The sequence below is a fragment of the Providencia sp. PROV267 genome, from assembly GCF_028477825.1.
Lineage (GTDB): Bacteria > Pseudomonadota > Gammaproteobacteria > Enterobacterales > Enterobacteriaceae > Providencia > Providencia stuartii.
On sequence record NZ_JAMPLX010000014.1, the window covers coordinates 1 to 57671 of the forward strand.

Here is a 57671-nt window from a genome sequence, read left to right on the forward strand (position 1 = left end):
CCACGACACGACGTTTAGCTAAGGCTAAAGCGGGTGCCAATAAAGAATCGGCATCATCATCAGCCCCTACCAATGATTGAAAAACACGCATCTCTTTTTTGACTAATGCACTTTTTTGGCGGTGTGGGTACATTGGGTCGAGATAAATAACATCAGGCGGTGTTGTGATATTGGCTAATGCAGTAATACTCGAGGCATGGATTAACGACATACGTTGTTTTAGCCACTCGCCAATTTCGCTATCTTGATAACCACGTTGTAGTCCATCATCTAACAGCGCGGCAACAACAGGATGACGTTCAAACATACGTACCTGACAACCTAGCGCCGCTAACACAAAAGCATCACGCCCAAGACCAGCAGTCGCATCAATTACATCGGGTAAATAATCTTTTTTGATCCCAACAGCTTTGGCAACAGCTTCACCACGGCCGCCACCAAATTTACGTCGGTGCGCCATTGCCCCTGAAACAAAATCGACAAAAATCCCCCCTAGTTTTGGTTCATCCATTTTGCGTAATTGCAAATTCTCAGGTGTCAGAACCAGCGCCATAATGGCATCAGGACAATGGATAAGATTCCATTTTTCAGCAAGTTGAGATAGGGCGCCTTGATCGGCACCCTCTTCACAGATCAATTGGATCTTGATGTGATCAGCCATTGATACCATAGCTCTTCAACATTGCATCCAGCTCAGGCTTACGGCCACGGAAACGTTCAAACAGTACCATTGGCTCTTCTGAACCACCACGACTGAGGATATTGTCGAGGAATGATTGCCCAGTTTCGCGGTTAAAAATACCTTCTTCCGCAAAGCGTGAATAGGCGTCTGCCGCAAGTACATCTGCCCATAAATAGCTGTAATACCCCGCAGCATAACCACCCGCAAAGATATGGCTGAAGGCGTGTGGGAAACGGCTCCATTCAGGTGATGGAACAACGGCTACTTTTTCTTTTACCGCATATAAGGTTGGCATGACTTGCGCGCCTTTCGCTGGGTCATATTCAGCATGTAAGCGGAAATCAAATAAACCAAACTCCAACTGACGCAGAACAAACATGGCAGATTGGTAGTTTTTCGCTGCCAACATGCTATCAAGCATTGCGCGTGGTAATGGCTCACCCGTTTCATAGTGTCCAGAGATAAACTCAAGAGCCTCAGGCTCCCAGCACCAGTTTTCCATAAATTGGCTTGGTAATTCAACGGCATCCCAAGGTACACCATTGATACCCGCAACATCGGCGACATCGATTTTTGTCAGCATATGGTGCAGGCCATGACCAAATTCGTGGAATAGGGTGATCACTTCATCATGAGTGAATAAAGCGGGTTTATCACCAAGTGGTTTGTTGAAGTTACAAGTCAGATAAGCGACAGGGTTTTGTAGCGAGCCATCTTTATGAACCATTCTACCTGCACAATCATCCATCCACGCACCGCCACGTTTGTGCTCACGCGCGTATAGGTCAAGGTAGAAGCTACCGCGCAATGTGTTGGTGTCATCATATAGCTCAAAGAAACGCACATCGGGGTGCCATGTTTCAACATCTTTGCGCTCTTTGGCTGTTAAACCATAAATACGATGAACGACTTCAAACAGACCTTCAATAACACGTTGCTCTGGGAAGTAAGGGCGCAGTTGCTCATCACTCAGTGAGAATTTGTGCTGCTTCTGTTTTTCGCTGTAATAAGCAATATCCCAAGATTCGAGCTTATCGACGCCATAATGTTCTTTCGCAAATGCGGTGAGTTCCGCTAATTCATCCTTACCTTGTTGATGAGCTCGTTCAGCTAAATTGGTTAAGAAGTCTAATACTTGCTCTGGCGATTCAGCCATTTTTGTTGCGAGTGACTTTTCAGCAAAGTTTTTAAAACCAAGCAATTGAGCGAGTTCATGACGCAGTGCCATCAATTCATCGATAAGTTCACTGTTATCCCATTTGCCTGCATTCGGACCCTGATCGGAAGCACGAGTGCTATAGGCATAACTCATCTCGCGGCGTAGCTCAGCGTTATCTGCATAAGTCATTACAGGTAAGTAACTTGGCATATCCAGAGTGAGTAAATAGCCTTCTTCACCTTTGGATTCAGCCATTGCTTTTGCTGCCGCGATAGCGCTTTCAGGCATACCAGCCAGTTCGCTTTCATCTTTAATTAATTTGGTCCAGCCCATTGTCGCATCAAGGACATTGTTGCTGAATTTAGAGGCGATTTCTGACAAACGGGCAACAATTTCACCGTAGCGCTGTTGTTTTTCAGGTGGTAGACCAATGCCTGACAATTCGAAGTCGCGCAGCGTATTTTCAATCGATTTTTTCTGGGATTGGCTGAGTGAAGCAAATTGTGCACTATCTTTTAGGGATTTATACGCCAGATAGAGAGGTTCATGTTGGCCCATCCAAGTGCTGAATTCAGAGAGTAATGGTAGGCATTTTTCATAAGCTTCACGCAGTTCTGGGCTATTTTTGACGGAATGAAGGTGCCCAACGGGTGACCATACACGGGATAGTTTATCGCTTGCTTCTTCAAGCGGTTGGCATAGGTTATCCCAAGTATATTGATGAGTGGCTGACAGGATATTTTCGACAGTTTGGCGATATTCAGTCAGGACTTGTTGAACCGCAGGAAAGACGTGATCAGGTTCAATTTTAGTAAAATGAGGTAGTACAGAATCGGTTAATAATGGGTTTGTCATATAAACATCCTGTGATAGCAGGCTTGCGCTCGTAGGCCAAGGCTTACTGTATTGACAATAAGTTAAACGGCTGACCCTCAACTTAACGAAAGCAGCACGCCACTGTGAATATGTAAAATTATATGGGGGCGGAAATGAAAACCTCAATACAAGATAACGTTTTTTGTGCTTAATCTTTATCAATAAATGTGACTATTTGATTTCATAGGCTTTGGAAAATAGAGTATTCGGGCTATAATCAAGCCTCTACAGATAAGGAAGATCGTCGTCTCCGGTGAGGCGGCTGGATTTCAAATCCAGTTGGGGCTGCCAGCAGTCCCGGGCAGGTTCGACTCCTGTGATCTTCCGCCACTCAAGTTCAATACACCGCCACAAAAATCAGTTAATCCCTCAAATATCAACTATTAATCCACTTTCAATTTAACGGATGCCAGCTCAGCTCACCCCAAATCAATAGGATTGTGGGGGCATATGAGGTGCCCCAATGACATAAACCGCCCGTCAGGTAGAGGCTGCAAAGCCTAAAGAGAAGCCATATAAACTCTTTGATGGTGGTGGCTTATGCCTTGAAGTTACAACGAAAGACTCATGCTACTGGAGAATGAAGTAGCCTTTAGTGGTAAAGAAAAAGATTCGCTTTTGGTGTATTGCCTATCGTGACGCTTGCTGAAGCGCGTGAAATATGAAACCCATTTGGCGACAGATATCTTCGACTTTCATACCTGAATCAGCGAGTTTTAAAATATTAACGATTTGAGTTTCAGTAAAACGAGCTTTTTTCATCATGACCTCTGCAATTTTAGGGCAGAAACTCTAATTATCGCTGTCTTATTTTAAGGGAAGTGGACATATATGGATGGGTGCAGGGAAATGTGTGGTGGTATGTGGATTACATGGACAAGCGTTTGAATAATATAGCCAGTGTGAATTTTAAGTGATGATTGGCCATCTTTATCTATAAATATAAAGATGGCCATATCTATTAGAAATTTAAATAATATTTAATATATTATTTATTATTAACATTATGGTTTATTTATAATGTTGTTGAATCTTTTGCGCAGTAGCAAATCCACGTTTTGCTTCTTTCTCGGCAATTTCAACAGACAAACCAATATAAGCTCGAGGGTCTAACATTTCTTTGATTTCATCATTGCTAAATGCCGCGGAAATGATCTCATTCTTAGTTAAGTTAGTATAAAAATCCTCACCATCAGCAGCGGTTTTAATCGCTTCCTCATAGAGTAGTGAGTGAGCTTTATCTTTACCCAATTTTTCAGCCATCTTCATCATAACGTATTCAGTATTATCTAATCCTTTATTTCTGAGGACGTTATGTAGCATTCTTTCTTCATGAGGCACAATCGTTCTAGACAGCTCTTCAGTTCTCAACAAGATCTCCGTGGTAAGCTCTAATGCTTCTTCAATCAAGCCATCAAACAACATGTATGAACTGCTATCCCCTTCATATGGTCTCACCGCAGAGTACATACCCACACTTGGCAAGGAATATAATTTCTGTGAGTTAGCAATGATCCCTTTGGCTAATTTAGGGTTAATTTTATGTGGCATGGTACTGCTACCCACGGTGCCTTTAGTAAACCCTTCCGAAACCTCAGCGATTTCTTCCAATGTTGTGCTATAGACTTCTTCACCAATTTTATGGCAGATGTTAGCCATCAACGCTAAGTTAGCCATATATTCTAATTTATGGGTACTCAGGTTTCTTGATGGTACTTCCATCGCTTCCATGCCCACTAATTCGGCAACTCTTTTTTGTACCTCTAAACCTACACCTGGCATGGAGTTAAATGCCCCAACAGCGCCGCCCATCATGATAGTAAATACACGCTTTTCACACTCTTGCATACGCTGATAACAGTCAATGAAGTCACTGATCCAGACAGAAACCTTATATCCATAGGTAATCGGGATCGCATGGCGACCATGGGTCCTTCCCGGCATGACCATCGATTTGGTTTTCAATGCTAAATTAGATAAGTTTTCAATGATCTCGCCGAGCAGCAGCATAAACTTATGATGTACCGTCTTCATCATATACAGCTGTGAACTTTGTTGTATATTCTGCGTGGTAATTCCATAATGAATATATTTACCGCTCTCTTCGGAACAAGCATTCACCAGTACTTTTAAAAAAGGTACAAAGCCATGACCGATTTTTTGATAAATACGGTTCATTTCTTCGAAATCAATATTCTCGATAACTGCTTTTTCTTTAATTTCATCCGCTGCCGATTGAGGAATAAAACCAAGTTCGGCTTGAGCCTGAGCTAGCATTGATTCAAACATTAACCAAGTTGAATATTTGGCTTCATTCGATAACAGGTCTTTTATTCCACGGTCATCAATAGTTTTACTTTTAGAATCGTATAACGCTCTCATTTTGTATCCCTTCTTTATTTCTTCATTGCTTCATCAACAGCATTACGAACAAACTCAACTTTTGGACCATAGACAACATGGACATGGTTTGCCGATGGGAAGAAGAATGCAGTACAACCAGACTCCAACATTAAATCTTTATCAATTTGATTCACTTCTGCGACGTCAATACGCATACGGGTAATACAGTTATCAACATTACGAATGTTTTGTTTTCCACCTAATGCATTGATCAATATTTCTGCAACCTCGCCATAACGCTTTTCTTTAATTAAGGTATTTTTCAAATTACTTGATTCTTCTCTGCCCGGTGTTTTGATATCAAATTTGATGATTGCCCAGTAGAAGATAAAGTAAGTGACAACAGCTAAACAGCTTCCGATAATCACTAAGAAGATCCAGTTCGTATGTTCATACAGCAAGCCAAAGATAGTGAAGTCAAATATTGTTCCCCGGATATAGCCGATTGCAACACCCGCTAAAGAAAGTAGAACTGCACCAATCCCAACAATGATTGCATAAACTAAATATAAAAGAGGTGCGATAAAGACGAAGGTAAATTCTAACGGTTCAGTCACGTTACCTAATATGGCGGTTAATACCATGGTAACTAACATTGATTTAACTTCAGCACGATTCTCTTTTTTGGATGTTTTATAGATGGCTAAGGCAATAGCAGGGAATAAGAACAAGGTCACTAACATCTGCTGTTGAGCCATAAAACGTGTCAGGCTTGGCATCATTGCCCAGTATTCACTGTTTGGTCCTTGTTTGAATAACACTTCCGTCATTGCAGGAACAACACCGACAAAAGTTTGCCCATCAATAACGTAAGAGCCGCCTGCTTCTGTAAATCTAAATAAAACGTTCCAAACATGGTGTAAGCCAAATGGAATAAAGAGTCGTTCACCACCTGCCGTAAAGAATGGTCCGACTGGGCTGAGGATCACGGCTGATAATTTCATCAAGCCAAGAACCAAAATTTCCCAAATAAAAGGTAAGACTGCACCCACTGCGATCATTAAACCAATCATAATAATCGATACTGATTTTTTACCTGAGAAGAAGGCAAATGCAGTCGGTAACTCAAGGTTATAGAATTTATCGGTGGCCCAAGCAGCAATTAACCCAGTGATTATCCCGCCCGCGGCGCTAATATTCATGGTTTGTATGCCTAACACCTTAATTTGCCCAACCTGAGTCATAACGGCAGGATCCGCAAGCTTACCTGTCAGTACTAGCCAGACATTAATGGTTATGATTAATGTTAGGTAGCCAACGACAGAGGCAAAAACAGCAATGCCTTTATCTTTTAAGCTCATGCCATAAGCCACCCCCATTGCGAAAAGGAGCGGGATATTGTCAAAAATAACACCTGCAATTGAACGGATACTGACTAATAACGCATTAACGGTTTCATTCCCCAGAAAAGGAAACCGAGCTATCATATAGGATTGAACTAAAGCACCGCTGATACCCAAAATCATACCAATGGGTGCCAAAACACCGATTGGAAGAAGTAAGGTTCTCCCAAAACGTTGAATTGATTCACCGAACTTTTTTTTGGCCATATTTTTTTCCTTATGACTTCGAATATAAAATATATTCTAAATAATTCGAGGTGCAGCTAAGCGACAAGCCAAAAAATCGTTATGCGCTTAGAAAACGCTGCAACTAGAAGTATGACGAGTATAAAAGGGATACTAGCACTGGAGATCGAGTAAAATAAATGATGTTTCGGTTTTAAATATTATCTTAGGTCATTAATTATGACCTAGGTCATTTTATTTTTTCCAATATGAGAGGAAATTATTCTAAATAATGTAGGAATAATATTGTTGCTCACATTAAATAATGGTTAAAATTATTTAAGTTAAGTGGATATAATAAACAATACATAGGCATTTCTTTAGATGAAAAAATTTTAATTTAACTTTATTTATACTTTAGTGATTCGAGATATAGATAAGTAACAAATCAACGTAGTCACCATACTTTAACGAGAAGCATTGCAGTTTGAAATATGACGAGTACAGATTATTTTAAAGCAAATACTCCAATTCATTGATCAATAAATCAACTAAAATAAAAAAGCCAGTTCTGGACTTGGTATCATCGATCTTAGTGTCATAACTATCTGAAAAACAAAATAGAGTATTGTCTGCATAGCTGGTAAGCTCATTGGTATGAAATGCTGTCATACTAATGATATTTGCCTCTTTTAACTGGACAATTTTCGCTGTTTCAATGATTTTTTTTGTTCCCCCAGACAGAGAAATAAAAATCACGGTATCGTCCTTGGTCACTAAGCGTGTGAATGAATCCGATAGGTTGTAATCATTAATAAAAAAGCAATGTAGCCCCAGTGCAAACAGCATATGTTCAAGATAAAAACCTACTGCTTTACTCGTTCCCCTAGCAACGATAAAAATATTCCTAGAATGACGTAATGTTTTGGCACAATTAGCAATTTGCTCCTCATTTATCAATGTAAAGCTTTTATTAATGTTTCTTTCTAGTTGTTTTTTGTAGGATGACGGGTTTATTTTTTCTGTTTTATTTTTGCTGAGAATATAATTATTAATTTGAAATTTAAGCTCTTTAAAACCACTAAACCCTAATTTTTGCGATAAGTTAATGATCACCGTTTTTGAGACAAAGGTTTTAGCCACTAATTCATTAATATTTAAATAAGGGATATCAGTAATATTATCGGTAAGATATTTTAATACTTTTTTTTCGCTAATTGTTAAGTTATCGTAATTTTTTAAAAATTCCAACATACCTTACCGCCCTATTCAGTATAAAAACAGCATCAAAAACCGGTCATTTGATCAATTTTACCGTTTCATCAATATCTATTTCATCTTCTGAGAAGATCAGCGTTGTGCCATGTAACGTGGTGATCGCCAATTTTTTTAATGAGCGCATATCACCCGCTTTAATGTCTGATTTTGGCCTAATATTATTCATTAAAGCGCCTACAGATAATACAGCATTTTCTTTATTAATTCCTGTATCAGCAGGTACTTCTTCACTGTAAACCACATAAGACTTGATGGATGTCAGCTTAATACGTTCACCAGCAATATAAATATACTTGCTTTCAGGTATTACTTTAACCGCGTAAGCCGATAACCCTTTATTATTTGTTGTTGGCTCAAAGGTGACTGCTGCATTTTTCTTAATCAGATCAGGGTTGGCGACCTTAATCACATGAAAATAGCGGTTATCGCCGTTTTCATCTTTGATAAACCCAAAACCTTTGTCTTCAAACCACGTTGTGATTGTTCCATTCATCGCCATTACCGCCCATTCAATTATTTCATTACAGACTGCAGTATAAAGCACAATGATAGTGCAAACTATGCCTTTAATTTAGCTTGTTACCTAAATTAGTTATTATATGCGAAATAATTTGAGGTGCAGCTAAGCAACTCATTGGCGCCTAACATACCAGTAAGTAACATAACGTATTTTAAATAATCAAAATAGATAAATTATCAACTTGCTATACTGGTTTGGCGGGTTTTTTGTGATTTGATTTTAAGTTATATCGATATTTTTTAGCGGCTGGTATTTTGTAATACCGCCGCCTGCTTTTGGCATTTAATGAATTTTTTGGGAATTATTTCAATGTTCCTAAGCCACCAATGATGAGGTTTAGCCCGTCTATAAAGCGTTGGTCATAGTTATCAGAAAACAATGTTGCTTTAGCTTCCCATGTATATGGGTACTTATCATTCGATAATTTATTGAATTCATTTAATTTTTCTTGTAGATCATTGCCGTTAGAAAAGAGAGCCGCTTGCTGCTCAATACAGCACCCTAAAATAAAATAGAACACGGTCATGGTGCAGCTTGCTGCTTTGTCGGCGGACATTCCTGACTGTACGAATGTTTTGATTAATGCGTTATTAATTCGTAATACATTATCTGAAATTGCATAGGTCCCAGCGAAAACACGGGCGCCATCTCTGTGTTGTAAGAGCGCTTTTCGTAACTGAGTTGTGATCTTCAGTAAATTAGATTTCCAATCATCACTATCGCACTCATTGAGTGCAACCTCCGCAACAATGTGATCTGCCATGCCTTCGACCAACGATAACTTATTGCTGAAATGCCAATAAAGTGAAGCGGCTTTGATATTCAGTGCGTCCGCAAGCTTGCGCATCGTTAATCCATCAATACCTTCTGTTTCTAAAAGTTGAAGCGCGGTCTCAAGTATTTGTAATCGTGTGATTTTTGGAGTTTTCATAAATAATTCTCATTTAGCTCTTTATTCCCTAACAATGTTAGTTTAACATATTTATCCAACCTAACAATGTTAGATTGCGGGTGTTATTTATTGCGTTGCCAATCGGTGTAAGTATAGAGGTCCATAGAATGACGACAAATGAGACTAAACAATTTTCAAGAAAAATCATTGGATTAACACCTTGGGTTAGTCTGTTGTGTGTCGGCGTATTAGTTGCTATGACGACCCTCAATTGGGATCGGTGGCAAAGTAATCGACGCTATCAAGAATCGAATAATGCCTACATTAAATCGGACTCTGCAATACTGAAATCAAGAATGACGGGGTATATCTCACGTATTTTGGTGGAGGATTATCAATATGTCCGTGAGGGAGACGTGATTGCAGAAATTAACAACCAAGAGGAGTTGTTAAATCAACAGATTGCTAAAGCTAACTATAAAAAAGCACAGCAGCAACTCAATAATCTTGCGGATGAAATTAAAGAGTATGACCTGACCATTGAAAAATTATGGAACCGTTATAAAGCAGCAGGTATTGAGGTTTCTCAAATGCAGCGTAGTCCTTTACTGCGTAAAGAATTAATTAAAAGTGGGGCGATCACTTCTCAAAATTACCTTGATGCGAACTCAGATTTACAGCGGTTAATAAAACTGGAACAAGCCGCAAAAGCCGAATGGGAGCAAGCAAAACAATCGAAATTACTCTTAGCTCAACAAGAGAATATTCGTCTTGCAGAGCGTGATATTGCCTTGGCCAATTATCAACAAGCAAATACGCAAATTTCGTATGCGACGATTACTGCACCTTTTGATGGGCAATTAAATAAAATTAAGCTGAATGTAGGAAGTTTGGTAACACCAGGCACCGAAATTGTCACCGTCACACCGCGTTCACAGCCTTATGTCATTGCTCATTTAAAAGAAACCCAATTAAAAAATGTCCAGTCGGGGCAGTCTGTGGCCATTTCAGTGGATGCTTTTCCTGATATGAAATTTAGTGGCGTAGTGCGTGATATTGGAGCACAAAGTAGCGGAGAGTCCGCTTTAATTCCCGCAGATAATAGCAGCGGAAATTTTACGAAGGTCGTCCAAAGGATCCCTGTTTATATCAGTTTATTATCAGAGCAATCGGCGATAGATAAGTTGCGTCCGGGTATGTCGGTCATTGTGAATATTGATACTCAGAGTACGCAGTCACAAGGAGACTGAGATGAGATTAGCAATATTGCAAAATAGCAAAGAAACTAATCCACTTTTTGTTGTGATATCCGTATTTATCGGCGCGATATTGTCGACGTTATTTGTACGCATGTTCTCTTTATCACTGGCGGATATTCGAGGCATTTTTGGGTTAGATGTACAAGAAGGCACATGGATTAATGTCTCTTTAAACGCTGCGCAATTAATCAGCATGACATTGACGCCTTGGTTTATGGTCGTGCTGGGTGCCGAAAAAATATTAATGAGTACCAGTGCCGTATTGTTGGTGAGCTTTCTCTCTTTTCCATTAATAGGGGAAGGTGGGGATCTATTTACTGCATTAGTCTTGATCCATTTTGTTATTGGTTTTTGTTTAGGTGTGTATTTACCGATGACAATTTCATTGGCTTTACGAAACCTACAACAGAATGTCTGGTTAATCGTTATGGCCGCGTATAGTTTGCGCGTCTCTTTGGGGATGGATGCGGGGGTCGGAATTTCAGGATCTTTTATTGAAATTTTTGGCTGGCAATGGATGTATTGGGTCTGTGCTTGTTTTGCCTGTTTAATATTTATCTTTGCATGGAAGGGAATGCCATTAGTCGGAATTAACCATGATTTTTTGGCCCAAACAGATTGGGGAGGCATGGCGCTGAAAAGTGTCAGTTTGGTTCTACTGTATATTGGTGTTGTGCAAGGTGAAATGTTGGGTTGGTATGATTCAGGCTTGATCACCGCTTGCTTAATCGCGAGTGTGGCTCTTTTTGCTATTTTTATTATTCGTGCATTCTCTTTTAAGCAGACTTTTGCTCACCCCAGCTGGTTAATGAATAGAAATTTATTTCTTTGTTTTGTCGTTTCCTGTTTATACGGCTTTTTGATGCTAGCAAATTCGCTGTTTATTCCCTCATTTTTAATCACAATTGGGGGATTAAAACCTCACCAGATAGGCGAAGTGACGAATATTGCTTTTATTTCATACCTATTGTTTAGCCCGATCGCAATTTGGTTAGCTAGACGAGTGGACTCGCGGTTATTAATGATCATCGGTGTGTCTATTATTGGTGGCGCGAGTCTATTGGGAATGCAGGTTGATTATCAGTGGCGAGTTGATGAATTTATTCCATTAATGATCATGCAGTCTTTTGGGGAGTGCTTGGTGCTCATTGGCTTAATTGCTTCTTTTGTGGTCAATATTAAGCCGCAAGATGCATTAAATTTAGGCGCCTACATTTCTATTGCGCGCGTATTGATGCCTGCAATAGCAGGCGCATTAATGAACACTTATTTACGAATCTCTTTTGATGAACACTTTGAGACAAAAAGAGCTTTTATTCAGACTGGGGAGCAGAAATTACCCACAATGGATAGCGTGAATATGAGTTTGTCTCTTATCAGTAGAGAAGCTCATGTTGGCTCATTCATTGATGGCTTCGCCATTACATTAATGGTTGTTATCATAGTATTAACCTTATTAATGTTTATAAAACCCGCACCAGAGAATAACATCGTCCCTGGGGGGAAATAAAAAATGACAGATGATTTATTGGTTCGCGACAACGGTCAGTGAAATTTTATCAGTATTATTTTTAGGGAATGGGCTAATTTGCTCGGTCATCATAATTAGCTCATTATTCTTTTCTACCCTTGCACTAATACCTAAGTTGTTTTTTCTAATAATTATGTCTGGAGGGAGTGCAACACTAAATGCAATAGTGCGTCCAGTCTCTTTAGTTTTAAACTGAAAGTTATCATTTTTAGTATTTTCATTATCATTTTGTTGTAATGGTGAAAATGACAGAGTAATAATCGATTCATTTGGTATATCAATATTTTTGGAATAAATATTACCTTGTAAACTCATTGCGTTTTCTTTATTACTAAGGTTATGCGGTTTTTTCACACAACCAGATAGAAAAAAAGCGAGAATAAATAAAAATATTGATGTTTTTAATCTTTGTTTATAATTCATAATCTTCATATTGATACTCTTTATCTTTATAAGATAGTGCGATTAAATACTTTTTGAAAGAAACATTGAATATATGAATAAACCCCTTTCTTTTGGTGGTTGAATAGCGCATGGCTAGCCTCCGATTTAGTGCCCGTATAGAGGATGCCGACTCTAGGCAGCGTCATAATTAGGTTTTCATCAAGCTCCATTTTTTTGAAAGAGAGGCGTAATTGTCTGACTAATTTGTAATAACTACTTTCAGTCACAATTGTTCCACGTTTTTCCCAGATCTCATACATAATTTCTCGTTTACTGCTGGTTTTATTCAGTAATAATTTCAATAAGCATGATTCATTCTCTGAAAGATTAATCGTTTTCTTCCCCCGAGACAGGGTTCGCTTAAGTGGGTCATAAACAACATGTTCAGATAAAATAATAAGAGGTTCTTGTTCAATTTGTTCAGTATTATTCATATTATTTTCCGTAAATATAATTTCATCGACAAGTTATTCTTCCATATCCTAACGTTCAATACGTCGTGCCACAATATAAAAAAACGACACACTATAAGATATTTATAAAAAAAAGACGATTTTTAATAAAAACTCTCTGTTTTTTTATGATGACTTAATTTATAACTTTACGACGCGCTATATATATCAATTTTGTATATTGATTTTTTATATTTTTCTATGGAATGTTTTGGGTTAAGACTTAACATAAAAATAATATATTAAGTCTATGAGAAGGTGGGGATATTAAAAGGAGTGACGCTTTAAGTGTGCTATAACGAATTTAATTGATTAATAAAATTTGAACTCATCATCTTGGTCACCCTCTAGACTAATACTACTGATACTATCATTCATCTGGTTGATAAATGGCTGAGTCATCAGGTTAGTTGCATTAACTCGATATAAGGTTTTTTCAAATGTTGCTTTGAGTTGTTCTTGATCAGCAAATGCGTCGGGAGTTTTTAGTCGTTGCATTGCTCCAGTAATAAACCGCTCTTTTGCTTCATTCGTTGAGTTGGCGAGTTTTTTATACAAGACCAAAAAATTGGCTCTGCGCGCTTCGTTATTTGTGTCATCAATTTTTAATTGACTTAATAATTGATTGATCTCGGTATGTTCAGCATCAGTTAATACAATATAGCGCTCTTGAGATGCTGTCGGTTTGACGGTGGTAGATTTTGTGTGCCACGCATCACTCACTTTGGTTGTAATATTGGGGCGATTCGAACCTGTTGATATTTTTTCATTCATTCCTACGTTGAGTCTATTAAGCGTTAGTGGGGATATCATTACAATCTCCTTGTTCGATCAAAGCCATGATATGCTGATAGGCTGATTTTCTCTCTGCTAAAATTTGGCAGCGGGCTGAGACGGATAATATTTGAGGCAAAGTCTGCTCGGCGGCAATCGTCGGGGAAAAATGAATGACTTCATTACCTATTTCTAAAGCAATATTCCCCTCTACACTGGGTAAGATTTTTAGACCCGCCTCGATATGGTTAAACATGTTTTGTAACCTATCAGGTAAATACAGTGTGATGGGGCGTCGCTCTTGTTGCTGAATGAGGTATTTAGCAATGATTTCTTGTAAGTGTGGATCATGAAAAAGCGCAGAAAGTTGCTGCAATAACGTTTCTTGGCTTTGATTCACGGCTTGTTGATAGCACTTTTCGCTGATCTCAATGCTTTCAATTAATTTAGACAGGAGCTGTTTTAAGCCATCAGAGTAGCCTTGCTGATAGGCAATTTTGTGAATATGTTCCACCTGTTGCTGAGCTTGTTGATAACGCTCTGTGGCTTGCTGTTGAGCTTGTTGTTCAATCTGTTTCACATAGCGAAACGCACGAGTAGCATGATGTTTAATCAATACTTTTTCACATGCGGTTTGTTGGATATCAGGCTGTATTTTTTCTGACATAACGGCAAGTTTCTTCAATGATATTCCAAGGTAGCATCGCGTTAAACGATGAAGGGATTAGCGCTAACGTTTGATTGCTGAACATATATTTTAACCTCTCGGTATAGGCACGCCCGAAGGGAGTGATATAGGCGAAAAGTTGTTCAGCCCCAAGCGCAAGTAAATGTTGGGGAGTCGGGCTTTCTCTATCAGTGCACTGCCAGAGTGGGTCACTGTATTTGTGGCGTAAGTCGGAAAAAGCCGCCAACTCTCCCCACCAAGGCAGCGCGCCTGAATGTAAAATAGCCCCTAATCCGAGAGCGACTTTTGGGAGTTGATTCCACTCCATCGACAAAATACGAGGTAGCCGTGCCGTTGTGCTATCAGGCCAAGGCAAAAGATACTGTTGGATCAACTGCTGGTTATGCAGTTTTTTTAACGTTGCAGGTAATCGATGATAATCAACATCACTGTATTCTAAATGGAAATAACTCCCCGGCGCTAAGAAGATATCTGCTTGCAGAAGTGGATGAATATTATGCAATAGTGTCATCGATTTTTGCCTCTATAGCGGCCTTGTCTTGATCATCTCTATTTTTCAATGATTGCTGGCGGTGCCAAAGGAATATGGCTAGGCCAAGAACAGCGGCTCCCCCGAGCGTCAGTATGGCAACCCAAATAGGATTAAATATTGATTCAGGTTCAGTGCGAATTTGATGCTGTAAAGGTGGGCGGCTGACAATCACCACAGAAACATTGTCATAATTGGTTTCTGCAAAGCTACTGGTTAGGAATAGTTTGATTTTATTCATCATCAATTTCGGGTCTTCATTACCAGAGTAGGTCACTAAACTAGACACTTTTTGCGTCTGCTTAGTCGGGGTATTACCATTCAGAGGGTAACTGACATGCACCCTCGCATTAACAACATCAGGGATCGTTAATAGAGATTGCTCTAAGCGTTGTTCAATCAAGGAGAGCAGTCGAGTGCGTTCCGCCTGTGGTGAAGCAACCAGCGAGTCTCCCGGGAAAGCCTGAATGATCTCCACAGGGTCTTTAGACGGTAAGTTATATTGACGTAATAAATCTACGGCGATCACAAAGTCACGCGGCGATACCTTTATAGAATCCCCTTGTTTATTATCTTGTTTACGTGAAGCTTCAACGCCATGCTCTTGTAAGATGGCTAGGACTTCATTGCTCTGGCGTTGGCTAAGATGACTGAGTAAGAGTTGGTTATCACACCCAGCCAATAACCCGACGAAGGTAATTAGGATTAATTTCTTCAATGTATTCATGACTTATTGGGCTTTTAGTAGAGTATCAATAGCACCTGTGGCTTTATGGGTGAGGGTCGACACAAAATTGAGGCCTAAACTGTATTGGGCGATTGAATTTTGCATATTCATCACATCAATGGGATTGCTAACATCTATGGTATCGGCTTGGTGAAAAAGGGCCTCTTTTTTATTTTGTACTTCAACAGAATATTGTGCATAAAGAGATCTAACCGTACTTTCAAGAGATTGAGTCGATACGCTGTCAGTAGTATTATCTAACATCATTGACATGAAAACGGATCGATTAATAGGCTGTATCATCATAGGCTCCTAAAAGGTAGAGCACCCACAAAGCGATGCTCTATTGTGAAATTAAACGTTACGGATAATGGCTTGAGCGGTATCTTTAATGGATTTCATTAAGTTGCTTTGTAACTGTCTTGCCATATTGTAGCTACCACTTAAAGCGGTAATTTTTCCGAGAGTCAGTGGGTTATCGACTTCTAACTTTACCGTCTTACCATCAGGTGTTGTCGTCTTACCATCAAGTATGTCTTTTAATTCATCGGCGAACTCTTTGGCTCGGTTACTGACATTCGCACTACTGCGATACATCATTCCCCAGTTTTTATCACCAGCCACCGGCGTTTCGAATGCGGATGACTCCCAATTACCCGTGTCTTTATTAATACCTAGAATACCTGAATCTGACATATATCACCTCATTAATTAATTGTGTTTGAATTAAACGACCAATGGTTATGGCCTAAAATAATAAAACCCTGATCGTTACGGATAAATGATTTCCCTGTTAGTTGATTCGTTGCCAGAGAAATTGAAAACTGAATATGCTGATTTCCCCATTGATTAATAAATTGATCCGCGAGCCGAACAGTAGACGATATCTGTTTATCATCCAAACTTCCTTGAACAATAAATATGGTCATATTATCTTTATCAACTCGTTTCCACGGAACGTTACTTTCTGTTAATCCTATTTCCGCCTTTTTTATCAGTTCGTCTAAATTGACGGTCAAAATTTCACTGTTTTTATAGCAGCCAAGATAACCTTTCATAATATTATTAATGATTTTTTCATCCTTAGTGGTTACCTGTTTATTGGCTTTTCTAACAATAGGGTGACAAGGATTACTTAAATCAATCTTTAATAAACTCGGTACGTTTTCGGAAATTTTATTCTCAATTTCACTTTCCAACTGAGCTATTTTTGTTATCTGATACTTTTCAGAATAATGCTCTTTTCTTAGGCGTTGAATACTCCAGTCGACGTCACGCTGATTTCGCACTAAAATTAAGGTTTCACCTTGCTGGTTCAGAGTCACAATGATGGGATAATGGCTGCCTTGTAGAATGTTTTCGACAGTGTTTATCTTTTTTAAAGAATTATTTCCAGAGTAGTATTGAATAACTAGAATTATTGAAAAAATAGTTAAAACAAATAGCCCAAAGAAAATAAAATTTTTCTTGGTTAATTTGGATTCCAGCATAGGTTGACTGTCATTTTCAATACAAATTTCAGGTAATGCAGGCTCACGAGTTGATAGGTTCCATGGTGCATCAATTGGTTTTATTGCAATAGGAAATGTGTCGGCCAATATTAATTCTTGAAAGGGGATAGGAATAGACTTTGATTTCATACCATCATTGATATGAAGATAAAATATTGGTTCATCGGCATCATTGATATGATCATTCGAACCATCCTCTGTTGTGATAGCTAGTTCGTAATGTATTGATTCACTAGGGATATAGTAAGTCATAAGCCCATCATTATCGACCTCTGTGTGGTATTCAACATTCGGGTCAATAACAATCAAATGAGCGTCAGCAGTTAACATTAGCTCATGTCCATTCATGGGGCCGCTAGCAATTTTCATTATACAAGCGCGGCTATTTGTATCTTTCATAAAGTAAATTCCAATGACAAGAAATTGGCGCTAGTAAAACTGATAACTGCATTTCCGTCAGTAGAATTTATCTTAATCATTCTGACCTATTATGTTAGATATCGAGTATGAGTTATTCCGGATTATTCCTTTGTGCCATGATGCATTTTCCGCCATTTTAGCGCTATTGATTCTCTTTAGATAAAGTAGAAACATCATGGTGAATACAAATATTGCGGCATTACTTGAAAATAAAGAAGGCTGCTTCTCTTTACAAGACAGCTTAGTTTTAGCGATACCTAACGCTGAGGAAACAGCGTTAATTTTTCATTCTCCCTATTCGGGTAAAAAAGTAGAGGTAATGGGGCAATCTTTATTTGTATTCCCATCATCAGATATTACTTCTATTAATAAAAAGGGCTGGTTTATTCATTCAATGCTACTTTCTGAGGTCATTGAAGTTCTTGCTGTTATTGATACCGCAATGGGGCAATCATTTCTTGCAGAAAACGAAATAACCTCATCAGATAATAAAGAAGATGAAGTTATTCATCTATCAAGTGATATTTTTTCCGAATATTCAATAAAGAATATTGTTATTGATTTGATTATTCAACGGCAACCTCAGTTTTATTCATGATGCAATATATTAAGGCGCTATGAAGCATACGGCATTATGCGTTTTTTACTTTCTGCCGCCGAAAAAGATAAAAATGCCAATATTAACCAGCTATGTGCAAGGTATGGCGTGTCGGCTTCTTATTTTAGGCAGCTATATCGAGAAAACTTTAATAAAACAGCAAAAAGAAAAATTATGAGTGTGCGAATGGCGTCAGCCATTTTGAAATTAATTGAAAGCGATAATTCAATACTTGATGTTGGGTTGGAAGCGGGTTATTGCTCCGCATCGCATTTTACTAACGATATTAAAAAAGAGCTAGGGTTAACTCCCTCTGATATTAGGCACCTTGGAGCAAAATTATATGAGCAGTAAAAGAGGCGGAGTGATCTTATTGTCACTCTTTTTACTGAGTGTGGATCATAGTTTAGCGCAAACGACAGTAATCACAGCAGAGCCGGTTAAACAAGAAATGGGTCAGGAGACCTTTGTCGCCAATAATATTGCGGTAGGAAAAGTGTTTGATTCTATCGCTGAGCGACTGAATAAGCCGATTATTCTCAGCAAACTTGCGGCACAAAAACGCATTACAGGTAATTTTAATTTAGCGAATGCCGATGAAATGTTTAAAGCATTAACTCGCCGTATTGCGCTGGTTTGGTATGACGATGGTGCAGCGATTTATGTTTATGATAATAGCGAAATGCGTAGTGCAATTATTCCGATGAATAATGCCAGTAGCCAACAAGTCCTCAATTATATTAAGAAAAATGGGATTTACGACCCGCGTTTTCCTGTCCGTACTCAAGGGGAAAATAGCCTGCTATTTGTTTCTGGGCCACCGTTATATGTTGAATTGATAAAAGCCGCTACGTTGTATCTTGATGAGCAGGTTAAGCAGGAGTCGTTATCTGGGGGGGAGTTGGCAGTGATCCCCGTAAAATATGCTTCTGTGACAGATAGAAACTATGCGTTGCGCGGTAATAACATCACGGTGCCGGGCATGCTGTCAGTTATCAGTGAGCTATTCAAAGATACGCCGACCGGCGCCGTACCGACGCAAAAAATAACTCCCAAAGAGAAGGTTGGAGATGATATTGATGCCTTGATGGATGCACCCATCGGTGAAGCTTCTGAGTCTCTAGCGACATTTAGTCACTCTTCATCATCAAATGTGCCTTTTTCTTTGGTGGCTCACCCTGATAGTAACAGTCTAATTGTTAAAGGTTCCCCTGAACAAATTCGTTATGTTCGCCAACTGGTTAGAACGTTAGATACGCGTCGCCGCCAAGTTGAGCTATCACTGTGGATTATCGATATCACGCGTAGTGAATTGGATAATTTAGGCGTCAATTGGGAAGTTGGCACGATTAATACGGGGAACACGGCATTTTCTTTTAATCGCAGCACGTTATCAAACAGTACGGATTTTCTGTTACGCGTTGATGCCTTAAGCAAAAGCGGTAATGGCCATATTGTTTCTCGTCCTGTTCTGCTAACCCAAGAGAACATTCCTGCCTTATTTGATAACAACACCAGTTTTTATGCCAAGTTACAAGGGGAACGTATTGCCACCTTGGAGCAAGTCACTTACGGCACCATGGTGAGTGTGATGCCGCGTATTTCATCTGGTCATCAAGTTGAGATGGAAGTGAATATTGAAGACGGCGGTGAAAAACAATCAAAAAGTGGTGAGGTTTCGAATGTGGAAGGCCTTCCATCTGTTAATCGTACGACTATCAATACGGTTGCGCGTATTGCGCAAAATAGCAGTTTATTAATTGGGGGATACACCCGAGAACAAGTGGTTGAAAATGAAAGTCATATTCCTTTATTGGGGGATATCCCACTGATCGGCGGCCTCTTTAGTCATACCTCCGTTAATAAGCAAAAAATGGTGCGATTGTTTTTGATCCAACCGCGTTTATTGGACGAAAACGAAGTATGGGATGGGCGTCAGTTCTCGGAAAATCAGCGTATTAAAGAACAAAACGGGCAGTTGCACAGTACCGTTAAATTTTTGAAAACCTATATGGAGCAACCATGGCAATAACGCCTTTGGGCTTTGGTTCCCGCATAGTCAGCAGTTCACATGAAAAGAGTCGATCATCAAAAACCAGTGATGATTCGGACGAAGTATTGCGCGGTCAAGGGGTTATCGATAGTGCTGGGGAATATGCCTCAATGTCGATGTTGGCGGCGAGCCATGTAAAAAAAAGTGGCTCTAAACAAGGAGAAACCGAAGATTGGATGCAATTTGCTGAGCGCATCCTTGATGAGCATGCTGATGAAACCATTTTACATGTTGAAAGTGCGCTTAATCGGCAGTTTATGACTCCTAAAGAGCTAAGAGCATTTTTATTGCGCTTTTTTGCCGACCCTAGCGATTTGTTAATGGCGCTTGCGGCCTTAATCAATCGAGGGAAATTGAAGGCTGAGCAACTCGAACAACTAAAAGAGCTGGAGCAACAACTTAACGCTGAGGATAGCGATAGAAGCACTCAAGCGGGGATAAATATTGCACTGGTTGCGAAGGCGTTTGCGCAAAAAATTAAGCAATCCGCAGGGAACTTACGCATGTTATATCGTGAGTTTCTTAGTTATGACGGCCCTGTAGTTTATCTATATGAGCAGTGGGTTGAGGAGATGGAAAGCCAAGAGCGCGAAAATATTATGCGTTATTTAAGCAGAGCGCTGGCGTGTGATCTACAAGCCCTGCCATTGGGCGATATTAATATTAGTGAATTTGGTGATTATTTTCTCCGTGTAGGGCGGTTACGTGAATTGCAGTCACTTGAGCATGTGTTCACCCAACAATTTTTCCAATCGGGGCTTTTTCGGCAGCACAGCCAACTGATTAATTCTGAGTTTGCTAAAAAGCTCAGTCAGCTCTTTACCAGTGGTATTCGTAGCCAAGCGCAATTTGAAGAGAATTTGTTGTTATTTATTTCATCACAGTTAGGGGCGATGAGCACGGACTTACGGGCGCGTTTTTTACAATTATTAATTTTGGCATTTGGAACAATACCCACCGCAATTTTTCAATCATTGGAAGCACGAGAAGAGCTGCTCAATCAATTGAAAATATATATGGACTATGTGAAGGCACAAGAGGAAATCATGATGCGCAACGGTTTGCTAAATAAGGAACAGAAACCGCATGAATAAATTTACGGGATTTCTTTTGGCGATCCGCAATCGCCCAGAATTGATGGTCTTAGTTATTATGGTGATGGTCATCGCCATGCTGATTATTCCATTACCAACAATATTGGTCGATTTATTAATTGGCTTGAATATTATGATATCGGTGCTCATTTTTATGAGCTCTTTCTATATTACTCGCATATTAAATTTTCAATCATTCCCTTCTATTTTATTAATAAGCACATTATTTCGTCTCGCATTATCTATTAGCACGAGCCGCTTGATTTTATTGGAGGCTGACGCGGGCGATATTATTGCCACCTTTGGTGAGTTTGTGATCCAAGATAATTTAGTGGTCGGTATGGTGGTGTTTGCCATTGTGACCATAGTGCAATTTATTGTGATCACGAAAGGGTCTGAGCGTATTGCTGAAGTGGCAGCACGTTTTTCCCTCGATGCAATGCCGGGTAAGCAAATGAGTATTGATGCCGACTTACGGGCAGGGGTGATTGATGAATCGACGGTGAAAGAGCGGCGCGGCGACTTAGAAAAAGAGAGTCAATTATTTGGTTCTTTTGATGGTGCAATGAAGTTTATTAAAGGGGATGCGATTGCAGGGATTGTCATTATTTTTGTCAATCTGATCGGGGGAATTTCTGTGGGTGTTGCACAGCAGGGCATGGATATGTCATCGGCTCTGAATACATTCTCACTCTTAACCATCGGTGATGGTTTGGTGGCACAGATCCCAGCACTGCTTATCTCTATTAGTGCAGGCTTTATTGTGACTCGCGTTGGAGGCAATGATAAAAACTTAGGTCAAAATATCGTTTCTGAGTTATTTGCGAATAATTTTACGATTCTTATTACTGCCTTCATCGTTTTATTTATGGGGTTCCTGCCGGGTTTCCCTACCGCTATTTTTCTCTTTTTAGCCTCTTTGCTATCAGTACTATTTTTTGTTCGTTTTTGGAAAACGCGTAAAGAGAAGAATAAGCAGATATCACAAACTGAGCAGGTGAGTGTCGATTCGGAAGTCACCGAAGGGGAAACACAAAGGGAAAATAGCCGTTTTGAGCCTGAATATATTCCTGAAACCTTGCCGATTATTATTTCGGTTAATCAGCAATATAAAAAACAGCTCGAAGAAAAAAACTTTTTGTTTCGTATGAAAAAGGATGTGTTTGTTCGTTATGGTTACCGGATACCCGATATTGCCATTAATTATTCACCTATCGTTCCAGATAACAAAATCATCATTTTAATTAATGAAGTTAAAGCAGGTGAATACGATATCTGTTTCGGTGGATTTCGCTTATTAACCATGAGTGATGAATTGGAATATTTAGGCATAACGCTGACCCATTTTACTGATGAGTATGGCGCAATTAGCTCTTGGTGTGGCAAGCAAGATCACGAACATATTGAACAGCTTGGTTTGATGGTGCGCGATGATGTGACCGAAATGATTGATTGCGTTAGTACACTATTGCTGCGTCATATTAATGAGTTTTTTGGGATCCAAGAAACGAAAAACTTACTAGATGATTTAGAAGGCAAATACCCTGAACTATTAAAAGAGTGCTATCGACACGCGACGGTGCAAAAGGTGACAGAGGTTTTCCAGCGTTTATTAATGGAGAAAATCTCAGTGCGTAATATGAAACTCATTATTGAAACTCTCGTGCAATGGGTGCCAAGAGAGAAAGATAGCTTAATGCTCGTTGAACATGTCAGAACCTCAATGGCGCGCTATATCTCTTCCCGTTTTGCCATTGATGGCCGCTTAAATGTGCTTATGGTGAATTCTGTTTTTGAAGACACCATTCGCCAAGGCATTCGTCAATCTTCTGGGGGAGTCTATTTGCATTTAGAACCAGAAAAGACCAATGAATTAATTCAAGCTGCCGAGCTAGCCCTCGAAAATAGCCATTTATCTATTCGAGATATTAATGTGCTGGTGCCGGTCGATATACGTCGTTTTGTGAAAAAAATCCTTGAAGGACGCTTTCCTGAATTAGAGGTGCTCTCATTTAATGAGGTATCTGAAATGGTGAAAGTGAATATTATTAAGACAATATAAGGAAATTTCTTATGAAATACCGCTTTGTAGAAGCATTAAATACATTTTTAAATTCAATGGGCCGTAGTGATCTAATTAATCCGCAACTCGACTGTCATTCAAATATTCAATTAGAAATGAATGACTCGCCAGCGATTAATATCGATCTTTCTGGTGATGATTTAATTATTTGGTGTCACCTTGCTGAATATAGTCCTGCAAAATTTGATTCAATGGCGCATATGCTACTGAGCATGATCGTGGAATATTCACCTCGCAATTTTCAATTGGGGCAACCGGCATTGAATCTTATTGATAATAGCTTGGTGCTTTCGGCTGTGATGAAAGAGTCAGCCTTAAACGATACTCAACAGTTTGCTGACAGCTTTGAAGAGTTCTTTGAGCGTAGTAATCAATTCCAAACAGTATTAGCTAATTAAATCATGAAGCTTTTTGATTCTTGCGCGCACCCTGCGCGCATTCATGGCTGTTTAATGGAAGCCCCTTTGCAGGGAGTTTTTATTGGTGAGATCTGTGTTGTTGAACGCTCGATAACGTCAAAAGAGCGCATAGCAAAAGCACAAGTCGTGGGGTTTAAAGAGGGCTTAACTGTGCTCAGCTTAATTGGTCGAGCACAAGGGTTAACGCGTGATGTGGTGATCCGCCCAACGGGCCTACCTTTCGTGTTTGAAATGCATGAGCAGCTTGCCGGTAAAATTTTTGATGCGGCGGGTGAGCAGGTTGGTGTGCTCGGTCATACTGCCGAAACAGCGTTCTGCCCTGACTCAAGACTAATGCGTATTGATAGTCCACCCGCGAGCGTGACATCTCGGCGTCCGATTGATGAACCACTTATCACCGGTATCCGTGCGATAGATGGCTTATTAACCTGTGGTCTTGGGCAGCGTATTGGTATTTTCGCTGCGGCAGGAAGCGGCAAAACTTCATTAATGAATATGATTATTAACCACGCGAAGGCGGATATCCATGTTGTTGCTTTAATCGGTGAGCGTGGCCGAGAGGTCATTGAATTTATTGAGGAGTTACAAGCCTCTCCTCATGCAGCCCAAACGGTGCTTATTTATGCCACTTCCGATAGCCCACCGATAGAGCGGTGTAATGCGGCGTTGCTTGCTACGACAATCGCGGAATATTTCCGTGACCGTAATCGACATGTCTTGTTATTTGTTGATTCAATGACACGTTACGCCAGAGCATTACGTGATGTTGCTTTGGCGGCGGGGGAACTTCCAGCAAGACGAGGCTACCCAGCGTCGGTGTTTGAGCAACTGCCTATGTTGCTTGAGCGCCCAGGTCGTATGCAGCAAGGCTCAATTACCGCCTTTTATACCGTATTGCTAGAAAGTGAAGAAGAGTCAGACCCTATTGGTGATGAAATTCGCTCGATTCTTGATGGGCATATTTATCTTAGCCATAAGTTGGCGGGAAAGGGGCATTACCCAGCGATTGATATTTTGCACAGCATTAGTCGTGTATTCCAAAAAGTCACGACGGATACACATCGCCAAGCCGCAACAAAAGTGCGTGATCGTCTATCTAGGCTAGAACAAATTCAGCTGTATTTGGAGCTTGGCGAATACCAACGTGGGGAAAGTGAAGACAACGACAATGCTTTGGATAAAAAAGAAGATATTGAACAGTTCTTGCAACAAAAGATGGATGAAGCTGAGCATTTCGAAACTGTATTAAACCGCCTCGACTATTTGGCTTCCTGATGATTAAAAGTCTTCTTACGTTAACGGAAAGACGCCTTGATCGCGCTAAACAGGAACAATGGCAAGTGCAGTCAGCAATCCGTGCGCTACAACAACAATTAACGGATATTCAATCGCGTATTGCGATATTGACGACACAAATCGCGTTATATGAGCAATCCGCCGAACTGAGCAAAATGGCTTTTTGGGAGAGCCAAAGGCTGAAAGCCGCTTTGCTCGCGGAAATTGCTCATCTTCAATACCAAACGGAGTCAATTAATACGGAAATGACTCGGTATGAGCAATCACGAAAAAATATTGTTGTGCGTATGTTTGCGTTACGTAACAAGTGCGAGAAATTCCAAAATTATCTCAAGCAGCAACACCGTGCTCGGCGTTTAAAATCGGAACGTCAGCAACAAAATGAAATTGAGGAGTTGTCCGCCTATGGCAACAGTAAAACTGGCGTTGAATGAACTGAGTACTAGGGTAGCGGAAAACCATGCTGCCTTCCCATTAGCAAAAGGTAAACAACCCGATAGCAAGTCGCTAATTAAACAGCGTATGGCGGAGGTCGCTTCGAAGAAAGCACAAACGTCGCCACCACAAAAACGACGCAAGAAAGAAATGGAAGACAGCTTAGCGCTATTATTGGCGCAGTTACCTGTGCACCTACGCCATACTGAAACGGCGGAAAAAATGATGGCATTTTGCCAATTGGGTATCAATGCAACGGCGGGTGTGAAAGCCGCCCAATCACACCGTGAATTACCTGTGATAGAAGCATCGCTGTCACATAGGGCGCTACCGATGACAGAAATATCGTCGGACAGTGAGGGTGATTCGACCGATAAAGCGCTTATTGATGCGCCATTAGTTCCTAATCATGTTGCGATTGGGCAAGGTGTTATCGGGAAAACTCACTGGCAACAAGAGAGCAATCGGTTATCAAATACTGCTGAAACGGTCTCTGTAGAAACCAATGCAAATTTATCTATCTCTGCAAATACAAATAAAAATGTGGTGAGACATCAAGCGTCAATAACAGCTTTAGCGCCTCAGCCAAAAAAATGGCAAGGAGCAGAGCACAATAAGCACGCATTGCCGCCATCAACGCAGATTAAACATCGTGAAGTAGAGCAAAATGATTTGCATATTCACCATGAAACCCATCATGAAATGCCAATACCGCTAGGCGTAAAAACAACGTCAGTTACTCGAGAGGCGATGTCTGTATCCCCCCTCTCTTTCCAAGCGCCAGCGCTATCTCTGCCTACGCATGAAAGCCGGATTTTGCCTCAATCCGAAATAACCGCACGACCAATGTCACCGTCACCATCTGTGGCTTCTATTTCAGTGGCAGATCAGGGGCAGTACAGTACGCCCTCCTCATTGCCGCTTGTTCAGCCAACGCAATCACAAAAAATAGATGAAGGCGATACAGTGCCTGAGATTAGCCAGCCATATCCGCAATTGGAAATCGATGACTCCCCTGATTGGGTGATACCACCATTAGCCACTACGACTTGCAATGAAAAGGGGCAAATAGCTCCGATGGTGCAATCTCGTCAACCCACAAATAAAGCAAATTCCACCCTAGATATGGGCACAGAAGCGATGGCGGCAGCGACAGAGAATAAAGTGACACAAATTGAAGGAAGCCGCCTCACTTATACCTTTAATCAATGGCAGAACAGCCCTTCGGTGACATTTGAGTTAGCCACTAGAGGCAGTGAACTATTGGCTACCACCACTAGCCCGGAAGTTCATCGTGCGTTACATGAAAATCAGCACCTTTTACGCAGCGATCATCCGTTATCAATTCGTGATGAAGAGTCGCGTCATGAGCGACAACGCCAACAAAGGCAACAACAGTCTGAGCAAGAAGATCATTAATCATGTTGAATATTCGCCGTATTAGCCAGCGAGCACTCCAAGTACGCGCTTGGCAGCAATGTTACCAACCTGATTTGGAAACCGTCTCCCCCAGACAGGGGGAGCGCTATTTCCAACTGACGTTAATCAGTCACACGGAAAAAGTACCAGCACTGGTCAATGTGGAACGTTGGTGTCACCACCATTGGCCCGCTTTCACGCATTATGCTTGGAATAGCATTGATGAGGATAACTTAATCAGTCTATTTACGACTGAAAATCGTGGAATGCGCTTTTTCTCCGAGCATTTCCGTTGTGGTTCACTCGAAATTATTGATGATAGCCCTGCAAAGCCTTGGTTGTGTGTGCAAGAGCCGGCTTTGGGCCAGGTGTTGTTACCTTCACCAATAGAAGGGCTAGCAAAACAATCAAAACAACAATTTGCGTTGCATAAGCTTAAGTTACAAGCGGATTGGGTATTGGGCTATAGCTATATTAGCGCAAAACTTCTGCAATCTATCCAGTTGCATGATGTGTTTTGTATTCAGCAATTACTGCTGAATATGTCAATCGCAGGGCGCCCTTTTGCCCGTTTTCAAAAACAACAAGAAGGTCAATTTATGATTGAAGAGACGATCGCTCCTATTGCCGATGAGAGTGCGTTATTACAAGAAGAAACCTTTTCAGATGAGGTTGTGAAACCATTCGATGTGAATGCGATGACAATCAAATTAACGTTTGTACTTGGTCAGACTGAAATTACGCTGAATGAGTTAGCCGATATTCAGCCGGGAGCCGTATATTCGATTGGTGAAAATAAAGAGCGTGAAGTCAAAGTGTATGCCAATAAGCAGCTCATTGCTGAGGGAGAGCTGATTTATATCGGTGAGAGTGACGAGTTAGGCTTAGAAATTACTCGTCTTGCTCATCTGGGTGATAAAAGGCCATAACATGTCCATTGTATCCAACGAAATACCCATGTTGGCACTGGTTTCACTGGCCACATTACTGCCGTTTATTATTGCGGCAGGCACCTGTTATTTAAAAATATCGATCGTATTAATCATGGTACGTAATGCCATGGGGGTTCAACAGGTTCCCTCAACCATGGCTTTAAATGGCATCGCGATGTTGTTATCCCTTTTTGTCATGATGCCAGTGGTACAAGACATTAGCCATTATATGCGTGAAGAGAAGGTGGATTTTGGCAATGTGGAATCGGTCGATAATTTTGTTGATGGCGGCTTAGGGCGCTATAAGGCCTATTTACAAAAATATTCTGATCCTGAACTGGTGCAATTTTTCGAATCAGTACAACAGCAGCGAAATGAAGAGCCAATGGATGCCGAAGCGCATTCAGCCACACTATTTTCACTATTACCTGCCTATGCACTAAGTGAAGTTAAGTCAGCATTCGAAATTGGTTTTTATATCTATTTACCCTTTGTTGTGATTGATCTGGTGATATCTAGCATTCTGTTAGCTCTCGGTATGATGATGATGAGCCCAGTCACTATTTCGGTGCCAGTTAAATTGATCCTGTTTGTCGCTATTGATGGATGGTCACTGATTTCGAAAGGGTTAGTGATGCAATATCTTGAATTGGCACAGCAATAACAAGGATACGATGAATGGATGAGATTATTTATAGCAGCAATAAAGCAATGTTATTGATTGTTATGTTATCCGCTATCCCTGTTATTGTGGCGACAGTGGTTGGGTTGCTGGTGGGATTAATCCAAACGGTTACGCAATTACAGGAGCAGACGCTTCCTTTTGGGATTAAATTGCTGGCGGTGTTTGGCTCGTTATTTATGATTTCAGGCTGGCTGGCAGATAAAGTGATGAATTATGCGTTAGAAGTGTTAACGACAGCCATTCCAGCAATAGGGCTTTTGGGATGAATCAAGAGATACTGTCTTTTTATTCGTCCATGTATTTTACCTTTCAGGAAGGGTTAATCACATTAGCTATCGCTTGGGTACGTATTGCTCCAACACTCTTCTTTTTACCTTTTTTGAGTAACAAGTTACTCAGTAGCGGTATGATTAAAAACTGTGTGACTGTCTATATTGTATTAGGACTCTGGCCACTACTATCGACTCATAATCTTCAAGAAGAGCGTGTTGGTTTTATGGAAATAGTGCTGTATGAATTAGCGGTAGGGTTAATCACGGCACTTATTTTAGCTTTACCGTTTATGATAGCGAATATTATCGGTGAGCTGATTGATACTCAGCGTGGTGAAACAATTAGCAGTATTGTGGATCCTGCCAGTGGCAGTGAAGCGTCCGAACTTGCGGTCTTTATTAGTTATATCGTGTGTATGGTCTTTTTATCGCAAGGTGGCATGCTATTATTAGTTAAAACATTTGCACAAAGTTATCAGCTATTACCGTTTGCGGCAGGTTTTTCCCAATTTAATAGTTTGCCATTAGGGGAATGGATGAACCAAATGGTGGTAAAAGCGATTATATTGGCGGCACCTATTCTCATTACCCTATTTATTAGTGAAGCTGCATTGGGGTTATATTCACGTTTTTGCCCACAGTTAAATGCGTTTTCTTTATCTTTAACCATTAAGTCAATTATCGCATTTGCTGTTTTTTTGCTCTATTTTCAGAATGAAGTGCCTGATATCTTGGTTAATATGATTTCAACCTCTCCATTACATGACATCTTTATATTATCGGACCCAGCATAGAGCACATATAAAATGGCAGAGAAAACCGAAAAACCTACCGAGAAAAAAATTAAAGATTCTGCTAAAAAAGGGCAAAGCTTTAAAAGTAAAGACAGTGTTGCGGCATTAGTGTTAGTCGTTAGCGTTTATGTAATCACAGGAACAACCAGTTTATTTGAAATAGCTGGATTGATGAAACGTATTTTGTTATCACCTTATAATATTAATATCAATATATTATTAAGGGAGTTTATTGGTGCTTTTCTAAAAATAGCTATTCCTGTACTACTCGCCTGTTTTATTTCAGGAGCGATACTTTCTTTATTACAAAGTCGTTTCCGCTTAGCAACAGAAGCCATTAAAATTGATTTTTCAAAGCTCAATCCAATTTCAGGGATTAAGAAAATATTTTCACTGAATTCTCTTAAGGAATTAATTAAAGCATTTCTTTATCTGATCGTATTTTCTATCTCGGCCATGGTATTTTTTATTCTTTGGCGGCATGACATTTTCTTGCTGTATCGTAGCACGATAAATGGAGTGATTTATCAATGGGTGGGGCTGTGCGCTACCTTTGTTGTCGTTTTTTTAGCCGTTGCGTTATTTATCATCTTAGTGGATGTGGTCACAGAATTCTTCTTGTTTATTAAGGGATTAAAAATGGAAAAACAGGAAGTGAAAAAAGAGTATAAAGATAATGAAGGGGATCCTCACTTAAAAAGCGCTCGTAAAGGGCTGCATCAGGAAATATTGTCGGAAGAGGTGAAATCCAATGTGCGTAACTCGACTTTTGTGATGGCAAACCCGACGCATATTGCAATGTTAATTTATTATAATAATGATATTGCGCCATTACCTTTTTTATTATTTAAAAGCCATGGATTACAGGCAAAAATGATTGTTCGATATGCCGAGCAACAAGGCGTTCCTGTTGTCCGTGATATTCCATTAGCTAGAAAAATATGGCGCTATTATCGAAAAGATAGTTTTATTGATGAGCATGGTTTGCAGGATGTAATGCGGATCATTAATTGGTTAATTCGCATTGAATTAGAAAAGATGGGAATAGATCTCGATGAAGAATCAATGAAACTAATAAATGAGAGAAAAATCATTCAGGAAGATAAAGACAGTTAAATTAACCATTTGTCGATAATATCGTTTTTTATAAGAAAATTCAGTTTTGAATAATTATGATGCAATTATTAATGATATTGCGTCATATATCCTACATTTTTATAAGGTGAATATATGAGTAACAAAGAAAAACAGTCTATAGATATGGATGAATTGCTTAATGATGTTACGTCGGCATTAATGTCTGGGGCAACTTATAAAGATATTCATGGTATTTCACAAGAGATGATGGATGGCATCTATGCCTACGCTTATGAGTTTTATCAACAAGGAAAATTAAAAGAAGCAGAAACCTTTTTTCGCTTTTTGAGTATTTATGATTTTTATAATACCGACTATGTGATGGGACTTGCCGCTGTTTACCAATTAACTAAACGTTATGAAAAGGCCGCTGAACTTTATGCATTAGCTTTTGTATTGGCTAAGGATGACTATCGTCCTTTATTTCATGCTGGCCAATGTAATTTGATGCTTAAAAAAAGCAGTGCAGCACTGCACTGTTTCGAAAGTGTTTGTAATAGCAGTACCGATAGTGAGTTAAAAGCCAAATCTCAGGCTTACCTTAATGCATTGAAAAAGAATCTTGAAAAGACTGATTCAGTGCAGAAAGACTCTTCAATAAAGTAGAGGAAACAATATGGCAGCAATCACCAATATAACATCTGATAGGATAGGCCTAGTCAAAGCCTTTCAGCAAGGTGTTAATCCATTAGAAATGGGGGATAACATCGCCAAAGCGATGTTAAGTATGGAGACCGCATGCGAAGAATTAACATCAAATGAACAAGTGAAACGCAGTAAATTAGAAAGCCAGCCGCAACTGCAAGAGCCGAAAAAAGGCGTGAATGCAAGAGTGTCAATGATGGAGGCTTTCTCATCGATACGTAAGATATTAGGTGAAAATAATATCAATGAATTGCGTAATCAACTGCATCAGTTAAATATTGAATCCGATGCGCTGAGGCAACATGGTGATGCGTTATTAGATTCATTTGCTAAAAATACAGAAAAACTACAGCAAGCTGAAAAAGATGTGAATGCTATTCGCGTTGACCATACTAATACCAAAAATGAGTTAGAGGAGCTAACGAAAACACAGACCCAGCAGCAGAATCGACTGAATGAAAATAAGCAGGCGTTAGCCAGTAAAACGAACGCACTCGATTTTGCTAAAGCGAGTTTAAGTGGGATACCAAAACCCCCTAAAACAGCCGATGACAAGCAAGATGCGCAAAAACTGACTCAGTTAATTGAACAGCTAACAACGGAAGTGAATGAGCTTAAACAGCAGGGGGGGCAATTAACGGCTCAGCTTGCACAAAGTAATACCCAACTTGCTGATTTAGAATTAAAACTATCTACGATTGAAAGCAATCTTAAGACAGCGTATTCGACAATAGCAGAACTCACTGTGGCTGCTAATAGTGATCGCGACGTTTTAAATAAATTTATCCAAAATGCACCGCGCCCTGTCGAAGTCGACGGCGAAAAATGGGAAAACACGCTTGCTCTATTGACCATGTTAACCGCATCGCTGAAAAAAGCGATGAATGAAGACTCTATCCGCAATATGAAAGAGCAAGAAGAGGTGATGGCTAAGATCAGCGAAGCCTCTCGTAAAGATTCAGAGAAAAAAGCCAAAGAAGCCGAAGAGGCTCAGCGTAAAGCAGATGCTGCCAATAAAGCCGCATCGTGCGCCAGTAAGATTTTTAGCTACGTCATGTTAGCGGTTTCTGTTATTGCGACAGTCGCAACATTCGGCGCGGCTGCACCATTAACCCTAGCGGTTGCCGCAATCGGTATCGCCATTTCTGTCACTGATATCGTGTTGGAAGAGACGGGTAATGCAAGTTTAATGCAGATGTTAGCGACGGAAATTTCAAATGTTGTCACGGATATGTTGATATCGTTTGGGATGTCTGCCGAAGAGGCGAAAAAGATTGGTAGCATTGTTGGCATGGTTGTCGCAGCCGTTGCTTTTCTGGCGCTCTCTTTGGTTTCTATGTCCTCTTTTGTGAAAAATATCGCCAATACCGTAAAAACGGTCGTCAAAATTGCGGCCAATACGCTGAAAACTGTCGTGAAAAGCACATTAAAGGCGATGGCAAATACGATCGTCAATCTCGTTAAAAACCTGCTCAGTAAAATTAAAACGTTAGGCAAAGCCGCGGATGACATGGTGGTATTAACGAAATTTACTAAATTAGCCGATGCGGCGGAAGAGTTACAAAGTACCGTTAAAACAGCCAATCAGGTCGTGAAGAAGGCTCGTGATATTAAAAATATCGCAAAAGCCGTTGATAGGACGCATGAGCAGGCTGATAGCATCAAAGATACTGCAAAAGCGGTCGACAAGTTACATGAACAGGCAGACAGCGCTAAGCATGCAGTGAAAACGGTTAATCAGGTCAATGAACAAGCAGACGGTATTAAGGATGCCGTGAAAACCGTTGATAAGGTGCATCAGCAAGCAGATAGCATCCAAGATACGGTGAAAGTGGTCGATAAAGTCGCTGATCAGGTTGATGATGTTGCTGATATCGTTGATACAGGGAAAAAACTGGGCAAACAGAGCCTATTAGCGTCACGTGTCGAAGTTGGTGCGAAAGGGGCTGGCGTTGCAATGTCAGTGACAAGTGCGGTGACTGTTGGAGCATTACGCTTAGAAGGAGCTGCGCAACTACGAGAGCTTAAGACGTTATTCGCCAAAATGATGATGAATGATGAAATCATTAAAGTCCTCGATGAGTTGCTTGAGTCTCTGATTAAGATGCTGTCAAAACAATATGAGGTGTTTAATAACCTATTTACTGACACGCTGACCTCATTGAAACAATCAAATGAGCGTAAAGCCAATTCAATCAATCTCTCTAATTATGCCTAATTTTCATTAAGGAACTCTATTATGACGACTATTTCCTCACCAATGCCGTTTTCTATTCCAACCCAAAAGTTAGGCAATCTTGAGGGGCTGACTACTTTAACCGGTAGCGAAACTCAAACGATGTCAACGCAAGCACCAGGACAGCAAGTGTCCATCAAAGATGCTGTCGATATTACTGTGCCACGAACGCAAGATAAGCCGTTATTAAAGCTCCCTGAGCAAACGACGGTTAGTCCATCACTCCTGTTTGAAGTGAAAAACATGAACAAGGTCGAGCTTGAAGAGACCTCGAAAGTCATAGGTGGATTTTCATCGGCTTATGCAAACCTTCAGGAGCATATTGCCGTCACAGCAATCAAAGTTGAAAAAGCCGTCAGAGAAGTGATAACGGAAGAAAATAGCAAGTTGGAAAAAATGTTCCCAACAATCGCTAATTTGGACGAAAGCGAGATCAAGCAATTATCTCAAGGGGTTAATTTAATGCTGGCAGCCTCGGCAATTAAAGATGTGCAAGTGGCTCAAGCAAATAGTGAGGATGTAAAACCTGGTATTCAGTCACTTGACGCAATAAAAGAGAGCCAATTTATCGGCATTATGAGTAGCGATATTTTAATGGAGCTACGTAACCTACTGAGCCAGATTAAATCGATTATTAATACCGCTGATCGCCAACTACAAGCGGATTTTTTAAAGCTAAAAACGCAAATGGTGCAAAGTGCAGCAGATACAACGATTCAAGAGGGTAAAAAAGCATTTGAAGGAGCACTGATGGGATTTGCGGTTTCTCTGGGTGTAACACTTGCGGGGGCGGCATTACAAACTAAGCAATTAGTGAAACAAACCAAAGCTATTAATGTTCACGGTGTCGAAAGGCATAAATTATCTACTCAAGCACAATCAGAGATTGAAAGCAGTCGCCCATATATGAAAAAAACGGGAAATAAAGCGCTTGAACAACAAAATGAGTTACATGTTACTAACGTTCAAGATAAGGTTAAAGGATTGCAGTTAAAAGCGGAGCGGGAGCAACTGCAACTCGATCGAATTACCAACCAGACCCAAAAGAAATCGAGCATTATTGAAACAATGACTCGTTTATCCGATAACGCAGGTCAATTGGTAACTTCTGCGCTTAATATAGAGGTGAAAGCACTAGAAGCCCAAAAAATGGTGCTACAAGATATTGGTGATACTGCACGTGCTATAGCAAGTGATAAAGAAAAACAGATTGATACTGTTCTGGATTTGATGAAAAAAGTCTTTGATATTTTAAAAGAAATTATTGAGGGGCAAATCCGTACATTCCAAGCTGTTGCAACCAGAGGTTAGAGTATGAACGGAGTTAATATTGTTATCCAACCATCAGCTCTTGCTTCGATGACACCATCATCAGCGACAATAACTCATGATGATAGCGTGGTATCTCCACTGAATTTACAGGGGACATTTGTCCCCGATTTAGAACTCCCTATAGAGGAACGAGCTGAAAAAATCCTGCAGCAATATGGTGTTGACTACCCTGAAAAAAAGAATTACCTGATTTCTAATAATATGCAAGACCATGAGCAAATCTTGGCACTAACGAGACTTGCACAATTTGAATTTAAAGATTCAATGGATAAAACCAGTAATCTTATTGCCTCAATGTCGGCGGAAATTACAAAAACTGAGGATGGCCGATCGCACATTAAAAGTATCAAGGGGTTAATTGATAATATTAACACTAACTACCAAAAAAGCTTTGGTGAAATAACTAAAGAGGCGACGAAATATATGGAAACGCTTAATAAAGCATTAGGCTTATTGAGTACTTATATTTCAGCAGGAAAAGATGGTAAGATACACTTTAATAGGTCAGAGTTTGACAATCAATTTATGATAGCTCTAAAGGGTTATGTTATACCGAAAACCGGTACGGCATGGGATGCTTGGAGAGAGCCAGTTATTGATGATGATAGAATAAGCGATTTTATTAATGATATCGCTTCTATATCTTTTAAAGAGGGGGTGACAAGATCTACTATAGAGGGGGTGGCAAGTTTTTTTAAGAAAAAATTAGAAGGGCAAGGTTTTATTGTGAAAGAAACAGATGGAAAAATTAAAATTTACCCTGATTTTAATGTTGTCAAGGAAATAAAAAAAATAGTTGATGGTGTTAAATTAAATGAGGATGGTGACCTAATTTCCCAAGCGTTCCAAAGTATGCAAACGGCGATTGATAGTAAAAAAAATTCAGTGAATAATAGTGTATCCCGTTTATTAGAAGCTTTCCGTCAAGATAATAGCCATTTTGAAACTTTAACTCAATTATTAATTCAGTTATTAAAAGACCTATTTCAATATAATGCAGGTTTTGCTAATACATAACTGTTTAAAGACAATGTATCTTAATAGAGTGGGGTTTAAATACCCTGCTCTATTCTATTGTATCGAAATGGCTAATTATATTTATATAATTAAAAGGAGTTTCTATGCCAACAATCTCTCCCTCTACAACTATGCGAAGCACCGTTGAGCATAGGAGTAATATTCAGGCTAATGAATCCACTCATACATTGTTAAATGTTATGAATGGAGCTTTAAATATCGGTGATAGTAGCCCTATACAAATGGGAAAAAGAATCAATTTTTTTGCAAGTAGTAAAGTTCTACATCGTGAGCTTGATAGTGCTAAAGCAAATAACTTATTTACATTATTAAAAAACTCATCAGACAATTTAGTAGCAAAATATCATCTGACACCTGATATGATTGTAAATGTTCTAAGAGAAGACAAGAATAATATCAATGCAGTGTTAACTTCCTTTTCATTATTAAGCAAAGATGAAATTCCTTCTTCCGTATTAAATAGTCTTGCCAAAAATATTGCGGTGATGTCTAAGTCCTCAGCGGAAGTATCAAGTAAAACTTTAAGTAGCGAATTATTCAATTTATTACCTAAATTTGAAAGCAAACTGCAAACACGGTTTTTATCGGAATATGTTACGCCTGCGATTAAAGCTAAATTAAATGAAACTTATACTGATAGTCAATTGAAGCAGATGGCAGGTCTTGACTCTGCTCAACAGATTGATGATACAACACTGGTTAATCATTTTTTAAATCCAACGTTAGTACAGGAAAAACTAACAGGATTTGAGCGTGGGGTTAAGTCGAGCCAAGAGTTAAAATCTTGGAGTAATAAGAATTATAGATTGAATCAATGTTTTCAAAATTTAGAGGAACACATTGAAATTATTCTTGTAAATAAGTTGAGTGTACCGAGTGCAGATCATGCTCCTGTACAGATGAAACCAAAAGCAACAAGACAAGAACAGCCAACTTTATTGACCAATCCACAACAGTCAGATGATGTGGATGGTGTGCCATATCAAACCAGTAGCCAAACGTCAGCGCCGATTATCAATAATTATTATATAACTAATAATTATGCTTGCCCTCACTGTATTTGTAAGGTGTCCGATACACCGAGTCGTTATGGTAGTGTGGCAACGACGGTAAATATTGACAGCGCGGCCTCTTTTCAGGCGGCGCCGAGTAAGACGATAGCGCAAAAAACCGCGACACCAACGGCGGAAACCCCAACAACCTACCGAACTGAATTGCATGTTCAGCTCAGCGGTGACGGGAAAATTGTAAAACAGGATAGCCCGACACCGCCAAATAACGCCACTCAAGTTGATGATAGCGCCTCTCACCAGCCAGCGTTAAAAGATAAATCGAGTGGTGAAACATCAGAGAGCACTGAGCCACAAACAGGGGTCAATGAGGCGATTCTGCTGCAATCCAATCAAGAAAAAGAGGCTCCTGAACTTCCTCCTCGCCATCAAATGGGGGGGTATACACGCACAATGGATGGTAAATGGTTACCAAATACACAACAAACTGCCCCATTTGTGATCACCAGCGGGGGATTTAACCAAAGCACAAACCCTGTAGGCAGGTTGCAGTATAGCGCGAGTGATTCCAAGGTTGAGAGTGCAAAACCGACCGATCAACAGCTCATTGCAGCACAACGACAAAGAGCAGTAGATGGAATCGACTCTCAGTCGTTAGAAGAGCAAGTGACTCAACAGACAGATCATCTGTTTGATGCTCAGATACAACCGAATAGCCATTCACATTTAGTGGATGCGGCAAAGCAAGTGGCAACTGAATTAAGCAATATGCTGGATGTGGCAAATCGCTCTGCCATGGTGCTGAAAGACACGTCATTAGCGGCTGAACAAGCTACGCGCCAGTTAGATACACAACAATCACTAGATGATAAAGAGAAACCGGCTGTTCAATCGAAAGCAAGTTTTCCGTTGAGCAGCCATGCAAGTGGGATTTATCACGCTAAGGTGGCACAGGTTGTGGAAGAGCAGCCAACGGCAACAGTCGTTATTGAAAAAGAGAGTGCCGAACCAGTTGGAGCACTGCCTATTCATGATACTGAAACCACGGAGAAAAAAGCAGGTAGCGATGTGACGAAGAAAAAATATCGTTGGCAGGTGAATACGGATAATCGGGTATATACGACGTCAGGTGGGCAGGCTAGAGATTTGTCACAGAAAAAACGTTATATCGGCGATGATCAGCGATTTAAATTAGGAAATGGGTCATGAGTACAGATAATTTAATTCATCAAACATGGCTGACGGAGCAAATAAAAGCGATCCGTGCCTATTCGGGGATCCATAAACCCATTACGATGGATTCGACCTTAATTTTAGATTTACATATTGATTCATTGGAAATGCTTGAGCTAATCACCGCCATTGAAGATTACACTGGCCAACGATTAAACGATAATATCTGGGTAAAATGGCATCGATTACAGGATATTGTTGATTACCTTTCTCAAACGAAGACCTGAAATTATTTTTACATAATGACCTGATAACAAGGATGTTCAGGTCATATCCGTGGTAATCGTACTTGTTCTATATACAACATCTTTAACAGTAATTCTGTTTACTGCTTAATGTTAAATTCACATAATATTAGACCATCTGTTTATTCTATTAATACAAACGTCTTTGTGTTTATATTGAAAAATAGCCATCGACGAGTATTTTCTCAAAACAACATATCACAAAATAAATCTGATTTAGCCAGTTAAAGATAATCTCATGGCAAATCCAAAAACCAGTGGTACTTAGGTGAGCCATTAACAAAAGGCTCGTTAGCGTTATCGCTTAAAATCGGTATTGAGTCATCATAAAAAGATTTGTTTTTGGGTTAATTATGAAAAATTTGTTTTAAAAAAACAAAAAATAGAAAACGAAAAATAATGGGGTTAATTTGATAATTTTATTTATGTTCTTTTTACAACAATAAGTTATTAACAATAAGTTATTAACAATAAAATATATTTTATAAAATAAAAATTACATTAAATCATCATCTCATGAAATCGATCACAGAATGTACGATTCGTTAAATATATATTTCGAAACATTAATTTCATTATCTGGAGATGGGGATGAATGCGATTTCAGCGAGATATACGTTTATTCAACAAGTCGTTATTGAAGCCGGCAAATTAGCCGTATCTTACTATCATGACCGAAACCAATTAAATATTGAAAAGAAAAAAGAGGATGGGCAGGATTTAGTCACTATTGCGGATAAAAATACGGAACAATTTATTCGTGAGAAAATTCATCAGCAATACCCCCTCGATGCTCTATTTGGTGAAGAAGGGGGTTATACACAAGGCGCATCGCAATATACTTGGGTTGTTGATCCTATTGATGGCACAAGTGCATTTATTTTTGGATTGCCTTCTTGGTGTATTGCGATAGCCCTCTTGGATGAACAACAAAATACACAAATTGCGGTTGTGTATGATCCCGTACAGGAGGAGTTGTTTCATGCAATGGCGGGTCATGGCGCCTATTTAAACCAATCACCTATCCAAGTTAATGCTGTTCAATCCCTGAATGAAGGTTTATTTGGCGTTGGTATTTCAACGCGTCTATCGCCTGAATACATTATTCCTTTTCTCGATAAATTGCTCCACGCAAAAGGAATGTTTATACGCAATGGCTCTGCCGCATTAATGTTGGCTTATGTGGCGGCTGGGAAATTAATTGGTTATTACGAACCTCATTTAAATTCATGGGATTGCCTTGCGGGCTTATTGTTAATTCAAGAAGCTGGCGGTGTCATGAATAACTATAAAGAAAAGGACGATTTCTTGTTAAAAGGGAATTATGTGTTGGCATCTAGCCCTGGGGTATATCAGCAACTCGCCTCATTTAGAGATTAAAATAATAAAATTAGTAAAAGGTCAATAATATGAGTTCTAAATTTTCGTTTTTTGATATTAAAAGGCTACCGGCAGGAAAAATACCCCTCTCTGTACAACGTGATTTATGGTTAAGAAAGTTTATGGAGCCATTCATCGTGATGTGTTTGGCTTATACAGGGATCTATTTTCTTCGCTATAATTTCAAAGCAGCAACCCCATTTATTATTGAACAAACCAGTTTTACATTAAGTGATTTAGGCACAGTTGGCTTTGGGTTCTCTATTACATACAGTCTAGGCCGTGTATTACTCTCGTATTATATTGACGGTAAAAATACCAAGAAAATACTCAGTTTCTTATTAATGCTCTCGTGTGCCTCTTCATTTGCTATCGGGATGTTTTTACTTTCGTCAGGGCATTCTCTCGGGATCTTTATTTTCTTATGGGCGCTAACGGGTTTATTTCAAGCGCCGGGCGGCCCTTGCTCTAATTCAACCATAAACCGTTGGACGCCAAGAAAAAATCGAGGCCGTTTTATCTCTTGGTGGAATGCGTCACATAATATCGGGGCAATTTTAGCAGGGCCGATTGCATTATTTGGTATGGAATATGCCTTTAATGGCAATGTGGCAGGAATGTTTATTTTCCCAATTCTTTTTGCTGGGGTTATTGCTACATTTGGGATGTTTTTCGGTAAAGATGATCCGTCTGAGTTAGGGTGGAATACGCCAGAAGAGATTTTTGATGAACCAATCTCCAAAGATGATACCGCCGCGGAGAGTATGTCAAAATCTGAAATTTTTGTGAAATATGTGCTGAAAAATCCGGCGGTTTGGTTTTTATGTTTTGCCAACCTTTGTGTTTATACCATCCGTATTGGTGTTGATAACTGGAGTGTGGCATATGTCAAAATGGCGCTTGATTGGGATGATATTTCCGCGATAGGTACGATTACGGCATTAGAATTAGGCGGATTTCTAGGATCACTCACTTGGGGTTATGTGTCCGATAAAATGGGCGGTCGCCGCGCATTACTCGGTATGTTATGTATGATTTCAGTGATTTTCCCATTAATCGCTTATCAAAATATGTCCAGCGTATGGGGCATTTATATTGCATTGTTCTTTGAAGGATTCTTTATTTTTGGCCCTGTGATCTTAATCGGCATCTCTATCATTGGCTTTGCACCAAAATGTGCAACCGCGGTAGTGAACTCCATTCCAGGCTTCTTTGGTTATCTGTTTGGCGATGGAATGGCAAAAGTGTTAGTGTCTCGTATCGCTGATCCAACAGGGAAAGGTATCTCAGTGGGGGGCTTCACGTTTCATGGTTGGTCAGATACTTTCTATCTGTTATTTGCCGCAACCGCTGTAGGTATTGTGATGCTAGCGGTAGTCGCCTTCTATGAGGAGCGTAAAATTCGCCGTGACCGTAGTATCGGCCATTAAGTGATGTGTTTTCTACCCCATATACCTATGGGGTAGAGCATCATTCAATATTGAAGAAGCACTCATAGACATGTTGTAAATGGTTATGCATGCATTTGGCGGCTTCTTTAGGGTTTCTATCCAAAATTGCATTCACAATTAATTGATGGTCTTCATTCATGGTTTTGGGTAAATCAATATCCGCATAGTGTGACTCCATGCGAATAAAGCGTGTTGATTGTCGCATATCCCATAAGTGTTCCATCATGCTGTGTAATACTTCGTTGCCTGTCATTTCACTGATTAACAAATGGAAGCGTTTATCCTCGCGCAAAAAGTTTTCATCATTATCTTTTTGTTTGATGAGATCTTTCATAATCTCTTGTAATTCAGCACATTGTTCATCAGTTGCATTGCGGGCAGCAAGTTCTGCAATCATGGTTTCGAAAGATTGCCTCGCCTTCAATAAATCGCGTAAGCTAAATTCTGTTTCATCTTTTTCTGTTGCTGTACTGACCGCCTCTTTTTTGGGCTCAAACTGCGGTAACGGATTTGCCACATAGACCCCATTACCAACCCGAATTTCAATCCAACCTGTCATTTCCAGTGCAATAAAAGCTTCTCGGATGGATGATCGGCTGACTTCCATCTGTTTTGCCAGTTCTCGTTCAGAAGGCAACGGCTCTCCTGCGTTGAAATCGCCACGTTTTATACACTCAATAATAAGGTTTGAGATCTGGCGGTATAATCGTTCAACTTTCAGTGGGGCTAATGCCATGTTAATTCCTCGGTATGCTCATCCATATCGGCACATATCATACGCTTTAATCCTGATTGACTGCTAATCTGAATCACAAAAAAACAGATCTGTGAGCCATATCAAGTTAATTTTTTCTCAATTCAATAACTATAATGCCGGCCTGACCACCTGACAATCAAGCCATCGGTCATTCAGGTTACATGACAACTATAATTACTTTTTGAGGATGTAACTATGCAGAGTTCAGCATCTGACATAACACCCGATAATATTGCAAAAACCGCCAGGATTAAGAAAATTCAACGGATCTCGTTACTGCTGCTGTTTCTAGCTGGGATCATTAACTTTCTTGACCGAGGCTCTCTTTCGGTCGCTAACGAAGCTATCCGAGCTGATTTAGGGCTTTCAGCAACTCAATTTGGTGTTTTGTTATCCGCTTTTTCATTATCTTACGGTATCTCACAGCTTCCTTCTGGTTTACTACTCGATAGGTTTGGCCCACGTATTGTGTTAGGAGCAGGATTAATTTTCTGGTCAACGATGCAAGGTATGGCAGGGTTGATCCAAAACTTCTGGCAATTTATTGCGCTGCGTATCGGCCTTGGGGTCGGCGAAGCTCCCTTTATGCCAAGTGGCGTTAAAGTGGTGAATGATTGGTTTAATGCCAAAGAGCGCGGCATTCCCATGGGGATATTCAACTCCTCGACCACAATTGGGCAGGCGTTTGCGCCACCTATCCTTGTGGCTCTCATGTTAGCGTTTGGCTGGCGAATGATGTTTATCATCATTGGTGTGGCTGGAATTTTAATCGGGGTGTGTTGGTATGCTTACTACCGTAACCGTGAATCATTAAAGCTCTCTGAAGAGGATTTGAAATATCTCAACTCAGGTCGTGAGGAGCAGCCAAAACAGAAAGTGACATTGAAAGAGTGGGGTGCTCTGTTTAAGAAACGTACAGTTTGGGGCATGATTTTGGGCTTCAGTGGCGTGAACTATACCGGCTGGTTATACCTTGCATGGTTACCAGGCTATTTACAGGCCGAACGTGGGTTGAGCTTGGCCAATACGGGGTGGGTCGCCGCTATTCCATTTTTATTCGGTTCGCTAGGGATGCTGGTCAATGGCATGGTGGCAGACCGACTGGCGAAAAAAGGTTATTCATTGATGAATAGCCGGAAAATCCTTATCTGCTTAGGGCTGATTTGCTCAGCGGCTTGCACTTTATTGGTCGTGCAATCGACATCTACCGCGATGGCAGTCGCTTTTATCAGCTTGGCGCTATTCTTTGTGCATTTTGCGGGCACTTCTTGCTGGGGACTCGTGCAAGTGGTGACACCAAGCAAAATGGTCGCTTCCGTAAGCAGTATTCAGAACTTTGGTAGCTTTGTTTTCGCATCATTCGCACCGATTGTTACAGGTTGGGTATTAGATACAACCGGTTCATTTAACTGGGCGCTCATTGTTTGCTCAATGGTGACCTTCGCGGGTGCATTAGCTTACTTCTTCATCGTTAAAACTCCGATTGAAGAAACCGTTACACAGTAATTTTTAGGGCACTTGTCTGTGCCCACATATTGAGGTGAGTAATATGGAACAAACATGGCGCTGGTATGGTCCTAACGACCCTGTTTCTTTGAGTGATATTCGCCAAGCAGGGGCGACAGGGGTGGTAACGGCTTTGCACCACATCCCAAATGGGCAAGTATGGACTATCGAAGAGATAGAAAAACGCAAGGCGGAAATCGAAGCTAAAGGCCTTGTCTGGTCAGTGGTAGAAAGTATTCCTGTTCATGAAGAGATCAAAACACATCGTGGTGATTATGAACAGCATATCGCTAATTACCAGCAATCGATTCGTAACCTCGCTGCATGCGGTATTGATACGGTGTGTTACAACTTTATGCCCGTACTGGATTGGACACGAACTGATTTGGAATACGAATTACCTGATGGTTCGAAGGCATTACGTTTTGATCAGATAGCATTTGCCGCTTTCGAACTGTATTTGTTACAGCGCGAGGGGGCTGAGCAAGATTACACGGCTGAAGAGCTTATTCAAGCCAAAGCTTATTATGAAGCAATGAGCCAAGCCGATAAGGATAAATTGGTTGGTAATATTATTGCGGGCCTGCCGGGAGCAGAAGAAGGCTATACCCTTGAACAATTCAAAGCACATTTACAAACTTATGCAGGCATTGATAAGGCTAAGTTGCGTGAGAATATGGCCTATTTTTTACGAGCCATTATCCCCGTAGCAGAAGAGGTTGGCGTGAAAATGGCCGTTCATCCTGACGATCCACCGCGGCCTATTTTAGGTTTACCGCGGATTGTTTCAACGATTGAAGATATGCAATGGCTAAAAGAGACGGTGGATAGCCTTCACAACGGTTTCACTATGTGTACAGGCTCTTACGGCGTGAGAAGCGATAATGATTTAGTCAAAATGATTGAGCAATTTGGTGATCGTATTCATTTTACACACTTGCGCTCGACGTGCCGTGAAGATAATCCAAAAACGTTCCATGAAGCAGCGCATTTAGGGGGCGATGTGGATATGTTTGCCGTGGTTAAAGCAATTTTGGCGGAAGAAGATCGTCGCCAAAAAGTCGGTAATATGCGGCGCATACCAATGCGTCCTGATCATGGGCATCAAATGTTGGATGATCTGCAAAAGAAAACAAATCCAGGTTATTCTGCGATTGGGCGTTTAAAAGGATTAGCGGAAGTTCGTGGTGTTGAATTGGCGATTAAACGAGTCTTTTTCCCTGATTTAAAATAATTCTGAGTACTAAGTGAGTTGGGTCTATCTAGGCCCAACTGGGTAATAAAGAGATTAAATTAGCCCTTCTTCCTGTAATGCGAGATGAAAGTGTTGCACTTCTTCCGGAGTGGCTTGAATTCTTTTTAATGATAAATCCAATATATAAGGAATGTTTTTTTGCGGTTCACAAACGGCTAAAGCATATTTTTTGCCATTTTCTTCGAAGACTATAGGGGATGTTTTTTTATTGCCTGAATAGCCAGTCGATATTTTTTTACCATCTAAATTGAATTTATAAGAAACCATCAATAGGCGGTTAGAATTAACAACTTTGGCAGGAACAGCGATAAGTTTTAGTGGCATTTTGCCGCTAGATAATAATACTTTTCTGATCTTATTGTTCGCTATGTAGCGGTAAATAATAAATACAAGGCTAAAAATTAATAATGCGATGATAATAATTGTAGTTACAAAGCGGAGCATCACATTTTCGACAGCCACATCAACCGTTAAGCGTGATAGATCATTGGCATCGGCGATTGGTTGCACGGCAACATTTCGTGAAGTTCCTAGGAAACCAAAGCTATGTGAAACAGTGTGGCCGCGGTATGTCACCTTAACATTACAATGGGTAATAACCATCAAACTTGCTCTACAAGAGCCATTTATATTGGCATTAACAGGAACCGCATTTTGACCAATTTTATAGTCATACGCGATACCAGGTAATTGAAAAGCAACAAAAACGGTTAAACCGATAAGAACGAGAACAAGAAAAATTAAGCGTATTATGCCACCATCCCCTTTTAGTGGGGTTAACTGTAAGTCTCTTGTAGGAAATGCTTTTATTAATTTTTCAGGTAATTGAATATTATCTTGCATAGTAGCAGTGCTCATTGGAAATTAGAGGTATCAATTATAATAATTAAAAAAAACCTGATAATAGGATTACTACCAAAATAGTATTTTTGTGAGTACAAAAGGGATTGCAGATAGGATGAAATAATTTAGTGGCTAGATAAACAAGGGTATTCAATATCTGGTATCAGTTACACTACACATATTTAGCATAGCCGAAAGATAAATAAAAAATAGATTTAAAATAGGGTTAACATAATACAAGAGTAAAAAGAGAGCCACATATACGAAACTCTCTTTTTAAGAGTAAAGATGATAGGATCTTAAATTAGCTTATTTGTTTTTTAATCGCGCCTGACGCTAAGCTCCCTTTGTGGAAACTGGCTTGCCTTGGCGAAATTCGGGCGACCGCCTCTGCGGAGCAGGATGCATCGACGAGTACAAAGCTGGCATCATCCCCAACTAATGGCCACACTTGTTTGCCTTTGTCATCTAATGGCAACTTATTACCGGTGGCAATTGCCAGTGAACGTGATAGGGATAGTTCATCGGGGCGGGTATAGAGCTGGGCATATAAATTCGCTTTTTCTAACATATCACCGAGGCCAAATGGCGACCAATGATCAACCACGCTATCGGTTCCAGACATCACAAAGACACCGTTTTCATTGAGTGTTTTTAGTGGCATATGTAAGGTGCCAATAGGCACTGTGGTGGCGATAGTTATGTGTTGTTCGGCGAGTCGGTGTGCAGTTTCTTGTGCCTGCTCAGGTGTCAGTGTTGCAAGAGCAAAAGCATGGCTAATAGTCACTTTACCACGAAGAGTGCGGTTTTTATCGACGGTATCAATCATATAGTCGATAGCTGCGCGACCAGCTGGGCTTGTTTCATGCAAATGAATATCGACCCCTTTATTATAATCTAGCGCTATCTGGAACATGGTATCGAGCGATTTTTCCATTGCGCCATCAACGTTCGTGGGATCAAGTCCACCCACATAGTGCGCCCCTGCCTGCATTGCCTCTCGCATTAATGGCTCTGCTTTGGATAACAATAACCCATGTTGAGGAAAGGCAACAATTTCACAAGTTAGGTCTTGCTGGTGCTGATCAAGAACTTGAGTGAGCGCTTCAAGGTTCTTAAGACCGGAAACGGGTTCAATATTACAATGACTGCGGGCTATCGTTGATCCTTTGGATTGGATCAGTTTGATAAGCGCATGTGCGCGCTCTTGAGTATACGGCTGTAATTCCGGCAACAACTTTTGCTCAAGCGCTATCATATCAAGGATAGTTTTACCTTCTCGTGATTCGGGAGCTTGCCAAGGTCCACCATAAAAGGTTTTATCCAAGTGAATGTGCATATCACGAAAAGCGGGTAGCATGAGTTTACCATCTGCACTATAGGCTGCTAATTGCTTATCAATATGCTGTTTATTCGCGAGAAGTGCTGCAATTTTTCCATTTTTAATTTCAAGGGTGTGTAGGGCCGTTTTGGTGCCAATCACGCTCGCATCACGGTAACGAAAGCCTGTTTCCAGTAACACATCATCAAGATAGTAGTGATCATCTTTAATGGTGGTCGTGCTATTTAATGAGGTGGGGCCATTATCTGCGGCAGCAATACCGGATATCGCTCCAAATAGCGTGCAGGTGGCTGCCAGTTTTGCACTCGTTGAAAGAAACTCTCTTCTGTTGGATGGCATAAAAACTCCTTAATGAGAGGGTTGCAAGTTACTCGGCGTAACCTGCAATCGTGTGGGGCTAACCTTGAACAATGTGCGTGCCAGTTTCACCGCGTAAGGCTTGTGGCAATCTCTCAGGCGTTGTAATGATCACGCGTTTGCCACCATTGGCGAGAAATGACAGGCTAGCTTCAATTTTGGGTAACATACTTCCCGCTGGAAAATGCCCTTCACGCATATATTGCAGCATCTCTGTTGTTGTCGCCTCCCCAAGCGCTTGTTGCTCAGGTTTGCCAAAGTGAATACACACTTTCTCTACGCCAGTGGTGATAATCAAAATATCGGCTTTTAACTCTTTTGCTAGCAATGTGGTTGATAAATCTTTATCAATGACGGCGTCGACACTCTGGAAACCGCCATTCGTATTTTTAATAACAGGGATCCCCCCGCCACCAGCCGCAATAACAACATAGTTATTTTCACTGAGCGTCCGAATAGCCGCTGATTCGATAACACTCTTAGGCGCCGGTGAGGCGACGACACGGCGGTAACCTCGGCCAGAATCTTCAACAAAATGCCAGTCGGGATTGGCTTTTTTTAACTTCTTAGCTTGTTCTAGGCTGAAAAATGCGCCGATAGGCTTGGTCGGTGAGTGGAAATTAGGATCATTTTTATCGACTTCAACTTGAGTCACAATGGTCACCGCTTGGCGGTGATGGCGTTTTGCCAAGGCATTTGTCAGGGCTTGCTGGATCAAATAGCCAATACCACCTTGTGTATCGGCGACACAGTTTGCTAATGGTGTGAGTGGTAGCCCTTCAACGGTGTGAGCGATTTCGGCACGGCGTAAATCTAATCCCACTTGAGGGCCATTACCGTGAGTCAGAACAATATTGTAATTACCCTCAAGCATATCACAGACATGGGAAGCGACCTCTTGTACCGCTTTTTCTTGAGCTTCAATCGATTGGCCGTTGTTATCTTTGATAATACTGTTGCCCCCGATGGCAACAACCACGAGTTCTTTCATTGTTATTGTATCCTGATACAGAGTCTATAAGTCGATGTGCTCAGCACATCGACGATCGGAGGTTAATGGCATTACACTGATTTGCTGATTTTCTCAGCGGTTTCAGGTTGTTGCGCTTCTATTGATTTCCCTTTATCTAAGAAGTATTTCATCACAAATAAGCCCGACATCATGAGGTAAGCGTATACAAACATCAAGGCGGGTCCTTGTGCTATCCCTACCATCGGTGAGTGGATAATACCGAAGAATACCAGTAGCGCGCCTACGGCGGCTGTTATAGCCCCACGTAGTGGCTGATTGAGAATGGCAAAGATAGCGATACAGCCCCATAACATACTGGCTAATGGCGCACCATTCCCGAGATGGACTAAACCTTGGTAGTAAACACCTTTACTGAGTAAGACATCTGTGCCGATTTGTGCCGCAGAAGTTCCCGCCGCCCCCATCATGCTGTTCATCATGGTCAGTGCCCAGTTGGCAATCCAAGGGAACAGACAGATAAAGATGACAGGCACTTCCACTTTCGGTGTCTCTCGCACCACTTGGTTAGCAGTGACAACACCAATAAACACTAGGATAGGCACAATAGCCGTCATCGGAATTATGGCTAACATAAAAGCGCCTAGACCGAACAACGGTACGATGAACATGGTAATACCAGAGGCGAGTGTATAGCCGATACTGGCTCCCATAGCTTTCCAACCTGCATGACCCACATAGACAGTGACAGGGAATGGGTTACCCATAAAACAGCCTACAGTAGAGGATAATCCATTAGCTAACATTACTTTACGGGTATTGTATTCATCGCCAGCGGCATGGGCGCTTTCAATATTTTCAAGGTCGAAAATATAGTTTGCTAAGCCTAATGGTACGGCTGAAGCCAAGTAGGGTAAGGCATGTGGTAGACCCTGTAAGAAGCTATCAATATGAATACCGGGCGGGTTAAAGCCAAATGAGGCAACGGAGGCTTTAATGGCTTCAGGACTTTGTAAGCCAGAGACCCACGCCAGCACAGTTCCTGCAATAAGCAGTAATAACCCCGTTGGAATACGCGCAAAGATAGGTTTTTTACCAAACCAGTTGATAAAAATGAGCAGTAATACGATAAATGAAACGGTAGGCGCTTCAAAAGCCTGTAACATCGGGTTCATTGCCAGTAATAGCAAACCTAACCCAGAGAGACAGGAGAGCAATACGGTGCGAGGGATCATTTTACGGATAGTTTCGCCGAGGAATGAGCCACCGACAAGGATCATCGATTCTACAAAACACCAAACCAGTGCGATTTGAATCGCAAACTCGGCATTTTGAGTCGTTTGGTAAACAGGCATGATGACCAAAAAGGTCACGGTAAAGATAGAGGGAGCGCTTGGGCCGGAAGGCAGTGCGGTGACATCATCGCGCCCAGTCTGTTTGGCGAGTTGCTGACCAAAATAGGCATAGCTGATACTCGCTAGCAATACGGCAAAACCAAATGCAGGTGCAATACGTCCATAAACAAGATCTTTAGGGATGCCGACGACAAAGATCAGTAATCCCATCATAGTGAGCAGATTGGTTAAGTTATTGGTCATCAGCCCGAAGTAGGCCGCCCAGTCACCACGTTTCCACTTTAGTTTCGTTACACTCATGGAATGTATCCTTCAAAGAAGAGACTGCGGGGGCAGTCATGATTAAAAACCCTATTGCTCAGGTGAATCACAGCGTATTATTAATTGCCCAACCGAAGTTGGGCTTATTATCGGCGACTAGGCGTATTTTTCGGCGTAAGCCAACATAGCTTTTTCAAAGCAGTCGAACGGGGGATGCACAATACCAGCCCCGATCATACCGATACCTGCGTCTTTGTGGGCGATGGCCGTATTGATGACCGGAAGGATACCGCTGGCGGCAACCTTGGTAATATCAATGGCTGTGGGGATCCCCATAAAACCTAACAGCGGGATCGTGACGTTAGGGTTTTCACCTAATGTGATCTCTCGCATTTGACGTGAGAAATCGATGGCCTCTTCAACGGTTCCTCCGACCAAAGCGACAATGGCAGGAGCGGTTGCCATGGCGAATCCGCCAATGCCATAAGTCTCGGTAATGGCGGAATCACCGATATCAAGGCCTGAATCTTCGGGTTTATAGCCAGCAAACATCGGGCCGATAACTTGCTGTGAAGGGCCTGTAAACCATTGACCCGGTAGCCCACTGATACGTAATCCGAATTCATAACCATTACGCGCCATGGTGGTAACGACGGTGCTGTATTCGATACCATGAGCCGCATCCATCGCCGCTTTACACATCGCCATCCATGTAGGGCCAGAGAAGTAATCGCTGCTTGCGACAAAATCAAAAACGTCTTTTTGTTGAGCAACTGAGAAATCCGTTTGGATGATATAAGGGGTCAGTGCTTGGATAAGCAGCGTGGTGCCTGCGTTATTACGGTTATGGCACTCATCCCCCATATGCAGTGCTTGAGCCAACATCAGACGCAAGTCGATTTCGCCGGCCAGCTTCATAGCATCACGTAGCATTGGGCCTAAAACATCACGCATCCAGTTCAAGCGGTCAATCACACTTTGGTCGTTGGCTCCCATGCGTAAAATTTTTGCCATTTGCTCACTGAGGTTGGTAAATGCGCGGTTACCATAGGTTTTGTTTTCGACAATGTGCATAAACATTGAGGCAGAGGTCACACCCGCCATAGAGCCAACACAGTCGTGTTCATGACAAGGGGAAAAAATAATCTCGCCAGAAGCGGCTACGCGTTCGGCATCTGCTAAATCTTTTGCTAACCCTTCAAATACCAGTGCGCCAGTCACTGCACCTTTCATTGCGCCACACATATCTTTCCATTCAACAGGCGGTCCAGCATGTAAGATGGTGTTTTTAGTCATCCCCGGTACGACGTTAATGGCTTGATCATAGCCAACAAGTACAGGTTGTGACTGAATAATGCGTTCTAAGGCCTGCGCATTGGCAGCGGCAATTTTCTCTTGTAATGCGCTATTACTTTCAATTTTATCTAATGCGTTGATCACGGCAATATTGCCTTGCCCGGGTGGCGTCCAATCTAAGTGCGTGACGGGAACATGCTGCTTTTTAAGGTCATCACTGAACATTTCGATGCCCACGTTAATCACATTTAATGGCTGTTTAAATAATGAAGTCATTACGCATTCTCCCCTTTCCAGACAAATTCGCGGGCTAACAAACCGGTGTTGGTGCTACTACTTGCCCAAATCACACCTGCATCGGTGAGCATTTTCACTTGGGCATCCATGGATGGAGTGTCTTGGTCAGTACCGAGAACATAACCAAGGATTTCCAGCTCTCGACCCTCTTGTTTGGCAATCTCTTTTGCTGCTTTGATGGCATCGATCATCACGCCAACAGGATCTTCATGGGAGCCGTATCCCAGCACAAAATCCATAACGATAACGCCGACTTCTGGGTCACGAGCCTCTTGCAGTAGTCGTTCGATACGGTTGGTCGGATCAATCATTGGATGGGGTTTACCATTGGTGAAGTCATCATCACCAAAATCTAAGAAGGTGTGTGCGATGCTCTGGTTAAGATCGCTTAAGCGATATTCAGGGTTTGGCTGGATATTACTGTAGACATCATCATATTTTTCTAAAGCGGCAAACATCGCTTCATCACATAAGGTGCCACCACAAAATAGACCGCGAATGTATTTTTGCTTTGGTGATAGTTTGGCCCTGACTTCTTCAATGAGAGGCCAATTGAGTGAGTGTAAATTCAGTTGTTCTTTTTTGATACCGGTGAGTAAAACAGCTTTCAATGCTGCCTCTTTGGTGCTTTTAGCAAAGCTTAAGCCAGGCTTATCGTCGGGGATTGGCTGATTACCGAGGAAACAGACCACCACAGGTTTATGGCATTTTTCGGCTTGTGCTAAAACTTTTTTAGCGACGGTGGCGGCTGGTGGCTTAGAAATTAACACAATGACGTGAGTCTCTTCATCAGCATCAAGCATTTTTAGGGCATCAATCATCATGATCCCGCCGATCTTTTCACTCAGATCGCGTCCTCCCGTTCCGATCAGTTGTGAAACGCCCGCGCCAAACTCATGAATACGTACACTCAGTTCTTGGCTGCCTGTACCGGAGGCGCCAACAATACCGATATTGCCGCGACGAACGTTATTCCCAAAACATAAAGCCGCGCCATTGATTATTGCGGTTCCACAGTCTGGCCCCATCATCAATAATCCTTTACGGCTAGCAAGCTGTTTTAAGGCTAGCTCATCATCAATAGAGACATTATCAGAGAACAGCATGACATTAAGGTCATTTTCAAGAGCAATACGGGCTTCACGAGCAGCAAACTGACCATTAACTGAAATGACCGCTAAGTTGCTTTCTGGAATATGGCTATGTGCCGAATGGAGAGTGGCATATTTGGCTTCGTGTTGTGACCCACCTTGATTTTTCTTATTAAATAGCGCTTCAATGGCAACAAGCGTCGCCTCATTCGCTTCATCGCTGGCGCCTTTAATGACAATCATTAAATCGCCATTTTTTGCCGCTTCTAATTCTGGTGTTAATAACCCTAAATTTTTCAGCACGCCTTTATTCATCTCTGTTGCCATTGCCACAAATGCCTGCTCAACATTGTCGAGTTGATTGGCTTTAGTGGAGATAGACATCAGTGATACGGAATCAAAATACGTATTCTTTTTGATGACAACTTTAGTCGACATACTTTTCTCCAAAGTAGAGGGTCAGGTACAGTGCATCACGAATGCCTAATAACATGTCGCTGCCTGAGCTTGACCCGATATCTAAAATCTTTTGCAACTGCGAATAAGGCTTGGCGTCATTTGTATTTGCAGTCACTAATATGTGTAGTAGTTGCAGCAAATTTTCTCGATAGTGACGGTTTACTGCTTTTTCTAAGGTAATGGCACTGACTTTAGTGGTTGCCTCTTTAGCATGGCGAATACCCTGTTCAAAAAACGGATGCAGACATTGAGCTGGATGATGTTTAAGTAATAAAAACGCCATTAATCCAACCAAATAATCATCCCCAGATGGGGTCAAACCAATACCTAGGCCAATAAACTGCCTAACCATTTCAGGCAATTTTTGATGGTCTTTTTTCTTTAATAAATTAATCAGTTCAATGCGTAATGAATTTAATTTTTTTGCTGTGGTTAAATAAAATAAATTATCTCCATGATAATGAAATAAAGAGTGTCCTTCTCTGTTTAGCAAAACATCGATTACGCTTATTTGTGTATTTAAAAAGGATAAATAGGTTTTTTTATTGATGTTTTCTGGGATAAAACACACATTATTGGGCTGCCATGGATGGCAAAAGGAAAACGATATAAAATAATATTTACCCAAATACAGTGTTTTATTACAGAAATAAATATATTCCCCTTCTTTTAAATTTAATTTAGATAAGTCGTTATTCAATAATCGACAACTGTTAGGGGCATTATCTAATTCAGCACTGAGTAAAGTAAAAAGCGTATTATTAATAGAGATATTAATTGCTTTACGAAAAACTTGCTCTATTTGTCCTGAAAATGTAGGCTGATCGAATAAATTTAAAAATGTCGCATCAGCCGAAAGCCCAAACAGTTGTTGCCTTTGAGTCTTGGTCTTGTTCACAAGCCTCCTTGTGATGCACTATGCGCCCGCTGCGATTAGTAATTCAGCAATTTCGTGATAGCCTTTTTCGCGTGCTAGTTCTAAGGGTGTTTTACCGTATTTATCCGTCATATGTGGGTTGGCGCCGTGGTCGAGTAACAGCTTGACGATCTGTTGCTGCTTTTCGCCGCCATCATTTAATACGATGGCTTCAAGCAGTGGCGTCCAACCGACAAAGTTGGTGTGATTCACATTGATATCTGTTTTTTCGAGTAATTCACGGACGATTTCAACATGGCCTTTTTCGCTGGCGGGGGTGATCCCTACACCACCAAAGCGAGTTAATAAATCAAGATTGGGCTTAGCGGGAAGGACGATACGTAATAGGGTTAAGTCATTATTCAAGCAACTTAACAAAAAGGGGTTGAAGCAAGTTTGGTCTTGCTTATTAATATCCGCACCGGCATTAATGAGGAAAGTGACGCATTCGTAATGTTTATTTAAACTCGCATTTACGATAGCTGTCCGGCCTTGGCGGTTGGTAGTATTGATGTCCACTCCTTTGTCGAGGCAGTGCTTCAATAACGCTAGGTTGCCTTGTTCTGCTGCGGATAAAAACTCTTGCTCTAATGTCATGGTTTTCCCCTTATTTGGTTATCTGCATTTCATTGACGACAACCAAAATAGATAAAGACAATTTTAAATGTAATACCCAATCCGCATTATGTATGAGAAGAATGGGTATTTTTATGATGGATTAAGCATAGCAAGCTGTTGAAATAAATAGAATCCATTTAAAATTCATTCATCAATAGCAGCCTTGATTATTGAATTAAAATCAACAATTTCGTTTTTTTGTGCGCGAAAGCATAATTTTTCATCAATTCCTAGGCTTTTTTGCGTAATAAATGACCGAAACAATCCAATTTCACTGGTCAATCAGATAGGCAATAAAGGATTTAGTCAGTTTTGTGATAAGCATCAAACTAAAGGTTTTGCAACTGTTAAAAATGTGAATTAATTGATCGAGATCAGCGAGATTGTTAAGGGGATGCTCTAGTATTTATTTCAATGTTATTAATTATTTTGATTATAAATTAATGGGCTTTCTTTGCAGTTAATTCATCTAAAAAAGATAGCCCTGATAAATGGCTCAGTATGATAAAAGATTTCTTTTAAACGTAATAAAATGGTTGATAAACAACCAATATCTATAGGTTATTAAATATAATTCACATATATTCTTCTTACTTTAAGCGACAGGGTTGTTGGCGGTATTCACGGATCTGAGTCTCGCAGTGATCGATGTTGCTAGTGACCCCGCTATGTTCTGCCTTTCTGTAGCTCGAATTATTTTGATTATAAATTTTTTAATTTCTTTCTATCCAATTTCGGGTCACCAGTATGAATTCAATATTTACCGAAGAAAATTTACTGACATATACAACGGCTGCAAAATATGCCAGTTTTAGTAAGGCGGCAGAAGAGTTGGGGATCACCACGTCTGCGGTTAGTTACACCATTAAACGTATCGAAACTTATTTAGACGTGGTGCTATTTATTCGTGATACACGGAATATTGAATTAACAGAAGCGGGTTACTACTTTTACCGCAAAGCCACGGATTTATTAAATAACTTTCATCTGATCAAAAAGAGTATTTACTCTATTGAGCAGGGGATTGAAGCTCGGGTGCGTATTTGTATTAATCAGTTGCTATATACGCCTTATCACACTGCAAAATTGCTGCAAATCCTTAAAAAACAATTTCCGACTTGCCAAATAACAGTGACCACTGAGGTGTATAACGGGGTATGGGATGCCATCATCAATAATCTCTCTGATATTGCGATTGGTGCACCAGGTACTTTGATGGATGGCGGAGGCATTGATTATACGGAAATTGGGGCAATTCATTGGCAATTTGCCATTTCAGCAACGCATCCATTAGCGTTGATGCCTGAGCCTATCGCCGAAAGCCAGTTGCGCTTATATCCTAATATCATGGTAGAAGATACAGCACATACCATTAATAAGCGGGTTGGTTGGCTATTACATGGGCAAGAAGCGATACAAGTTCCTGACTTCAATACCAAATGCCAATGTCAGATTTTAGGTGAGGGGATTGGTTTTTTGCCGGATTATATGGTGAAAGAGCATGTTAAGAATGGCCTGTTGGTCATAAAACAGATCCAAAACCCACGGCAAGACTCGCACATGTTATTAGCAACTCAGCATTCTGCGACGGGCCTCGTGACACAGTGGATCCGTAGGGAATTCACCGCAAATGGGATTCTAACGAAACTCTATAGTGATTTGTTAAAACCCATTAATTAGCCCGTCACATTTTACGTGTTTATTGAACGGTGACATCCAGAGCTTTATTGATAGCGTCAGGGATCACGCTGCCATGGCTTTGATTGGGGTAAAGTGTAAATTCACAATGACGTCCATGGTCGCTGAGCATGGTGCATAATTGGCGTGAGGTTATCCAACTTGAGCGTGATTGATAATGCTTAATCTGCTCCTCGCTGAGACGCGATAAATCAGGCTTTTCTTCTAACTCTCCTAAGGTGATAAATAAAGGTGACGCATTTTGTTGTTGCGTTAACTGAGCCTTATCTATCATTGTGCCTTTTCCCCACCATAAAGAAGGGCTAGCAGAAACAAAAGATTGAAATGCCGTAGGATGCTTTTGATAAGCCATCAACGTAAATAGCCCACCAAATGAATGCCCAAATAGGGTCTGTTTTTGTTTATCAATAGCAAATTGCTGCTCCACCCAAGGGCGAATTTGGCTTGTCAGAAATTGAGATAGTTCCTCTGATCCACCACCTTGTGCGAAATCATCACCAGCAACGCGGGGCGTATAATCGTAGGTACGCAATTGCTTAGGAAAGGCTTCATGGATTGGATAACCGACCCCAATAATAATAGGCAGTTTATCTTTGGGGAGTTTTTGGATGGCGCGATTGACGACAAGCGGGAATATCCCATTGCCATCAAGCATATACAGCACAGGTCTTGGTGACTGCATCCCATGAGGCACAGCACTAAAAATTCGATAGGTACGGCTTCCCTTTGAGCTATGGGGATTTTCCATATCATGATGCTGAACATCATAAAATTGGCTGACTTGCTTATCCAATGCCGGAGGGGTTTGCGATGGGCGAGCATAGGCGGTCGTCAAAGCCATTGAAAAGAGTAAACTGGAGATAATAAGTTTATTTATCATTTGGTTATTATGTTTTTTAGTTGTTGACGGTGTCTATGGGGAGGCCTAGCGCCAGCATAGGCAAACAGCGAATATTGGCCGATGACGCCAAATATTCGCTGCCGATGGCTAAGATAACTTAGAAGCTAACATTGACGTTAGCCCAATAGCGGCGTCCGTCTTCAACATCCCAGTTGCCGCCTTTGGTATCAATTTTGGGGCCTTTTTCATTCGCAATATTCAATACTGCCAAATTGAGTTTGGTATTTTTCAGTAGCTGATACGTCATCCCAACATCCATGGTGGTGTAGCCGCTACGGTAGCGTGGTGCGGTATAACCGTTACGCTGAG

The 57671-nt window shown here is 40.8% G+C and carries 52 protein-coding genes, 1 tRNA gene and 3 pseudogenes (1 of these 56 running past the window's edge); 28 read left to right on the forward strand and 28 right to left on the reverse strand.

Annotated elements, in window-relative coordinates; all coding sequences use genetic code 11:
• Both PR709_RS10400 and prlC read right to left on the reverse strand, forming a co-directional pair.
• Positions 1–661: class I SAM-dependent methyltransferase (locus PR709_RS10400; RefSeq protein WP_272514038.1), on the reverse strand; the 661-nt coding region annotated here is incomplete at its 3' end.
• On the reverse strand, positions 654–2696 hold the full coding sequence (prlC, locus tag PR709_RS10405) for an oligopeptidase A (protein WP_004916007.1): 2043 nt from the start codon (positions 2694–2696) through the stop codon (positions 654–656). The genes PR709_RS10400 and prlC, both read right to left, overlap by 8 nt.
• A gap of 256 nt (positions 2697–2952) precedes the next feature.
• On the opposite strand from prlC, the gene PR709_RS10410 reads away from it, so the two are divergent.
• Together PR709_RS10410 and PR709_RS19585 are read left to right on the forward strand one after the other, a co-directional pair.
• Positions 2953–3047, forward strand: a tRNA-Sec gene (locus tag PR709_RS10410).
• Between the two features lie 193 nt (positions 3048–3240).
• Positions 3241–3306, forward strand: a pseudogene (locus PR709_RS19585) (hypothetical protein); the annotation flags it as partial.
• 77 nt (positions 3307–3383) lie between these two features.
• Here PR709_RS19585 and PR709_RS10420 read toward each other — a convergent pair.
• The 6 genes and pseudogenes from PR709_RS10420 to PR709_RS10445 form a co-directional block, all read right to left on the reverse strand.
• A pseudogene (locus PR709_RS10420) lies at positions 3384–3479 on the reverse strand (transposase); the annotation flags it as partial.
• Between the two features lie 249 nt (positions 3480–3728).
• On the reverse strand, positions 3729–5099 hold the full coding sequence (locus tag PR709_RS10425; RefSeq protein WP_004926185.1) for a class-II fumarase/aspartase family protein: 1371 nt from the start codon (positions 5097–5099) through the stop codon (positions 3729–3731).
• A 14-nt stretch (positions 5100–5113) separates the two neighbouring features.
• The gene (locus PR709_RS10430; RefSeq protein ID WP_004926187.1) at positions 5114–6670 is read right to left on the reverse strand and encodes a PTS transporter subunit EIIC; all 1557 of its coding nucleotides are present in this window, start codon (positions 6668–6670) and stop codon (positions 5114–5116) included.
• Positions 6671–7141: 471 nt separating this feature from the next.
• Positions 7142–7882, reverse strand: coding sequence for a MurR/RpiR family transcriptional regulator (locus tag PR709_RS10435; RefSeq protein WP_004926190.1), 741 nt, complete (start codon positions 7880–7882; stop codon positions 7142–7144).
• Between the two features lie 43 nt (positions 7883–7925).
• Positions 7926–8405, reverse strand: coding sequence for a cold-shock protein (locus tag PR709_RS10440; RefSeq protein ID WP_014657106.1), 480 nt, complete (start codon positions 8403–8405; stop codon positions 7926–7928).
• 322 nt (positions 8406–8727) lie between these two features.
• The gene (locus tag PR709_RS10445) at positions 8728–9357 is read right to left on the reverse strand and encodes a TetR/AcrR family transcriptional regulator C-terminal domain-containing protein (protein ID WP_004926195.1); all 630 of its coding nucleotides are present in this window, start codon (positions 9355–9357) and stop codon (positions 8728–8730) included.
• Between the two features lie 128 nt (positions 9358–9485).
• On the opposite strand from PR709_RS10445, the gene PR709_RS10450 reads away from it, so the two are divergent.
• The gene (locus PR709_RS10450; RefSeq protein WP_004926198.1) at positions 9486–10568 is read left to right on the forward strand and encodes an HlyD family secretion protein; all 1083 of its coding nucleotides are present in this window, start codon (positions 9486–9488) and stop codon (positions 10566–10568) included.
• Position 10569: 1 nt separating this feature from the next.
• Positions 10570–12087 (forward strand): MFS transporter, encoded by a 1518-nt coding sequence (locus tag PR709_RS10455; protein WP_004926203.1) that lies wholly within the window; start codon positions 10570–10572, stop codon positions 12085–12087.
• A gap of 15 nt (positions 12088–12102) precedes the next feature.
• On the opposite strand, the gene PR709_RS10460 is transcribed toward PR709_RS10455, so the two are convergent.
• The 9 genes from PR709_RS10460 to PR709_RS10500 form a co-directional block, all read right to left on the reverse strand.
• Complete coding sequence (locus tag PR709_RS10460; protein WP_004926206.1) at positions 12103–12540, reverse strand: YbaY family lipoprotein; 438 nt, start codon at positions 12538–12540, stop codon at positions 12103–12105.
• 17 nt (positions 12541–12557) lie between these two features.
• Entirely contained in the window at positions 12558–12986 is a 429-nt protein-coding gene (locus PR709_RS10465; protein WP_004926207.1) for a winged helix-turn-helix domain-containing protein, read from the reverse strand.
• 330 nt (positions 12987–13316) lie between these two features.
• Positions 13317–13817, reverse strand: a complete 501-nt coding sequence (locus PR709_RS10470; protein ID WP_004926210.1) for a hypothetical protein — start codon at positions 13815–13817, stop codon at positions 13317–13319.
• Positions 13795–14445 carry a hypothetical protein gene (locus PR709_RS10475; protein WP_004926211.1) on the reverse strand — a complete coding sequence of 217 codons (651 nt, stop codon included), beginning with the start codon at positions 14443–14445 and terminating at the stop codon, positions 13795–13797. The genes PR709_RS10470 and PR709_RS10475 overlap by 23 nt, the downstream gene beginning before the upstream one ends.
• A complete protein-coding gene (locus PR709_RS10480) occupies positions 14423–14977 on the reverse strand; it encodes a hypothetical protein (protein ID WP_004926214.1) in 555 nt (184 codons plus the stop codon). The genes PR709_RS10475 and PR709_RS10480 overlap by 23 nt, the downstream gene beginning before the upstream one ends.
• A complete protein-coding gene (sctJ, locus tag PR709_RS10485; RefSeq protein ID WP_004926218.1) occupies positions 14961–15722 on the reverse strand; it encodes a type III secretion system inner membrane ring lipoprotein SctJ in 762 nt (253 codons plus the stop codon). Before sctJ ends, PR709_RS10480 begins: the two co-directional genes overlap by 17 nt.
• Before the next feature lie 3 nt (positions 15723–15725).
• Positions 15726–16025: a type III secretion system inner rod subunit SctI gene (sctI, locus tag PR709_RS10490; protein ID WP_014657099.1), complete on the reverse strand. Its 300-nt coding sequence runs from the start codon at positions 16023–16025 to the stop codon at positions 15726–15728.
• A 51-nt stretch (positions 16026–16076) separates the two neighbouring features.
• On the reverse strand, positions 16077–16418 hold the full coding sequence (locus tag PR709_RS10495; RefSeq protein ID WP_004926220.1) for a type III secretion apparatus needle protein: 342 nt from the start codon (positions 16416–16418) through the stop codon (positions 16077–16079).
• Between the two features lie 11 nt (positions 16419–16429).
• The gene (locus tag PR709_RS10500; RefSeq protein ID WP_004926223.1) at positions 16430–17632 is read right to left on the reverse strand and encodes a PrgH/EprH family type III secretion apparatus protein; all 1203 of its coding nucleotides are present in this window, start codon (positions 17630–17632) and stop codon (positions 16430–16432) included.
• Between the two features lie 196 nt (positions 17633–17828).
• Between PR709_RS10500 and PR709_RS19590 the strand changes: the two are divergent.
• The 21 genes and pseudogenes from PR709_RS19590 (at position 17829) to uhpT (ending at position 41419) form a co-directional block, all read left to right on the forward strand.
• Positions 17829–18605, forward strand: a pseudogene (locus PR709_RS19590) (helix-turn-helix domain-containing protein).
• Positions 18595–20283: a type III secretion system outer membrane ring subunit SctC gene (sctC, locus tag PR709_RS10515; protein ID WP_004926229.1), complete on the forward strand. Its 1689-nt coding sequence runs from the start codon at positions 18595–18597 to the stop codon at positions 20281–20283. The pseudogene PR709_RS19590 and the gene sctC overlap by 11 nt, the downstream one beginning before the upstream one ends.
• Positions 20274–21398, forward strand: a complete 1125-nt coding sequence (gene sctW / locus PR709_RS10520) for a type III secretion system gatekeeper subunit SctW (RefSeq protein WP_004926232.1) — start codon at positions 20274–20276, stop codon at positions 21396–21398. Before sctC ends, sctW begins: the two co-directional genes overlap by 10 nt.
• Positions 21391–23460 carry an EscV/YscV/HrcV family type III secretion system export apparatus protein gene (locus PR709_RS10525; RefSeq protein ID WP_004926235.1) on the forward strand — a complete coding sequence of 690 codons (2070 nt, stop codon included), beginning with the start codon at positions 21391–21393 and terminating at the stop codon, positions 23458–23460. The genes sctW and PR709_RS10525 overlap by 8 nt, the downstream gene beginning before the upstream one ends.
• A gap of 11 nt (positions 23461–23471) precedes the next feature.
• Positions 23472–23879 (forward strand): type III secretion system protein, encoded by a 408-nt coding sequence (locus tag PR709_RS10530; protein ID WP_014657096.1) that lies wholly within the window; start codon positions 23472–23474, stop codon positions 23877–23879.
• A gap of 3 nt (positions 23880–23882) precedes the next feature.
• Positions 23883–25175: a type III secretion system ATPase SctN gene (sctN, locus tag PR709_RS10535; RefSeq protein ID WP_036942361.1), complete on the forward strand. Its 1293-nt coding sequence runs from the start codon at positions 23883–23885 to the stop codon at positions 25173–25175.
• Complete coding sequence (locus tag PR709_RS10540; protein WP_004926241.1) at positions 25175–25630, forward strand: hypothetical protein; 456 nt, start codon at positions 25175–25177, stop codon at positions 25628–25630. The genes sctN and PR709_RS10540 overlap by 1 nt, the downstream gene beginning before the upstream one ends.
• A complete protein-coding gene (locus PR709_RS10545; RefSeq protein ID WP_004926243.1) occupies positions 25602–27050 on the forward strand; it encodes a SpaN/EivJ family type III secretion system needle length determinant in 1449 nt (482 codons plus the stop codon). Before PR709_RS10540 ends, PR709_RS10545 begins: the two co-directional genes overlap by 29 nt.
• A gap of 2 nt (positions 27051–27052) precedes the next feature.
• Positions 27053–27979, forward strand: a complete 927-nt coding sequence (locus PR709_RS10550) for a FliM/FliN family flagellar motor switch protein (protein WP_004926246.1) — start codon at positions 27053–27055, stop codon at positions 27977–27979.
• 1 nt (position 27980) lies between these two features.
• Positions 27981–28646 (forward strand): EscR/YscR/HrcR family type III secretion system export apparatus protein, encoded by a 666-nt coding sequence (locus tag PR709_RS10555; RefSeq protein ID WP_036942351.1) that lies wholly within the window; start codon positions 27981–27983, stop codon positions 28644–28646.
• Positions 28647–28660: 14 nt separating this feature from the next.
• Complete coding sequence (gene sctS, locus PR709_RS10560; RefSeq protein WP_004926250.1) at positions 28661–28933, forward strand: type III secretion system export apparatus subunit SctS; 273 nt, start codon at positions 28661–28663, stop codon at positions 28931–28933.
• Positions 28930–29733 (forward strand): type III secretion system export apparatus subunit SctT, encoded by an 804-nt coding sequence (gene sctT, locus PR709_RS10565; RefSeq protein ID WP_036942348.1) that lies wholly within the window; start codon positions 28930–28932, stop codon positions 29731–29733. The genes sctS and sctT overlap by 4 nt, the downstream gene beginning before the upstream one ends.
• Positions 29734–29745: 12 nt before the next feature.
• Positions 29746–30849 (forward strand): EscU/YscU/HrcU family type III secretion system export apparatus switch protein, encoded by a 1104-nt coding sequence (locus PR709_RS10570; protein ID WP_004926255.1) that lies wholly within the window; start codon positions 29746–29748, stop codon positions 30847–30849.
• Positions 30850–30963: 114 nt separating this feature from the next.
• On the forward strand, positions 30964–31476 hold the full coding sequence (gene sicA, locus PR709_RS10575) for a type III secretion system translocator chaperone SicA (protein WP_004926257.1): 513 nt from the start codon (positions 30964–30966) through the stop codon (positions 31474–31476).
• 10 nt (positions 31477–31486) lie between these two features.
• A complete protein-coding gene (gene sctE / locus PR709_RS10580) occupies positions 31487–33733 on the forward strand; it encodes a type III secretion system translocon subunit SctE (protein ID WP_004926260.1) in 2247 nt (748 codons plus the stop codon).
• A 21-nt stretch (positions 33734–33754) separates the two neighbouring features.
• Positions 33755–35062 carry a hypothetical protein gene (locus PR709_RS10585; protein ID WP_148493700.1) on the forward strand — a complete coding sequence of 436 codons (1308 nt, stop codon included), beginning with the start codon at positions 33755–33757 and terminating at the stop codon, positions 35060–35062.
• A gap of 3 nt (positions 35063–35065) precedes the next feature.
• Complete coding sequence (locus PR709_RS10590; RefSeq protein ID WP_040132648.1) at positions 35066–36100, forward strand: hypothetical protein; 1035 nt, start codon at positions 35066–35068, stop codon at positions 36098–36100.
• Between the two features lie 104 nt (positions 36101–36204).
• Positions 36205–38340, forward strand: a complete 2136-nt coding sequence (locus PR709_RS10595) for a hypothetical protein (RefSeq protein WP_042117315.1) — start codon at positions 36205–36207, stop codon at positions 38338–38340.
• On the forward strand, positions 38337–38591 hold the full coding sequence (locus PR709_RS10600) for an acyl carrier protein (RefSeq protein ID WP_004926263.1): 255 nt from the start codon (positions 38337–38339) through the stop codon (positions 38589–38591). The genes PR709_RS10595 and PR709_RS10600 overlap by 4 nt, the downstream gene beginning before the upstream one ends.
• A gap of 609 nt (positions 38592–39200) precedes the next feature.
• Positions 39201–39989 carry an inositol monophosphatase family protein gene (locus tag PR709_RS10605; RefSeq protein ID WP_080728250.1) on the forward strand — a complete coding sequence of 263 codons (789 nt, stop codon included), beginning with the start codon at positions 39201–39203 and terminating at the stop codon, positions 39987–39989.
• A 29-nt stretch (positions 39990–40018) separates the two neighbouring features.
• Entirely contained in the window at positions 40019–41419 is a 1401-nt protein-coding gene (gene uhpT / locus PR709_RS10610) for a hexose-6-phosphate:phosphate antiporter (protein WP_004926266.1), read from the forward strand.
• 40 nt (positions 41420–41459) lie between these two features.
• Here uhpT and PR709_RS10615 read toward each other — a convergent pair whose 3' ends face one another.
• Positions 41460–42176 carry a FadR/GntR family transcriptional regulator gene (locus tag PR709_RS10615; protein ID WP_004926269.1) on the reverse strand — a complete coding sequence of 239 codons (717 nt, stop codon included), beginning with the start codon at positions 42174–42176 and terminating at the stop codon, positions 41460–41462.
• A gap of 216 nt (positions 42177–42392) precedes the next feature.
• Here PR709_RS10615 and PR709_RS10620 point away from each other — a divergent pair, with 216 nt between their 5' ends.
• Positions 42393–43703 carry an MFS transporter gene (locus PR709_RS10620; RefSeq protein WP_004926270.1) on the forward strand — a complete coding sequence of 437 codons (1311 nt, stop codon included), beginning with the start codon at positions 42393–42395 and terminating at the stop codon, positions 43701–43703.
• A gap of 43 nt (positions 43704–43746) precedes the next feature.
• Positions 43747–44937, forward strand: coding sequence for a mannonate dehydratase (gene uxuA, locus PR709_RS10625; protein ID WP_004926272.1), 1191 nt, complete (start codon positions 43747–43749; stop codon positions 44935–44937).
• 54 nt (positions 44938–44991) lie between these two features.
• On the opposite strand, the gene PR709_RS10630 is transcribed toward uxuA, so the two are convergent.
• From PR709_RS10630 to PR709_RS10665, 8 genes are all read right to left on the reverse strand, one after another.
• Positions 44992–45801 carry a hypothetical protein gene (locus tag PR709_RS10630; RefSeq protein WP_101495241.1) on the reverse strand — a complete coding sequence of 270 codons (810 nt, stop codon included), beginning with the start codon at positions 45799–45801 and terminating at the stop codon, positions 44992–44994.
• Positions 45802–46105: 304 nt separating this feature from the next.
• Entirely contained in the window at positions 46106–47482 is a 1377-nt protein-coding gene (locus tag PR709_RS10635; protein WP_004926274.1) for an amidohydrolase family protein, read from the reverse strand.
• 58 nt (positions 47483–47540) lie between these two features.
• Entirely contained in the window at positions 47541–48491 is a 951-nt protein-coding gene (locus PR709_RS10640; RefSeq protein WP_004926276.1) for a carbamate kinase family protein, read from the reverse strand.
• 71 nt (positions 48492–48562) lie between these two features.
• Positions 48563–50125, reverse strand: coding sequence for a hypothetical protein (locus PR709_RS10645; RefSeq protein WP_004926277.1), 1563 nt, complete (start codon positions 50123–50125; stop codon positions 48563–48565).
• A gap of 117 nt (positions 50126–50242) precedes the next feature.
• Positions 50243–51658, reverse strand: a complete 1416-nt coding sequence (locus PR709_RS10650) for a DUF1116 domain-containing protein (RefSeq protein WP_004926279.1) — start codon at positions 51656–51658, stop codon at positions 50243–50245.
• On the reverse strand, positions 51658–53208 hold the full coding sequence (gene fdrA / locus PR709_RS10655; RefSeq protein WP_004926280.1) for an acyl-CoA synthetase FdrA: 1551 nt from the start codon (positions 53206–53208) through the stop codon (positions 51658–51660). The genes PR709_RS10650 and fdrA overlap by 1 nt, the downstream gene beginning before the upstream one ends.
• A complete protein-coding gene (locus PR709_RS10660) occupies positions 53198–54127 on the reverse strand; it encodes a DUF2877 domain-containing protein (RefSeq protein ID WP_004926283.1) in 930 nt (309 codons plus the stop codon). Before PR709_RS10660 ends, fdrA begins: the two co-directional genes overlap by 11 nt.
• A gap of 18 nt (positions 54128–54145) precedes the next feature.
• Positions 54146–54742, reverse strand: coding sequence for an ankyrin repeat domain-containing protein (locus PR709_RS10665; RefSeq protein WP_004926285.1), 597 nt, complete (start codon positions 54740–54742; stop codon positions 54146–54148).
• Between the two features lie 768 nt (positions 54743–55510).
• Here PR709_RS10665 and PR709_RS10670 point away from each other — a divergent pair.
• Positions 55511–56443: a LysR substrate-binding domain-containing protein gene (locus PR709_RS10670; protein ID WP_004926286.1), complete on the forward strand. Its 933-nt coding sequence runs from the start codon at positions 55511–55513 to the stop codon at positions 56441–56443.
• A 19-nt stretch (positions 56444–56462) separates the two neighbouring features.
• Here the strand turns inward: PR709_RS10670 and PR709_RS10675 are convergent, their stop codons facing one another.
• Both PR709_RS10675 and PR709_RS10680 read right to left on the reverse strand, forming a co-directional pair.
• Positions 56463–57341 carry an alpha/beta hydrolase gene (locus PR709_RS10675; protein ID WP_004926374.1) on the reverse strand — a complete coding sequence of 293 codons (879 nt, stop codon included), beginning with the start codon at positions 57339–57341 and terminating at the stop codon, positions 56463–56465.
• A 118-nt stretch (positions 57342–57459) separates the two neighbouring features.
• Positions 57460–57671: the final stretch of a TonB-dependent receptor domain-containing protein gene (locus PR709_RS10680; RefSeq protein WP_004926288.1), read on the reverse strand. Its footprint extends 1834 nt past the window's final position; 212 of the gene's 2046 nt are visible here — the last part of the coding sequence; its start codon lies off the right edge, out of view; the stop codon is at positions 57460–57462.

What these genes read in the sequence shown, in the direction of transcription:
- PR709_RS10665 (WP_004926285.1), bottom strand. Translation starts at nt 54,742, where the DNA reads ATGACATTAGAGCAAGAGTTTTTATCCGCAGCAGAACAAGGCAACCTA.
- PR709_RS10595 (WP_042117315.1), top strand. Translation starts at nt 36,205, where the DNA reads ATGCCAACAATCTCTCCCTCTACAACTATGCGAAGCACCGTTGAGCAT.
- sctE (WP_004926260.1), top strand. Translation starts at nt 31,487, where the DNA reads ATGGCAGCAATCACCAATATAACATCTGATAGGATAGGCCTAGTCAAA.
- PR709_RS10500 (WP_004926223.1), bottom strand. Translation starts at nt 17,632, where the DNA reads ATGAAAGATACAAATAGCCGCGCTTGTATAATGAAAATTGCTAGCGGC.
- PR709_RS10495 (WP_004926220.1), bottom strand. Translation starts at nt 16,418, where the DNA reads ATGTCAGATTCAGGTATTCTAGGTATTAATAAAGACACGGGTAATTGG.
- PR709_RS10590 (WP_040132648.1), top strand. Translation starts at nt 35,066, where the DNA reads ATGAACGGAGTTAATATTGTTATCCAACCATCAGCTCTTGCTTCGATG.
- PR709_RS10530 (WP_014657096.1), top strand. Translation starts at nt 23,472, where the DNA reads ATGAAATACCGCTTTGTAGAAGCATTAAATACATTTTTAAATTCAATG.
- PR709_RS10640 (WP_004926276.1), bottom strand. Translation starts at nt 48,491, where the DNA reads ATGAAAGAACTCGTGGTTGTTGCCATCGGGGGCAACAGTATTATCAAA.
- PR709_RS10645 (WP_004926277.1), bottom strand. Translation starts at nt 50,125, where the DNA reads ATGAGTGTAACGAAACTAAAGTGGAAACGTGGTGACTGGGCGGCCTAC.
- PR709_RS10430 (WP_004926187.1), bottom strand. Translation starts at nt 6,670, where the DNA reads ATGGCCAAAAAAAAGTTCGGTGAATCAATTCAACGTTTTGGGAGAACC.
- PR709_RS10440 (WP_014657106.1), bottom strand. Translation starts at nt 8,405, where the DNA reads ATGGCGATGAATGGAACAATCACAACGTGGTTTGAAGACAAAGGTTTT.
- PR709_RS10435 (WP_004926190.1), bottom strand. Translation starts at nt 7,882, where the DNA reads ATGTTGGAATTTTTAAAAAATTACGATAACTTAACAATTAGCGAAAAA.
- PR709_RS10620 (WP_004926270.1), top strand. Translation starts at nt 42,393, where the DNA reads ATGCAGAGTTCAGCATCTGACATAACACCCGATAATATTGCAAAAACC.
- PR709_RS10445 (WP_004926195.1), bottom strand. Translation starts at nt 9,357, where the DNA reads ATGAAAACTCCAAAAATCACACGATTACAAATACTTGAGACCGCGCTT.
- PR709_RS10600 (WP_004926263.1), top strand. Translation starts at nt 38,337, where the DNA reads ATGAGTACAGATAATTTAATTCATCAAACATGGCTGACGGAGCAAATA.
- sicA (WP_004926257.1), top strand. Translation starts at nt 30,964, where the DNA reads ATGAGTAACAAAGAAAAACAGTCTATAGATATGGATGAATTGCTTAAT.
- uhpT (WP_004926266.1), top strand. Translation starts at nt 40,019, where the DNA reads ATGAGTTCTAAATTTTCGTTTTTTGATATTAAAAGGCTACCGGCAGGA.
- sctS (WP_004926250.1), top strand. Translation starts at nt 28,661, where the DNA reads ATGGATGAGATTATTTATAGCAGCAATAAAGCAATGTTATTGATTGTT.
- PR709_RS10425 (WP_004926185.1), bottom strand. Translation starts at nt 5,099, where the DNA reads ATGAGAGCGTTATACGATTCTAAAAGTAAAACTATTGATGACCGTGGA.
- PR709_RS10540 (WP_004926241.1), top strand. Translation starts at nt 25,175, where the DNA reads ATGATTAAAAGTCTTCTTACGTTAACGGAAAGACGCCTTGATCGCGCT.
- sctJ (WP_004926218.1), bottom strand. Translation starts at nt 15,722, where the DNA reads ATGAATACATTGAAGAAATTAATCCTAATTACCTTCGTCGGGTTATTG.
- PR709_RS10455 (WP_004926203.1), top strand. Translation starts at nt 10,570, where the DNA reads ATGAGATTAGCAATATTGCAAAATAGCAAAGAAACTAATCCACTTTTT.
- PR709_RS10480 (WP_004926214.1), bottom strand. Translation starts at nt 14,977, where the DNA reads ATGACACTATTGCATAATATTCATCCACTTCTGCAAGCAGATATCTTC.
- PR709_RS10675 (WP_004926374.1), bottom strand. Translation starts at nt 57,341, where the DNA reads ATGATAAATAAACTTATTATCTCCAGTTTACTCTTTTCAATGGCTTTG.
- PR709_RS10585 (WP_148493700.1), top strand. Translation starts at nt 33,755, where the DNA reads ATGACGACTATTTCCTCACCAATGCCGTTTTCTATTCCAACCCAAAAG.
- uxuA (WP_004926272.1), top strand. Translation starts at nt 43,747, where the DNA reads ATGGAACAAACATGGCGCTGGTATGGTCCTAACGACCCTGTTTCTTTG.
- sctI (WP_014657099.1), bottom strand. Translation starts at nt 16,025, where the DNA reads ATGATACAGCCTATTAATCGATCCGTTTTCATGTCAATGATGTTAGAT.
- fdrA (WP_004926280.1), bottom strand. Translation starts at nt 53,208, where the DNA reads ATGTCGACTAAAGTTGTCATCAAAAAGAATACGTATTTTGATTCCGTA.
- PR709_RS10525 (WP_004926235.1), top strand. Translation starts at nt 21,391, where the DNA reads ATGAATAAATTTACGGGATTTCTTTTGGCGATCCGCAATCGCCCAGAA.
- PR709_RS10635 (WP_004926274.1), bottom strand. Translation starts at nt 47,482, where the DNA reads ATGCCATCCAACAGAAGAGAGTTTCTTTCAACGAGTGCAAAACTGGCA.
- PR709_RS10605 (WP_080728250.1), top strand. Translation starts at nt 39,201, where the DNA reads ATGAATGCGATTTCAGCGAGATATACGTTTATTCAACAAGTCGTTATT.
- sctT (WP_036942348.1), top strand. Translation starts at nt 28,930, where the DNA reads ATGAATCAAGAGATACTGTCTTTTTATTCGTCCATGTATTTTACCTTT.
- PR709_RS10650 (WP_004926279.1), bottom strand. Translation starts at nt 51,658, where the DNA reads ATGACTTCATTATTTAAACAGCCATTAAATGTGATTAACGTGGGCATC.
- PR709_RS10475 (WP_004926211.1), bottom strand. Translation starts at nt 14,445, where the DNA reads ATGTCAGAAAAAATACAGCCTGATATCCAACAAACCGCATGTGAAAAA.
- sctW (WP_004926232.1), top strand. Translation starts at nt 20,274, where the DNA reads ATGGCAATAACGCCTTTGGGCTTTGGTTCCCGCATAGTCAGCAGTTCA.
- PR709_RS10465 (WP_004926207.1), bottom strand. Translation starts at nt 12,986, where the DNA reads ATGAATAATACTGAACAAATTGAACAAGAACCTCTTATTATTTTATCT.
- PR709_RS10570 (WP_004926255.1), top strand. Translation starts at nt 29,746, where the DNA reads ATGGCAGAGAAAACCGAAAAACCTACCGAGAAAAAAATTAAAGATTCT.
- PR709_RS10550 (WP_004926246.1), top strand. Translation starts at nt 27,053, where the DNA reads ATGTTGAATATTCGCCGTATTAGCCAGCGAGCACTCCAAGTACGCGCT.
- PR709_RS10555 (WP_036942351.1), top strand. Translation starts at nt 27,981, where the DNA reads ATGTCCATTGTATCCAACGAAATACCCATGTTGGCACTGGTTTCACTG.
- sctN (WP_036942361.1), top strand. Translation starts at nt 23,883, where the DNA reads ATGAAGCTTTTTGATTCTTGCGCGCACCCTGCGCGCATTCATGGCTGT.
- prlC (WP_004916007.1), bottom strand. Translation starts at nt 2,696, where the DNA reads ATGACAAACCCATTATTAACCGATTCTGTACTACCTCATTTTACTAAA.
- PR709_RS10670 (WP_004926286.1), top strand. Translation starts at nt 55,511, where the DNA reads ATGAATTCAATATTTACCGAAGAAAATTTACTGACATATACAACGGCT.
- PR709_RS10470 (WP_004926210.1), bottom strand. Translation starts at nt 13,817, where the DNA reads ATGATATCCCCACTAACGCTTAATAGACTCAACGTAGGAATGAATGAA.
- PR709_RS10460 (WP_004926206.1), bottom strand. Translation starts at nt 12,540, where the DNA reads ATGAAGATTATGAATTATAAACAAAGATTAAAAACATCAATATTTTTA.
- PR709_RS10615 (WP_004926269.1), bottom strand. Translation starts at nt 42,176, where the DNA reads ATGGCATTAGCCCCACTGAAAGTTGAACGATTATACCGCCAGATCTCA.
- PR709_RS10630 (WP_101495241.1), bottom strand. Translation starts at nt 45,801, where the DNA reads ATGCAAGATAATATTCAATTACCTGAAAAATTAATAAAAGCATTTCCT.
- sctC (WP_004926229.1), top strand. Translation starts at nt 18,595, where the DNA reads ATGAGCAGTAAAAGAGGCGGAGTGATCTTATTGTCACTCTTTTTACTG.
- PR709_RS10545 (WP_004926243.1), top strand. Translation starts at nt 25,602, where the DNA reads ATGGCAACAGTAAAACTGGCGTTGAATGAACTGAGTACTAGGGTAGCG.
- PR709_RS10450 (WP_004926198.1), top strand. Translation starts at nt 9,486, where the DNA reads ATGACGACAAATGAGACTAAACAATTTTCAAGAAAAATCATTGGATTA.